Raw genomic sequence first — 55,576 nt, 5'->3', positions numbered from 1 at the left:
CCATGAGGGTGCCGCTGATGTATTCCGGGCCGTTGTCGATGCGAATGGTTCGAGGCGCACCGCGCCATTCGATGATCTGGTTCAGCGCCCGGACGACCCGCTCGGCAGGTAGCGAGAAGTCGATCGCGCTGCCCAGGTCCTCGCGGTTAAAATCATCCAAGACGTTCAGCAGGCGGAACGGGCGGCAGATGTCCCGGGCGAGTTCCGGTACGTCGTTCTCGGGATCGTCGAAGACCTTCGCGAGGCGCGGCACATGGCCGATACCTTCGGACGTAGTGTGCCCGAACTCATCGAGGTGCGACCTGAGCGCGTTCACGGCTTCCGTGCGCTGCTTCACGAGTCGCTCGCGCGTCCGGAACGCCACCGCCCGGGCTTGCTGATCCGCGGATTTCGGTTCGACAAAGCGCATCGCGGGTCGCAGCGCCTCGGTAATCGCCTCGGCATCGGCCGCATCGTTCTTCTGCCGTTTCAGGAACGGCTTGACGTAATGCGGCGCAATCAGCCGAACCTCATGCCCGTGTCGCGCCATCTCACGCGCCCAGTGGTGCGCGCTGGCGCAGGCCTCCATCGCAACCAGGAACGGCGGCTGGTCCGCAATGAACCGGGCGAACTGCGGTCGCGACAGCTTCTCGCGGAACAGGACGGACCCGTCCGCTGCCGCCCCGTGGACCTGGAACACGTTTTTGCCAGATCGACGCCGATGATGGCAACCTTTCCCATGGATGCCCTCTCCTACAGCTTCTACGCCGATACCACGAGTTCGGCATATCGCGATGCCGCCAGGGGAGAGCGGCATCCATCCCATCTCCACCGCTCCGCGTAGCCGCTTCGCTACCAGCAGTCGGCGTACATGGCTAGCTCGGCTCCTAGCTGTCGCCGCCATTAGCCTCTCGCTGATACGAACGTTCCCGCTCGGGCCAGCGGGATTTTAGCCACTCAAGCACCGCTCGCAAGTCCGCCTCAGAGTAGGGATCTCCAAAGCCCGGCATGTTGCTCGCGTAGCTGCCGCCAATCACCGCCGCCGTTCCGCGTGTCATAATGTCGAGCAGGAGCTGATCGGAATGGTGCCAGGTGTGACCGGTCTCGTCATGTGGCGGCGCCGGCAGTCGGCCATCCGGCCCGGGCGAGCGCCAGTGTGGTTGACCTTCCAGATTGGTGCCGTGGCAGGAAGCGCAAGCGGCGGCGTAGACCGCGGCTCCGCGCGCAAGTTGCGCCGACGTCGCTGCACTTGATTTTTCATTTGCGCGCCACGCAAAGCCTGCCGCCGCGAGAACAGCGGCGGCAGCAAGAACCGTGGTGACTCGAACCGCACTCATGCGGACTGGACACCCAGTTCCGTCATCATGCCCGTCGCCATGTGCGCCATATGGTGGCAATGCAGCATCCAGGGCGCGACCTCGCCGGCGTCGAAGGCGATCGTGACCGACCCCATGGCCGGAACGTGCACCGTGTCCCGCATCGCACCGGCGAAGCGCTGGCCATTCACGCCGACGACCTGGAAGACATGCCCATGCAGGTGCATCGGATGCGCCATCATCGACATGTTGTGGAACATCATCTCGACCCGCTCGCCGGTCTTGACGGCAATCGGTGTATGGCTGCCCCAAGTCTGGCCGTTGATCGTCCAGACATAGGGCATCATCGCGCCGGACAGAATGACCATATGCGAACGATCAGGCGCGCGGTCGGACAAGGGATTGGCCGCGCGCAGGGCCAGTTCCTGCGTCGGGTCACCGGAAAAGGCCGGATGCTCGGCGTCCGACAGCAGGGCAAGGCGCGGGACAGCGGCACCCGAGGGCGCGAGGACGATCCCTGACCGCTCGCGCGCGCCTTCGCGCAAGGCAAGGATCGGGCGCGCCATGCCATCGGCCGGCAGTGTCAGTTCGATATCGAGCCTTTGCGCCATCGCGATGCCGAAGTGACGCCCGGTCAATGGCTGCACTGAGTGACCATCAACGGCGACGAGGCGGCCCTCGATCTCGCCCGTGTCGATCCAATAGACGGTCATCGAAGAGGCGTTCACGACGCGCAAAAGCACGCGACCGCCGTTTTCGACCGGAACCACTTCGGGGTCGTCCAGCGTGCGATCGTTGGCTACATAGGCGTCGAACTCAAAGTCGTTCAGGTCCATGGACATCCCGCCCATACCCGGCATTGCCCCCATCGCCCCATGGTTCATGCCCCCCATGTTGCCCATGCCGGGCATCTCGCTCATCCCCGACATTGCCTGGCTGCCCTGTTGCACCGTGCCGTGATCCATCGCCATGCCCCGGCTGATGGTGTCGAGCACCTCCTCGCCCGGACGGAAGGAGAGGTCGTGCAGGAACATCACCACCTCCTGCCGGTCGGCCGCCACGTCCTCGGCGCTGCGCACGATCAGCGGTGCGGCCAGCAGGTCAACCTCCTGTGCCGGGACATGCGCGTGCATCCAATAGGTGCCGGGATGCGGGTCATAGTCGAAGGACCGGCTGGCACCGGCCGCCAGCAACGGATTGGTGTTGGGCACCCCGTCCTGGGCATTGGGCGGGATCTGCCCGTGCCAATGGACGATGGTCTCGACATCCAGATCGTTGGCCAGATCGACGCGGAACCGCTGGCCCGGATCGAGCACCAGCCCGGACCGCCCCTGTGCGTCAAGCAGGCCAAGCACGCTGGCGGCGCGGCCGCCGATATCGAGCGTGCGGCGCGTGGCGCGCAAGGACAGGACACCGCCCGCTGCGCGTGCTGTCGCGGGGAGCGGCGCGGAAATCAAGGCGAGGCCGGTTGCGGCCGCGGTGCCAGCCATAAAATTGCGACGGGTTATAAGAGGCATCTTTGGGTTTCCAGAGGAGGGTTGAGATTGGTTGCTTGTTTGAGTGTTTCAGAGTTTCAGCCGTCGCAGCCTGAGCGCGTTGGCGATTACAGAGACCGAAGACATGGACATCGCCGCCGCCGCGATCATCGGCGACAGGACGACCCCGAAGACGGGGTAGAGAATTCCCGCCGCGATCGGAACGCCGGCGGCGTTGTAGACGAAGGCGAAGAACAGGTTCTGCTTGATGTTGCCGAGCGTGCCTATTGCCAGCTTGCGGGCGCGCACGATGCCCGTGAGATCGCCGCCGAGCAGCGTCAACCCCGCACTTTCCACAGCCACATCGGCACCCGTTCCCATGGCAATGCCGACATCGGCGGCGGCGAGCGCGGGGGCGTCGTTCACGCCGTCACCCGCCATGGCAATCTTCGCGCCCTTCGCCCGCAGGTCGTCGATCAGCGCCTTCTTGCCCTCGGGCAGCATCCCGGCGCGCACCTCGTCGATGCCAAGTTTTGCGGCCACGGCCTGTGCCGTGCGCTGGTTGTCGCCGGTCGCCATGATGACCTTGAGCCCCTGTGCGTGCAGATCGCGGATCGCGGCGGCGGTGGTTTCCTTGATCGGGTCGGCGACGGCAACGATGCCGGCAAGTGTGCCGTCCACTGCGACGAACATGGCTGTCTTGCCGTCGGCGCGCAGCGCATCTGCGTTTGCCTCAGCGGCTTCGACCGCAATTCCAGCCATCTGCATCAGGGCCGCGTTGCCAAGCGCGACGGTCTGTCCGCTGACCTTGCCGGTGACCCCCTTGCCGGTGACCGCCTCGAACCCGGTGACATTCTCCGGTTTCACGCCGCGCGATCTTGCCCCCTCGACAATGGCCTCTGCCAGCGGATGCTCGGAGCCGCGTTCCAGCGAGGCGGCGAAGCGAAGCACATCGGCTTCCGTTAGGTCCCCAAGCCCGACGACATCGGTCAGCTTCGGCTTGCCCTCGGTCAGCGTCCCGGTCTTGTCCACAATCAGCGTATCGACGCGCGCCATATGCTCCAGCGCCTCGGCGTCCTTGACCAGCACGCCCGCCTGCGCCCCGCGCCCTGCCGCGGTGGTGATCGAGATCGGCGTGGCGAGCCCCAGCGCACAGGGACAGGCGATGATCAGCACCGAAACCGCCGCCGCTATGGCGAAGACAAATGCAGGGTTTGGGCCGAGGAACAACCAAGCGAGAAAGGCCAACACGGCCACGCCGACAACCGTCGGCACGAAGATCGCCGAAACCCTGTCGGCCAGCCCCTGGATCGGCGCGCGCGAGCGACGAGCGCCGGCCACCATCTCGACGATCTGCGACAGGACCGTATCGGCGCCGACGGCCGTGGCGCGGATCGCCAGCGTGCCGTTCTTGTTGATCGTGCCGCCCGTCACCTTGTCGCCCGACACCTTCTCGACCGGCACTGGCTCGCCCGTGATCATGCTCTCGTCCACCGCGCTGTGGCCCGCGACCACCTCGGCATCGACCGGCACGGAGTCGCCTGGACGAACCCGCAAGAGATCCCCCGCCACGACGTTTTCCAAGGGTGCGTCATATTCCGATCCATCCGCCAGGATGCGGCGCGCAGTCTTCGGTGCGAGGTCCATGAGTGCACGGATCGCGTCACCCGTCCGTTCGCGGGCACGCAGTTCGAGCACCTGCCCGACGAAGATCAGGGCGACGATGACGACCGAGGCTTCGTAGTAGGTGCCAACCGTACCACCCATCCGGTATTGCTCTGGGAACACCCCCGGCAGGAAGGTCGCGACCAGCGAATAGAGATAGGCCGCCCCGACACCGAGCGAGATCAGCGTCCACATGTTGGGCGAGCGGTTGCGCAAGGAATCCAGACCGCGTTGGAAGAACGGCAGCGCAGCCCAGAGGACGATGGGAGTCGCCAGAACGAACTCCAGCCAAACCGACGCCTGGTGCCCGATCCAGTCGCGCACCGGCAACCCGACCAGACCGCCCATGGTCAGGATTACCAGCGGCACGGCCGCCGCCGCGCTGATCCACATGCGAAGAGTGAAGTCGGTCAGTTCGGGGCTCGGCTCGTCCGAGGGAACCATCGGCTCCAGTGCCATGCCGCAGATGGGACAGGCGCCTGGCGCGTCGCGGACGATCTCCGGGTGCATGGGGCACGTCCACTGCGTGCCCTTGGGTGCCCGCTTGCCAAGCTTGGCAGCGTTGCCCGAGGCATAGAACCAGGGATCGGCCTCGAACTTTGCCACGCAATTGTCCGAGCAGAAATAGAAGGTTTCACCGCCCTGTTCCCGGCTGCGCGCCTCGGGCCGGATCGTCACGAACATGCCGCAGACGGGATCCTTTGCCTTGGGTCCATCCGCCTTGTCGCCGTTCTTCTGGCGATCATGATCATGGCTCGAATGGTCGTGGTGATCGTGACTGTGCTCTGCCATGGCGCGCTCCTGTCGGTGGTTGCCGATCAGATAGTGCTTCCAGTAACTGGAAGGTCAATGCCTCATCCTCACTTGACCTTCCGGTTACTGGAAGGGCTATGTGGGGGTGAAGAAGTGGGGAGCGCCCCCGCGAAGCAGGAGAAAATCATGACATCGCGATCCCGTAGTTCGCTCCCCGTGAAGGCGGCAACCATTTCCGCCGCAGCGCTTATGACGCCACAAATTGCCTTCGCTGATCCGTCTGACGGCCAGTTCTACGGCCATTACGGCATGATGAACTGGGGCGGGTGGGTCTTCGGGCCAATCATGATGGTGATCTTCTTCGCCCTCCTTGTGGGCGCCGTCGTGCTGATTGCCCGGCTGCTTGGTGCTGGTCAATTTCATGTGACCGGCGCGCACCATCCCGGCGGCGACCGTTCGCTGGCGATCCTGCGTGAGCGCTTTGCCAAGGGCGAAATGACCGCGGAGGAATTTGCGGCCGCCAGGAAGACGCTCGAAGACTGACGGAGAAGACACAGACATGAACATCGGAGAAGTTGCCGAGGCGAGCGGCCTGCCGGCAAAGACGATCAGGTATTACGAGGACATCGCGCTGGTTCGCCCTGCGCGCGGCGCGAACGGCTACCGTGCGTTCAGCGAGACCGATGCGCACAAGCTCAAGTTCCTGAGCCGCGCGCGCTCGCTCGGCTTCACGATCGAGGAATGCCGCACGCTCTTGTCACTCTGGTCCGACCACGCCCGCAGCAGCGCCGACGTGAAGCGCGTCGCCGAGCAGCATCTGGAACGGATCGCCGCCAAGATTGCCGAACTTCAGGCGATGCAGGCTACGCTCAAGCATCTCGTCGGCCGATGCCACGGCGATGCCCGTCCCGACTGCCCGATCCTCGACGATCTGGCAGGCGAAGAAGGGAGCGACACCTGAAGGCCCGGACAGTTGCCCTCGGGGCGGCATCCATTGCCGTGATTGCGGGTGGCGTGTGGCTGCTGACGCCAAGGGCGCAAGAACCTCAGGCCGGAACCGCACAGGTTACGGTGGTCGTGCCACCCTTGACCGCCGAGGAAACGGCGGGACAGGATCTCTTCAACGCCAATTGCGCCGCCTGCCACGGACCTAACGGAATCGGCACTGACAAGGGGCCGCCATTCCTCAGCCGCATCTATGAACCGAAGCATCACGGCGACATGGCCTTCGTCATTGCCGCGCACCAGGGCGTTCGGGCGCATCACTGGCAATTCGGAAACATGCCGCCGGTTCAGGGCGTCACCGATCAGGATGTCCTGAAAATCGTGACCTACATCCGCGCTCTGCAGCGCGCCAACGGCATCCAATAAGAATACTCGGTGGTGTCAGCCGAGCTCGAACTGGCCTCTGCCTGAACGGTGATACTGCCTCTTGTGCCGCGCAAAGATCGCGCCACTCGGCGAGAGCGGCGGCGCGGTTCTTCCTGAAATTTATTCTCGAGTAGAAGCTACGCTCCAAGTTGAAATGGTTGTCGACGGAGGCGTGGACGGCGGCGAACATCTGCAGACTGCGCACCCGTCGAAACCGCTGCATTGCCCGTTCTCGTCGTCGCAATCGCAGGTGCGAATTCTCCGCCCGATTGTTGAACCAGCGACCAGGCCCGCCGCACCGGCCTCCTTCAATTCGGCGCTATAGGAGCGCAGTTTGTCGCTGACGAAAATGTGCGGTCGACCGTAGCGCTTCATTGATTTCTTGAGGAGTTTCAAAGCCGCCTTCTTGTCACGCGTCTTGGTCACGAAGCTCTCGGGAACCTTGCCCTCATGATCGACGCCCGCCAGAGATAGTGGGGCTCGCCGTTGATCTTCACAAACATCTCGTCGAGATGCCATTGCCATGGCGGCCCAGAACGCAAGCACTCGGCACGTTTCGGACGGATATCGGCGGCGAACATCGGTCCGAAACGCTGCCACCAGAACCGGGCCGGTTCATGGCTTATGTCGATGCCAAGCTCATACAGCAGGTCCTCGACGTTACGGAGCGAGAGCGGGAAGCGCACGTACATCATCACCGCCAGGCAGATGATCTCGCGCCACGCCTGAGCATCGCGGATGGAACGGTGGAACGTCCGGCCGTGATCCTCTCGCGCCAACCGCGCGGCACGTTACTGGCCCGCGATGAACTGGCGGGCTGGCTGCAAGGTATGACCCGTTACGCAGGCGGCGACTCGGATCGGCCGTTCTGGCTCGAAGCCTTTGGCGGGCGCGCCTACACGGTCGAACGGATGGGCCGCGAGCCGGTCCATATCGACCGCCTTGCCATCGGCGCGACCGGCGGCATTCAACCGGATCGCCTCAAATCCCTTCTGACCGGCTCGGATGATGACGGGCTCTTGGCGCGCTTCCTGTCGTTCTGGCCCGATCCGGTGCCCTTGTCCTCGACATGCCAGTGGAACTTGGACTGGAACTCACGGCCGTTATCGGTCCGGATCTCGCGGATGCGGAACGGGAAGGTTCCGATCACATGGTCGACGAAGTCTATGGCATTCGCCTCGGTGTGGCGTTCATAGATCTTGAGGGCGCGAATGCGGGTGGCATCGTCGATTGCCGTGAATTGGAACCGCCTGATCTTCTCGCCGCCTTTCCCGATGAAAGTCAGGAACGTGACGTCCATCTGGATGTGATGCCCTGGAACCTGCTTGTTGTAGCGTTTGGTGTGGACCTTGCGGACCCGGGTGCCACTGGGAAGCCGGTTCAGCCCATTGCGTTTGAGGATTCAGTAGACCCCGGCATCGGACATATTTATGCCGTGATAGCGCTCCAGGTACCAGACGATGCGGATCGACCCCAAGTGGTACTTGCGCCGAAGGTGCAGGACCTTCTCGGCGACCGCCGGCGGGGTTTTGTTGGGATGAATGTGTGGCACTGACCGCTTGTCGGGCAGTCCGGCTGCTCCCTGAGCCTGATAGACCTGACGCCACCGATAGAAACTGGCGCGGCCGATCCCAAAGTACCGGCATGTCTTGCCGACATTCCCGGTCGCTTCCGCATACGCAAGAATGCGCAGCTTGCGGCGGATCTCACGCTGGTCGCTGGTCATGAAATACATCCGCCCTCTCCGAAACGGAGATTGCCGAAGATGTCTCGCTTAACCGTACAGTCCTACAAAGCGCGGGTGTTGAGCGGAATAATCTTCATCGATTGCAATGGTTTGCGGTGGTGCGCTGCGCCGAGGGAGTATGGCCCGTATTCATTCCCGACATCTGGTGGTTCGGAACCCGATCGACTCATCCTCGATCCGATCCACCGGATGCCGGGACTGAACAGCTAGCGCACTGTGGCTACAAATCTGCTACATGCAATCCGCACGGACCGATTGCCGCAACCCCAAAACGCTAGTTTGTTGCGCACTTGTAGAAGGGTTTGACGTGCGGAACTGAACGACGCTAACTCATTGAAACTATTGGCGGAAGCGGTGGGATTCGAACCCACGGAACCTTTCGGTTCGCTGGTTTTCAAGACCAGTGCCTTAAACCACTCGGCCACACTTCCGGGTTTACGGGCCGGGACTTGGCGCCGCCGGATGGCCTCCGTCTGCGCCTGCCTGCCTCGTCCTGAACGGGCTTAGTGCGCGCGGGGCGATTCTTAAAGGCCGATTTCCGCCCGCGTTTGGCGGCAGTCTTTCCTTGCACCTGCCGTGCGGCTAGTATGCCGCGCGAGGCAAGGAATAACGGGCGGACCAAGGCCGAAACGGCAAGGCTCCGCGCCGAGGGGAATTCGGGCAGGCGGCGGACCGGCAAGGTGGCCGCGACATGGGGGCAAGGATGCCGAAGTTTGTACGGATTGCGGGCGCCCTGACGGGGTTGGCGGTGTTGCTATCGGGCTGCGTTGGCGGCACGTCGCCCTTTGGCGGCGGGTCCGATGACGCCACCGTCACGGTCCAGCCGCCCGCCAGCAGGAAGGTCAGGGAAGAGGAGCGCGAGGCGCCGGAGGCCTTCAGCCTGACCGACATGGCGCTTTGGGATGGACGCCCCTCGCTTGGCGGCACCTGGGTGGCGCATACCACCGCCACGACGCCCGAGAAGGTGATCATCCGCAACACGGAGAACGGCAAGTCGGTTCAGGGCGCGCTTTACCGCCGCGAACGGGAATTTCCCGGCCCGTCGATCCAGATGTCCTCGGACGCCGCGGTGGCGCTGGGCGCGCTGGCGGGCCAGCCGGTCAAGATCAGCATCGTCGCGCTGCGCAAGGTCGAGGTCGCCGAAGAGCCCAAGCCCGAGGCGGCGCCAGCGTCTGACATCGAGACCAAGGCGATCGACCCGGTTGCCGCGACGGCTGCCGCCGCGATCGCCAAGGCCGAGGCCGGTTCGAAACCTGTGGCGCGGCCTTCCAAAGCCAAGACCAAGGCCGCGGAGCCCGTGCCCGCCGCCTCCGAGGAAAAGGCGAAGAAGCCCGCAAAGCCCGCCAAGATGGACGCTGCGGTCGTTGCCCCGAAGGCGGCGGAGCAGAAGCCCGAGGCCCCGAAGGCCGACGCGGCGCCTGCGCCCGCTGCGGCGCCTGCCGACGAGGCGCCCAAAGCCGAGGCCCCTGCTCAGGATAGCGCTCCTCTTTCCGGCGTGCTCGCGAAGCCCTATGTGCAGATCGGCACCTTCAGCAGCGAGGATAACGCCAAGCGCGCTGCGCTGGACTTGTCCAAGACCGGGCTGTCGGCCGTGGTCCGCAAGGCTGGCGAGGAGGCCACCCCAACCTGGCGGGTCATCGTCGGCCCGGCGCTGAGTGCAGCGGAACGCGACGCGCTTCTGGAGCGCGTGAAGGCCGCCGGATATCCCGATGCCTTCGCGGTTGGCGGCTGAACTTGAAAGGACCCGAGATGATACCCCTTCGCAGCCTGCTCCTGATCGTCATCGCGCTGGCCAGCATCCTTGTCGGCGGCCCGGGTGATGCCTTCGAGACACGCGCGCGCAACGCCTGGGTCTATGACATCACGACCGATACGGTGCTACTGGACAGGAACGGCGATGAACCCGTGCCGCCGGCCTCGATGTCGAAGCTGATGACCATCAACATGCTTTTCGAGGCGCTGCGCGACGGGCGCGTTTCGCTCGAGGACCGTTTCGCGGTTTCGACGCGCGCCAAGAACATGGGCGGGTCGACCATGTTCCTCAACGAGACCGACCGGCCGTCGGTCGAGGACCTGATCAAGGGAATCGTGGTTCTGTCGGGCAACGACGCCTGCGTGGTCGTTGCCGAGGGGCTCGCGGGAACCGAGGAGGACTTTGCCCGCAAGATGAACGAACGCGCGAAGGCGCTGGGCATGGAGCATTCGACCTTCGCCAACTCCTCGGGGTGGCCGCACCCGAACCAGCGGATGAGCATGCATGACCTGGGCCGGCTGGCCGTGCGGCTGATCACCGAATTCCCGGAATACTACGGCTACTTCGCGATTCAGGAGTTTCCTTTCGACAACCGCGCGCCGGACAACCGCCACAACCGCAACCCGCTTCTGAAGCTTGGGATCGGCGCGGACGGGCTCAAGACCGGCCATACCGAGGAGGCGGGCTATGGCCTCGTCGGATCGGCGGTCCAGAACGGGCGCCGCATCGTCTTCGCGGTCTCGGGCCTTGCCGACGAGCGCCAGCGCGCCGAGGAGGCGGAGCGTATCGTGTCCTGGGCCTTTCGCGAGTTCATCCAGAAGACCGTCGCCAAGCAGGGTGCGCGGATCGCGGACGCGCCGGTCTGGCTTGGGGCGAAGTCGCAGGTCGGGCTGGTCGTGGGCGAGGACCTGACGCTGCTGCTTCCCTCGCTCGCCCAGGACACGCTGAAGGCCGAAGTCGCCTATACCGGGCCGGTCGAGGCGCCGGTCGCGGCGGGCCAGAAGCTTGCCGACATGACGATCGAGATTCCGGGGCGCGCACCGGTGTCGGTGCCGCTTGTCGCGGAGGAAGCGGTTCCGAAAGGCGGGTTCTCGACGCGGCTCAGAACCGCGTTCGAGATCCTCGCGGCCCGCGCCATGGCTGAATTCGCCGACTGACCGGACCGATGTTCATCAGCTTCGAGGGTATTGACGGTTCGGGAAAATCCACGCAGGCGCGGCTCTTGGCCGATGCGCTGCGGGCGGAGGGGCGCGATGTTGTCCTGACGCGTGAGCCCGGCGGAAGCCCGGGAGCCGAGGAAATCCGCCGCCTGGTGCTTGAGGGCGATCCCGACCGCTGGTCGGCGGAGACGGAGATCCTTCTGTTCACCGCCGCGCGGCGCGATCACATGGAGCGCACGATCCTGCCGGCGCTTGCCGCGGGCAAGATCGTGATCACCGACCGTTTCGCGGATTCGACGCGGATGTATCAGGGTCTGTCGCGCGGTGACCTGCGCGGGATCGTGGACCAGCTGCACGCGCTCATGATCGCGCGCGAGCCCGACCTGACTTTCATCATCGACATGGACCCGGCCAAGGGGCTCGCCCGCGCCAAGGCCCGTAACGGGCATGAGGAGCGGTTCGAGGACTTTGGCGAGGGTTTGCAGGCCCGCATGCGCGACGGCTTCCTGGCGCTGGCGCGGGAATTTCCCGGCCGCTGCCAGCTGATCGACGGCGACCGCGCGCAGGAGGCCGTAGCGGCCGACGTCGCGGCGATCGCGCGCAAGTCGCTGGCCTGGACGGCACGGGCATGAGCGACGAGGGGCTTCCCGAACCGGACCGCGTCGAGGGCGCGCCGCATCCGCGCGAAACCGCGCGACTGATAGGGCAGGGCGCGGCGGAACGTGCATTCCTCGATGTCTTCAACAGCGGGCGCCTGCATCACGGCTGGCTTCTGACCGGGCCGCGGGGCGTCGGCAAGGCCACTTTGGCCTGGCGTATCGCGCGCTTCCTGCTGGCGACGCCGGAGGATACCGGGGGCGGCCTTTTCGGCGATGCGCCGGTCGCGCCGGAGACGCTCGACATCGCGCCGGACCACCCCGTGGCGCGGCGCCTTCTGGCGGGATCGGAGGGGCGGCTTTTCGCCCTGCGCCGCGCTTGGGATGAAGAAAAGAAGCGGCTGAAGACCGTCATTACCGTGGACGAGGTGCGGCGGCTCAAGGGCTTTCTGTCGCTTTCCTCCGCCGATGGCGGGCGGCGCGTGGTCATCGTGGACGCCGCCGACGAGATGAACACCAGCGCGGCCAACGCGCTTCTGAAGCTGCTGGAGGAGCCGCCTGCGGGGGTGACGATCCTGCTGGTGGCGCATCAGCCCTCCGGCCTCTTGCCGACGATCCGCTCGCGCTGCCGGGAGTTGCGGCTTGTCCCCCTCGCGCCCGCCGACCTGGCCGAGGCGCTGACTGCCGCAGGCTCCGAGACCGAGGCCGCCGATGCGCTGGCGGCCCTGTCGGGCGGTTCGGTGGGCGAGGCGGTGCGTCTTGTGAACCTCGACGGGATCGAGGCCTATGCGCAGATCGTCGCGCTGTTTCAGGGGGTGCCGCAGCTTGATCGGCTGGCGGCCGCGCGGCTCGCCGACAGCGCCGGTGGACGCGCGGCCGAGGCGCGGTTCGACCTTTTGCTGACCCTCATGGACCTGTTCCTGTCACGGCTCGCGCGCGCGGGCGTCGCTGGCGCCCCGATCCCTGAGGCAGCAGCAGGTGAAGCAGCGCTTCTGGCGCGCCTGTCGCCGGCCCCGCTTGCGGGCCGCGCCTGGGCGGAGCTGCACCAAAGCCTTGGCGCGCGGGCACGTCACGGGCGGGCGGTGAACCTTGACCCCGGCGCGCTTCTCCTCGATATGATCCTCAAGATCGACGAGACGGCAGGCAGGCTTGCCGCGCGATGAGGCAGCCATGACCCTTTCCACGCCCCCCAGGATCACCGACAGCCACTGTCACCTCGACTTCCCCGATTTCGAGGGGCAGCAGGCCGAGATCGTCGAGCGGGCGCGCGCGGCGGGTGTGCACCGGATGGTGACGATCTGCACCCGTCTCAGGAACGAGCCGAGGGTGCGCGCGATCGCCGAGGCGCATGAGGGCGTGTTCTACGCCGCCGGAACCCACCCGATGAGCGCCGCCGAAGAGCCGCTGGCGACGGTCGAGGACCTGGTGGCGCTGGCGCGGCATCCGAAGTTCGTGGGCATCGGGGAAACCGGGCTCGACTACCACTACACCGCCGAAAGCGCCGAGGTGCAGAAGACCTCGCTGCGCATTCACATCGCGGCGGCGCGCGAAACCGGCCTGCCGCTGATCATCCATGCCCGCGATGCGGACGAGGACATGGCCCGCATCCTGGACGAGGAGCACCGCGCCGGCGCCTATTCCTGCGTCATGCATTGCTTTTCCTCGGGGGCGGGACTCGCGCGCGCCGCGCTGGATCTTGGCTTCTACCTGTCGATGTCCGGGATCGCGGCCTTCCCGAAAAGCCAGGAGCTGCGCGACATCTTCGCGGCCGCGCCCGTGGATCGCATCCTTTTGGAGACCGACGCGCCCTACCTCGCGCCGCCCCCACACCGGGGCAAGCGCAACGAGCCGGCCTACACCGCCCATACCGCCAAGGTCGGGGCCGAGGTCTTCGGGCTCAGCCTCGCCGACTTCGCGGCGCAGACGGAACGGAATTTCGAACGGCTCTTCGCCAAGGCCGCCCGGGGCGGCTCGCTTGCCGGGGCCGCCTGAGATGGCGCTGCTTCGCTTCACGATCCTGGGCTGCGGCTCCTCCGGCGGCGTGCCGCGTCTGGGCGGGCTCTGGGGCGACTGCGACCCGACGAACCCCCGGAACCGCCGCAGCCGCTGTTCCATGCTGGTCGAGCGGATCGAAGAAGGCGGGATCACGCGGGTGCTGATCGACACCTCGCCCGACATGCGCGAACAGCTTCTGGCGACCGGGATCGGCGAACTGGACGCCGTGGTTTACACCCACGCCCACGCCGACCATGTCCACGGCATCGACGACATCCGCCAGATCGTGTTCAACACCCGCCGCCGCATGGCGGTCTGGGCCGACGCCCCCACGCAGGACGCGCTGATCTCGCGCTTCGGCTATGCCTTCGTCCAGCCCGAGGGGTCGTCCTACCCGCCGATCTGCGACATGCACACCATTCGTGGGTCCTTTGCCATCGAAGGTGCGGGCGGGCCCATCGCGCTGACGCCCTTCCGGGTCGAACACGGGGCGATGGATGCGTTGGGCTTTCGCATCGCCGGGCTGGCCTACCTGCCCGATGTTTCCGACATGGACGAGGATGCCTGGGGTGCGCTTCAGGGGCTTGACTGCTGGGTGCTGGACGCGCTTCGGCGCAAGCCCCACCCGACGCATATTCACCTCGACAAGGCGCTGGACTGGATCGCCCGCGCCGCGCCACGCCGTGCGATCTTGACCAACATGCACATCGACCTGGACTATGCCACCCTTGCGGCCGAAACCCCCGGCCATGTCGATGTGGCCTATGACGGAATGACCGTCGAGTACGAGGTCTGATCCTTGCAGGCCCTGTTCGAGGTCATCCTGCCGGTCTTCCTCCTGATCGGGTTCGGTTACCTCGCCAACTGGCGCCGCTGGATCCGGGATGGCGCGGTCGATGGTGTGATGACCTTCGCCCAGACTTTCGCGGTGCCCTGCCTGCTTTTTCAGTCCATCGCGCGCCTCGACCTGGGGGCGGAGTTCGACCTGGGCCTGCTGGCCTCGTTCTACACCGGCGCCATCGTCAGCTTCGTATTGGGCTATGCCGGCGCCCGCAGGCTCTTTGGCCGCGATCCGGTCGATGCCGTCGCGATCGGGTTCGTTTGCCTTTTCTCCAACACGCTGCTTCTTGGCCTTCCGATCATGGAGCGCGCCTATGGCACGGAGGCGCTGGCGGGCAATTTCGCGATCATCTCGGTCCATGCGCCGACGCTCTACGCGCTGGGGGTGACGGCGATGGAGTTCGCGCGCAGCCACGGCAGCGGCCTTCCGGCGCGCCGCGTGGCGCGCCAGATCGGCGGCTCGCTCTTACGCAATCCGCTGGTGATCGGGATCTCGCTGGGGCTGATCGTCAACCTTGCCCGCATCCCGATGCCCGAACCGGTGATGGCGGCCGCCGGGATGATGGCGCGCGCCGCGCTGCCGGCCGCGCTTTTCGGCCTCGGCGGGGTCCTTGTTCGCTATCGGCCCGAGGGTGACGTTCCGACGATCCTGATGGTGAGTTTCCTGTCGCTGATCGTGCATCCGGCCATCGCCTGGGGGCTCGGGCATTTCGTCTTTGACCTGAGCGTGGATCAGTTGCGCTCCGCCGTCGTCACCGCCTCCGCCGCGCCGGGGATCAATGCTTTCCTCTTCTCCTCCATGTATGGCGCGGCGCGCCGGGTGGCGGCATCCTCGGTCCTGATCGGCACCGGGCTTGCGCTTCTCACCGTTTGGTTCTGGCTTTCCATTCTGCCTTGAAGCGACCTTTCCTGTCGGTTTCCGCATGGCCTTCGGCGGGCGCTTGTCCCAGACTGAGGCCAACCAACGGGGAGGCCGGCATGAGCGTGACGAAACTCAAGACCAACATCGGGCATTGGCAGGAACGCGTGGACCTGGCCGCCACCTTCCGCTGGACCGAGCGTCTGAACATGCACGAGGGCGTCGCCAACCACTTCAGCCTTGCCGTGAATGACGATGGAACGCAGTTCCTGATGAATGCCAACCAAATGCATTTTTCACGCATCACGGCCTCGAACCTGCTTCTGCTCGACGCCAACGATCCGACCACCCTGTCGGGCCCCAACGCGCCGGACCCGACGGCCTGGGGGCTGCACGGCTCCGTTCATCGGCTCTGCCCGCATGCACGCTGCGTCATGCATGTGCACTCGATCCATGCGACGGTCCTGGCGAGCCTTGCCGACAGCACGCTGCCCCCGATCGACCAGAACACCGCGACCTTCTACGGCCGTTACGTCGTCGATGCGAACTTCGGCGGGCTGGCGTTCGAGTCGGAGGGGATGCGCTGCGCCTCCATGCTGTCGGACCCGAAGATCAAGGTGATGATCATGGGCAACCACGGCGTTCTGGTGATCGGCAGCGATCCGGCGGACGCCTTCAACCGGCTCTATTATTTCGAACGCGCGGCAGAGACCTATATCCGCGCGCTTCAGACCGGGCGGCCGCTGCGTGTCCTCAGCCATGAGGTCGCCGAGAAGACCGCGCAGGAACTTGAGGATTATCCCGGCCAGGCCGAGGCGCATCTGCGAGAGATCAAGGCCATTCTGGACGCCGAGGGCAGCAGCTACGCAAGCTGACAGGACTGATGACCGCCCCGGGCGCCATCCGGCGCCCGTCATCGCGCTTGAAAATGCATTGACGCTCGGTTTACTTGCACCTCGATAAGCATCGCCATGAGAGCGGTCGGGGGGAGTTTCATGTGGTTCAGGCGTCTGCTCGCTTGTCTGTTGGTCTGGGTCGCAGCACTTGGCCTGCCGTCAACCGGCGGCGCGCAATCGGACGGGGCGTCGAGCCTAGTCGATGGGGCCGCGACGCTTGGTGACACGCTCACTGAGGTCCAGACCGGGATCTATGTCCTGCGCCTGACCAACGTGTCGCCGCGCGACGGCAGTTTCGACGCGGATTTCTGGATCTGGTTCCGCTGGCAGGGGGCGGGCGTGCGCCCCGATCAGACCTTCGAACTGGCCAACGGGGTGATTTCGAACCGCTCCGATACCGACGTGCTGAACGACAACGGATACAATTACGCCGCCGTGCGGGTGCAGGGCACGATCTACCACGATTTCGATGTGCGAAAGTTCCCGCTGGACGATCACCTGCTGTCGATCGAGATCGAGGATGCCGAGCTTGAGGCGTCGCACCTTATCTACATGCCAGACGCTGGCACCGAACTTGACCCGAAAGTGGATGTCGCGGGCTGGCAGGTCGTGCTGGGCCGTCCGGCGACGGACATTCACGCCTATCCGACCAATTACGGCTACCAGAGCTCCGGTGAGACCGAGGCGAAATATTCCCGCTTCTCGGTTCCCATCTCGCTTGAACGGACGAGCGTGGCGCCGCTGTTCAAGCTGTTCTGGATCTCGCTTCTGTCGGTGGTCCTTGGCCTGCTGGCCTTCAAGGTCAAGTCGGATGACCTCGATGCGCGCTTCGGCATGGGGGTCGGCTCGATCTTCGCCGCCTCCGCCAACGCCTTCGTCATTTCGGACAGCCTGCCGGAGACCACGAACATCACGCTCGCCGAACAGATCAACCTGATCGCGGTTGGCGCGATCTTCCTGACCGTGTTCATCTCCATCTGGTCGCTCAGGCTGCGTTACGCGGGGCGCGACGAGGCGTCCGTCAGCCTCGACAACTGGTCGCTCGTCGTCGTTGCCGTGGCTTACTTGGCACTGAACGCATTGGTCATGCTGCTGAACCTCGCCTGAGTACCGGGTGGCGGCGCGACGTTTCGCCCACCCATGCCGAAAGCACGGGCGCGGGCGGCCATCCGGGTTGCCAAGTTCCGCCGAGTGACGCAGTGTTGCGTCTGTGGAAACCTGGACCGGGGATGCCGGACGGGGGAAGCAGGTGAACGGAGTTACCAGGGAGGAACTGCGATGGCAGGCAAGTTCGAGCTTTACCGGGACAAGGGCGGAGAGTTCCGGTTCCGCCTGAAGGCGGGCAACGGCCAGGTGATCCTGGCCAGCGAAGGGTACAAGACCAAGGCCAGCGCCCGGAACGGTATCGACTCGGTCCGGCGGAACGGCCCCGTGGATGCGCGGTACGAGCGCAAGGAAACCAAGGCCGGAAAGCATATGTTCAACCTCAAGGCCACGAATGGCCAGGTGATCGGCACAAGCGAAAGCTACGAAAGCGAAGGCTCGCGCGAGAACGGCATCGAGTCGGTCAAGAAGAACGCGCCCGAGGCGGAGATGGTCGAAGTCTGAGCCATAAAGCGCGCCGGGCCCCGGCGCGCGTTTGCCGTTCTGGCTCCGCCCCCTTGGGCGGGGTCAGCCCCAGATCTTCCAGACGATCCGCCGGAATAGCGCGGGCGGCAGGATGTCTTGCCAGAACTGCATGCTGGCCACGGAGCGGTCAGCCTTGTCATGTGTCCCCGGACGCGGGCGGAAGAGCGTCGTGTGCCCCTTGCGATGCGGCCCCCAGGTGGCGGTGTAGTAGTAAAGCGCGATCGACATGCGCGGCTCGCCATTTGGCGAGTTCACCGGTTCCGGGTTGCCGTGCCAGGTGTCCGACGCCGTCGAGAAGCACACCATGCGGTTGAAAAGCGGAACAAAGCTGCGGATCTTGTTCTGCATCTCGTTGTCCCAGATCTCGAACGACCCGCCCCATTCCTCCTTCCAGTCCTTGTTGAGGTAGATGAGCACGTTGAGCCGCCGCTCCAGGTTCATCTTGCCGTGGTGGTTGAAGTCGGCATGAATGTCGAGGTGCCCACCGTTGCGGACGACGTGGATGCCGCCGCCCATGTAGTAGGGGTCGGGGATCAGGCCCGTGATGCCGGTCAGCTCCTCCAGGAACAGGATGAACGCGCGGGAGTTCAGCGCGTGGAAGAGCGCGCGCGTGTAGGGGGGCAGCCGTTCGGGTAGATAGCTGAACTTCAGCTTCTCCTGCGCGCGGTCAAAGCTTTCTTCGGCCTCGGGCAGGGATTTCAACTCTTCTCGCACCCGTTCGAGGATCTCGGGCGGCAGGAAGTTCTCGAAAGCGCCGTGGTTGTAGGGCTTCGCGCCCTGGTAGGCCGCCGCGAAAGGTTTCGCGGCTTCCTTAGCAGCCTCGGACGAGGCGACGAGCGTTTCGGGATCAAGCGGGTAGACGGCGCCTGCCATGACAAACTCCAACCGATGGTTACTGCACAGTTGAGCCTATCATGGCGCCCGCGCTTGGCATTGTCATGAACCAAGGCACAAAAAGGGGGCGATTGATCTCGCCCCCTCATTGAATTTCCGGATACGGCGGGGATCGTCCCCTCCGCGTGGCCGGTCAGGTCCGAAGCACCCGGTAGAGCGCCGGGATCACCAGCACCGTCAGCGCCGTGGAGGACGCGAGCCCGAAGAGGAGCGAGATCGCGAGTCCCTGGAAGATCGGGTCGGTCAGGATCACCGCCGCGCCGATCATGGCGGCGAGCGCGGTCAGGAGGATCGGCTTGAAGCGGATCGCCCCGGCCTCGATCAGCACTTCGGTCAGCGGGCGGTCGGGCGTGCGGGCGTGGCGGATGAAGTCCACCAGCAGGATGGAGTTGCGCACGATGATCCCTGCCAGCGCGATGAAGCCGATCATCGAAGTCGCAGAGAATGGCGCGCCGAAGGCCCAGTGCCCGCCGAGGATGCCGATAAAGGTCAAGGGCACCGGCGTCAGGATGACCAGCGGCACCTTGAACGACCCGAACTGCGCCACCACCAGGATGTAGATGCCCAGAAGCGCCACGCCGAAGGCCGCGCCCATGTCGCGGAAGGTGACCCAGGTCACCTCCCACTCACCGTCCCAGAGGAGGGTAGGCTGGCTTTCATCCTCGGGCTGGCCGTGCAGGGCGATCTGCGGCTTCGGCAGATCGGTCCAGACCTGCGCGTCCAGCGCCTCCGACACGGCGAGCATTCCGTAAAGGGGGGCCTCGAAGGCGCCGGCCAGCTCCGCCGTCACCATCTCGGCCGCTCGGCCGTTGTGGCGGAAGACGGGGTAGGAGGCGCGCTCCTCCGCCGTGGTGACGACATCGCCAAGCTCCACCACGCCGCGCGCGCCCGGAAGGACGTTCGCGGGGATCGGCGTGGTCAGGAAGCGTTCATCCAACACGCGGTCGGACTTGTCCCGTTCCATCACGATCGGAATCGGCTGGCGGCCATCGCCGCGATGCGAATAACCGACTGTCCGCCCGCCATTCAGGATTGCCAGCGTGTCGAGCACGTCGGCCTCCTGCACCTGGAAGAACTCTGCCGCGTCGGTCGATACCGTCAGCCGGACCCGTCGCGCGGGATCGCCGTAGGAGTTGTCGACATCGACCACGAAGGGCACCGAGCGGAAGGCGGCTTCGACCCGTGCGGCCACGGCGCGGCGGGTTTCCGCGTCCGGGCCGTAGATCTCCGCCAAAAGTGTTGCGAGCACGGGCGGCCCCGGGGGCGGTTCGACGACCTTCAGGCTGCCGCCCTGCGGCACATCGAGATCGGCCAGTTTTGCCCGAAGCTCCAGCGCGATCTCGTGGCTGGTCCGGTCGCGCTCGCCCTTGGGCGACAGATTCACCGCGACTTCACCCATTTCCGGCATGGAGCGCAGGTAGGTGTGGCGCACGAGACCGTTGAAGTTGAAGGGTGCGGCGGTCCCAGCGTGGGGTTGGGCCGAGATCACCTCCGGCAGGGTCAGCGCGATTTCCGCCGCCCCTTGCGCGATCCGGTCGGTTTCCTCGACCGAGGTGCCCTCAGGCAGGTCGATGGTGACCGACAGTTCCGACTTGTTGTCGAAGGGCAAGAGCTTGACCGTCACATGCTTGGTGTAAAACAGCGTGAGCGAGCCGAAGGTCAGCACCAGAACGACGCCAAGAAACGCCCAGCTGCGCGCCTTGGAGGCCAGGATCGGCCGCGCGACCGCCCCGTAAGCCCGGCCAAGCGCACCGCCCGGATGGCCCCCGTGGTCGTGCCCATGGGCCGACATGTCCGCGCGGCCCGCGACCTTCAGCATCAGCCAGGGCGTGACCATCACCGCGACGAAGAACGAAAAGATCATCGCGGCGGAGGCGTTGGCGGGGATGGGGCTCATGTAGGGGCCCATCAGGCCCGACACGAAAAGCATCGGCAGCAGCGCCGCGACCACGGTCAGCGTGGCGACGATGGTGGGGTTGCCGACCTCGGCCACGGCGTCGATGGCGCCGTCGCGGCGCGACCGGCCATCGGCCATGCCCCAATGGCGGGCGATGTTCTCGATCACCACGATCGCGTCATCGACGAGGATACCGATGGAGAAGATCAGCGCGAAGAGCGACACCCGGTTCAGCGTGTAGCCCATGATCCAGGAGGCAAAGAGCGTCAGCAGGATCGTGACCGGGATGACGATAGCGACGACGAAGGCCTCCCGCCGACCGATGGCGACCCAGACCAGCGCGATGATCGACACCGTGGCAAGACCCAGGTGGTAGAGAAGTTCGTTGGCCTTTTCGTTGGCGCTTTCACCGTAGTCACGGGTGATCTCGATGGCCACGTCCTCGGGGATCAGGCTTCCCTCAAGCGTGTGGACGCGGTGCAGGATGCGTTCGGCCACCACCACCGCGTTGGCGCCCGCGCGCTTGGCCACGGCCAGCGTCACGGCCGGGACGCGCAGCGTGCCCTCGCCCCCGCGCGTGACGGAGGATACCATCAGTTCCTCGGCGCCGGCGGTGAAGCTGACGTCTGCCACATCGCGGACATAGACCGGCCGCCCGTCGCGCGTGGTCAGCAGCAGGTTGCCGATATCCTCGGGCGAGCGCAGGGTCTCGCCCACCGCGAGTTCGATCTGCTTGCCGCCGTCGCGGATCTGGCCTGCGGGAAAGGCCGCATTGGCGCCCTGGACCTTGCCGGCCAGCTGTTGCAGCGTCATGCCATAAAGCGCCAGCCGCTCAGGATCGGGCGCGACGCGGATGCGCTCGGTCGTTTCGCCGACGATATAGGTCAGGCCGACATCGTCGATCTTGGCGACCTCGGCGCGCAGTTCCCGGGCGATCCGCGTCAGGTCGTTCGCGGTCATCCGGGCCGCGGCCTCGGGTTTGGGCGTCAGCGTCAGCGACAGGATTGCCACGTCGTCAATGCCGCGCGCGACGATCAGGGGTTCGGGGACGCCGACGGGGATGCGATCCATGTTGGCGCGCAGCTTTTCGTGGACCCGCAGGATCGCCGCGTCAGACGAGGTGCCGACCAGGAACCGCGCGGTGACCATGACCTGGTCGTCGCGGGTCTGGGAATAGACGTGTTCGACCTCGTTGATGCCCTTGACGATGGTCTCAAGCGGTTCGGTGATCAGCTTCACGGCATCTTCGGCCCGCAGCCCGTCGGCCCGCAGCAGGATATCGACCATCGGAACCGAGATCTGGGGCTCTTCCTCGCGCGGCAGGGACACCAGTGCGACGAGCCCGAAGACGAAGGCCGCCACCAGGAACAGCGGCGTGAGCGGTGAGGTGATGAAGGCGCGGGTCAGCGCCCCGGCAAGGCCGGCTTTCGCGGGTTGGGCGTTCACGGCGCAACCACCTTGTCGCCGGCCTCCAGACCGGTAAGAATCTCGATGAGGTCGCCCTCGGCGGATTGGATGTGCTCGCCCACAACGACGGCGCGTTCCGCGCCACCCTCCAGCGCCACGAAGTCGATGCCGCTACGGGTTTCGACCGCCCCCGCGGGCACCAGAAGCGCCGCGCGGCTGCCGACCGGAAGCGTGACCAGAAGGCGCAGGCCGACATAGGCGGTGTCCAGCCCTTCCATATCGACATCGGCGATGACGCGCCCGCCTTCGATCTGGGGATATAGCTTGGCGATGCGGCCCCGCGCTTCGCCCGCGTCGGTGGTGACGCGAAGTTCCGCGCCCTCTGTCAGGGTGCCCGCGTGACGTTCGGGCACCGCAAGGCGCAGGAAGAAGCCGCCGCCGCCCACGGTGGCGATCGGCTCGCCCGGCAGGATCACGGCGCCTTTCGTCACCGGGACGGTCAGGATGCGGCCGGCGGCGGGGGCCAGGACCTGACCCTCGGCCGCCTGCTGTTCGACGACCGCGCGCTGGGCCTCGGTGGCCGAGATCTGGCCCCGCGTCACATCGACCGAGGTGCGCAACTGGTCAAGCCGCTGGGCGGTGGTGACACCGCGCTCCAGCAGCGCCTCGCCCCGTTTCAGTTCCGCCTCCGCGGTGTCGAGCTGGGCCTGAAGGGCCGCGATCTGCGCGTCGAGCGCCGCGATCTGGAACGAGATCTTGTCGTCATGCACGCGCGCGATCTCCTGGCCTGCCTCGACCAGATCGCCCTCCGATACCGTCAGTTCGATCACCGTGCCGCCAATGCGGGCGCGGGCGGGCACGGTTTCCTTCGCTTCGACGCGGCCGTAGACGGGTTTCCACTCCGTCACGGTCTGCGGCTCAACGGTCACGGTTTCCGCGTAGGCGGGCAGGGCAAGAAGGGTCGAGGCAAGCAGGAGCGCACGCACGGGGATCGGTCCTTTCCGGGATCAGAAGGCACAGCCGGGTTTGACGCCAATCTTACGCAGGATCGCGGCCGCAGGACAGAAGCCCGTGAAGGCCGCCTGAAGCATGTTGGCGCCGACAAAAGCGGTCAGCCACATGAAATAGGGCGACACCCAAAGGGTCAACGCCAGAGACAGAAGGATCATGGTGCCAGCAAAGGCAAACATCACGCGGTCGATGGTCATGGGAAGCTCCATTGAGAACGATTCTATATATTCGTAAATGCGAATATATATCGGGAAATTCAAGCCCCGATATGATCCCCGCCCGACGATTTTTGCATCGGGCGGGGCAGGGGTCTTACTCAGGATCGACGCTGATTTCCTTGAGCTTCTGGATGCCGAGCACATGCAGCGCCAGCTTTTCGTAGAAGCTCTCAGCCTTGCCGGTGCGGACCTTGTGGAGGAAGTACTTCTCGAACCCGATCTTGGCGGCATGAACCCACTTGCCCGACGACGACCAGTTGACGTTGCGGGGCGGGATCTGCGGCTGCGCGACGAAGGCCACGCCGCCATCGCCGAAATCGGCCAGGCAGACCGCGTTCCAGGTGCCCTCGGCGTTGGGCTCCTGACCCTCGATCAGGCGGGCGATGTTGTGGGTCGTCGCGGTGACCATGCTTTCGATCATGAAGCCGGTCTTGGGAACGCCGACCGGAACCGGCGTCGGCCCCATCGGCGGGATCGCGACGCAGACCCCGACCGAGAAGACCTCGGGGAAGGTCGGGTTGCGCTGGTGCTTGTCGACAAGGATGAAGCCGCGCGGGTTGGTCAGCCCCTCGATCCCCCGGACCGCCTCGACCCCGCGGAAGGCGGGCAGCATCATTGTGAAGCTTTGCGGGATCTCATGGGTCTTCTTGACCGACCCGTCCTCGGCCAGTTCCGTGACATGAAGCTTGTCGGCTTCGGCCCGGTCAAGCTTGGCGTTGCAGATCCACTTGATGTGATGCTGCCGGAGTTCGCTTTCCAGCAGCCCCTTGGTGTCACCGACGCCGTCCAGGCCAAGGTGGCCGATATAGGGTTCCGAGGTGACAAAGGTCATCGGCACCCTGTCACGCACCTTGGCGTCGCGCAGCGCCTTGTCGAGGATGAAGGTGAATTCGTAGGCCGGGCCGAAGCAGGACGCCCCCTGGACGGCGCCGATCACCACCGGGCCGGGGTTGGCGAGAAGGCGGTCGAAGGCCTCCTTGGCCTGAAGCGCGTGGCTGACATGGCAGACCGATTGGGTATTGCCCTCGGGCCCGAAGCCCTCGATCTCGTCGAAGGCAAGCTCGGGGCCCGTCGCGATTACGAGATAGTCGTAGCGGACCGTTCCGCCGTCCATCAGTTCGATTTGCTTGGCAACCGGATCAAGGCGTCTTGCCCCTTGCGAATGGAGTGTGATCCCGCGCTTGGCGAAGACCGGAACCAGATCCACGCTTGTCGCCTCCTCGGTTCGCCAGCCGACGGCGACCCAAGGGTTCGAGGGCACGAACTGGTATTTCGAACCCTGGTTGACCACGCTGATGTTGTGGTTCTGGCCAAGCCTGTCCGCCAGTTCGTAGGCCATGATGGTGCCGCCAAGACCGGCGCCGAGTACGACGATTTCTGCCATTTCCTGATCACTCCCCTACGCCGGACGCCCGGCAACCCTGTCGGCGCATCCCCAAAGCTGGTGCATTGGCGAAGGGTAATGCGGCGCGGTGGCCCGCGATTTGATCAAGATCAATGTATATGAAGATTTGAATATTTTAAGGAGTGCGAGGCAAGCGGCGTGCGCCGCCGTCATCGGTCGCGCAAAATGGATCGTCCCGCCGTGGCAGGCGGGACGAACGGAGCGGTCGATCGCGACCGGCGTCAGGGTTTGCAGTAAAGCTCGTAGAGCGTCTTGACGAGGCAGGCCGCGCGCTCGTCCGCGATGGTGTAGTAGATCGTCTTGCCGTCACGGCGGCATCCCACGAGGCCCTCTGCGCGAAGCCGTGCGAGTTGCTGGCTGACCGCCGCCTGGCGTAGCCCCAGCAGGTCCTCAAGCTCGCTGACCGAGCATTCGCCTTCGGAAAGGTAGCAAAGGATCATGAGCCGACCTTCATGCCCAAGCGCCTTGAGCAGGCCGGCCGCCTCGGTCGCGCGTGCCAACATGTCCTCCGCCGATGTGGGCGCGGCAGGCTCGGTTGCTATTTCGCGTGCTGTGCTGGGCATGGCCCCTTGTCTCCGATCTCCTGTGCCTTCCGGTTTCCGTTACGGAAGGCAGTGGAGATATAGGTTAAGTTACGCTGGGTTTCGAGATATCATTGCATGTTTTGCAACGGATTGCAGCAAGTGACGTTGCGATGCGGCGATTGGGCACCCCGGCAATCGCGTGCGCGCCTAGCTGTGATGGATGAAATCGCCGTAACGCCCACGCCAGAAGAGCAAAGGGTCGCCTTCGCGCAGCGTCGCCCTGAGCACGCGCCCGACGAGGATCGCGTGATCACCGCCGTCATGGCGGGCCTGCGCAAGGCAGTCGATTCGCGCCAGACATCCCGGCAATAGGGGCTGCCCCTCCGGCGTTAGCTCGGTTCCGAGCTCGGCGAAGTCCTGGCCCGACCGCGCGAAGCGGCGGCAGAGCGGCAGCTGGTCGGCGGCAAGCACATGGATGGCGTAGTGGTCCGCCCGAAGGAAACTTTCGAAGCGCTCGGACCGCTTGGCCGCGCACCACAGCACAAGTGGCGGATCAACCGATACCGAGGTGAAGCTGTTGGCGGTGATCCCGACCGGGCCACGCGGACCCGTCGCGGTGACGACCACCACGCCGGTCGCAAATTGGCCCAGAACATCGCGAAACGCGCGTTCCGTTTCAGGGGTGATGGAAATGTCCTGCATTCAAGGTCGCGCTGTCTGCCGTCTCGGTTCCCCGAGCCAAATCACAAATCGCGCGGCATGACCACCCGTCGTGGTCGTGGTCTGCGCGCTCAGGCCTCGTTGGCGCCGGTGTCGATCAGCCAGCCGCCGGGCCCGGCGATACGGTCGGGAAGGCTCATGATCATCACTTCGCGCAAGGCCACGCAGATTACGAAGCTGATCGCGAGATCGTCGAAGGTGATTTGCGCCAGGAGGTCCATCTGTGTCTCCGTATTCCGTTGCAGTGAAGGTGGGCGCCGATCGGGGCGGCAGTTTGACCGCCTCAAGGTATTTGCGGCCCGGTTCTGGGCGGAACGCGGACCTTTGTGGCGCGGCGGGGGCGCCCGCCCACAACTTCGCCGCATTTGACGCGCAGTCCCCCCGCAGCGTCGCCGGGCCACCGGATTCGAGGGTAAATTCCGGGACTTTGCCCCGCTTTGCCTTGTCGCGACGCGCCCGCGCGCTTATCTGGCAAGAACCCAACCTTGCCGGAGCGAAGCATGAGCGCGACCCTGTCCTATTTCCGTTGGGCGTTCATCGTGACAGCCCTGGGACTGGTCGCCGCGTTCTGGCTGGGGTGGAGCTACAACCACAATCTGGGCGGCGCGCTCTCGTTTTTCGTCATCGGCCTCGTGCTTGCGGTGCTGGAGATCTCGCTGTCCTTCGACAACGCGATCGTCAATGCCAACAAGCTCAAGGACATGACGCCGGAGTGGCAGCGGCGTTTCCTCACCTGGGGGATCCTGATCGCCGTCTTCGGGATGCGGATCATCTTCCCGCTGTTGATCGTGGTGATCGCGGCCAAGATCGGCCCGTTCGAGGCGCTACACCTGGCCGTGGCGCGGCCCGACGAATATGCGCGCCTGATCGGGGGGGCCCATCTGACCATCGCGGCCTTTGGCGGCACCTTCCTGATGATGGTCGCGCTGCGCTACTTCATCGACGAGGGCAAGGAGGTCGACTGGATCCGGACCCTCGAATGCCAGCTGCGCCGCTGCGCCTCGGTCCGCGGGCTGGAGATCGGGTTTGTCCTGTCCGTCGTGCTGCTTTTCGCCGCCGTCCTGCCAGAGCATGAGGTCGCCTCGTTCCTCTTCGCCTCCGTCGGCGGGCTTCTGACCTTCCTCGCGGTCGAGGTGGTCGGGCAGTTCCTCGATCGCGGCGCCAAGCTTGGCATGGCCGCGCGCGGCGGGTTGGGGGCGTTTCTGTATCTCGAGGTGCTCGACGCCTCCTTCAGCTTCGACGGCGTGATCGGGGCCTTCGCGTTGACCCACAACCTGTTCCTGATCGCCATCGGGCTTGGAATCGGGGCGATGTATGTCCGCTCCATGACCATCATGCTGGTCGAGAAACAGACCCTGGCGGAGTTCCGGTATCTGGAGCACGGCGCCTTCTATTCGATCCTTGTTCTCTCGGTGATCATGTTCGCCCAGACGCTCTGGAGCATTCATGAACTGGTCACCGGCCTGCTGGGGGCGGGGTTCATCGGGCTCGCGCTGATCTCCTCGATCCGCCACAACCGCCGGGAAAATGCCGCGTAGCGCGGCCGAGGCCGCCCGCGAAAAGAACCCGGAAAAATGACAAGCCCGGCGCGTTGTGGCGCGCCGGGCTTCGTGTTTGAAATTGCTTCCGACGTCAGGCCGGGAAGATCTCGCCGCCCGCGCGGCTGGACACTTCCAGAAGGCCCATGACGTAGCCCGCGACCGAACGGAAGGAGACGAGCGTGAACTCCTCGGCCCCGGACTTCCAGAAGGCGGCGGCGACCTGGGCCGCGCGGGTGCGGCGGATCTCGCCTTCCGCCAGCGTTCCGAAATCGACCGGGCAGAGCTTCATCAGGACTTCCGGCGCCTTGGCGCCCTGGATCGTGAAGACCGAACGGGCGTCCGAGACATCGGCGACCAGGTGGTGCTCGCCCGCCAGCGCCTTTTCAAGCGCCGCGACGGTGTCCTGGGCGGCCTCATAGGGGACCATGACCAGAAGTTCATCCGGCGACATCCAGGCCGTGGCCTTGTCCCCCGCGATCTCTATCCGGCGCGCGGCGGGCACGGCGGTGCCAGCCGCGGCCTTGACCGCCTTCTTCATCGCCGCCGAGGACAGATCGCCGCGCACGGTGATCATGCCGCGCAGACCGGCTTCCGCAACCTCGGCGAAGCCCTTGTGAGAAGCGCCGCCCAGTGCGCTGACAGCCTTAGACATTCTGCTTCTCCCCATCCTTGTCGAAGAAGACCGGATCGACGATCCGCGCCTTGACCACCTTGCCGTCGTCCACGGGGAAGTCGATGACCTCGCCCATCCGGTCGGGACCGTGCTTCACCAGACCCATCGCGATGCCCTTGTTCAGCGTCGGCGAATAGTAGGTGGAGGTCACGCGGCCCTGCATGTTGCGCTGGCCGTTGGCGTTGACCCCTTCGGCAACCGCATAGGCGCCATCCGGGATCACGCTGCCGTCCAGCGTCTCCAGGCCCACGAGCTTCCAGCGGTCGGGGCTCGCCATGTGGCTGCGTTCCTGGGCACGCTTGCCCAGGTAGTCGGCCTTTTTCTTCGAGATCGCCCACTGGAGGTTCAGGTCCTGCGGGATCACCGTGCCGTCGGTTTCATCGCCGATCATGATGAAGCCCTTCTCGGCCCGCATGATGTGCATCGCCTCGGTGCCGTAGGGTGCCACGCCGAATTCTTCGCCGGCGGCCAGCAGGGCATCCCAGAAGGCGCGGCCTTCGGAGGCCGGGACCGCGACTTCGAAGGACAACTCGCCCGAGAACGAGATCCGGTGCACCCGGGCGCGGAACCCGCCCAGCGTGCCCTCGCGCCATTCCATGAACGGGATCGCCTCTTTCGAGAGGTCCATCCCGCCCAGCTTCTCAAGAAGCTTGCGGGCGTTCGGGCCGGCGATGGCGACCTGGGCATATTGCTCGGTCACGTTGGCGGTGTAGACCTTCCAGTCCCACCACTCGCACTGGAGCCAGTCTTCCATCCAGCCGTGGATGCGGTCGGCACCCCCGGTGGTGGTGTGGCACAACCAGGTATCCTCGGACAGGCGCACGACCACGCCGTCATCCGACAGGAAGCCGTTTTCCGAACACATCAGGCCGTAGCGGCATTTGCCCACCGGCAGGGTCGACATCATGTTGGTGTAGAGCATGTCGAGGAATTTCCCCGCATCCGGCCCTTTCACGATGATCTTGCCCAGCGTGGAGGCGTCGAGCAGCCCGACCGCGTTGCGCACGGAGCGGATTTCACGGTTGACCGCGTCATGTACGCCCTCGCCCGTCCGCAGGAAGCAGTAGGGGCGGCGCCAGAGGCCGACGGGCTCCCAATGGGCGCCGTGGGTCTCGTGCCAGCCGTGCATCGGGGTGCGGCGCAGCGGTTGGAAGATGTCGCCACGCGCTTCGCCCGCGATCGCGCCGATGGAGATCGGGGTGTAGGGCGGGCGGAAAGTCGTCGTCCCGGTTTCCGGGATTGGGCGGTGCAGCGCGTCCGAGAGGATCGCCAGGCCGTTGATGTTCGACATCTTGCCCTGGTCGGTGGCCATGCCGAGCGTGGTGTAACGCTTGGTATGCTCCACGCTCTCATAGCCCTCGCGCGCGGCGAGCTGTACGTCCGAGACCTTCACGTCGTTCTGCGGGTCAAGCCACATCTTCATGCGGAGCGCGGGGCCCGCGCCCTGCGGCATGATCCAGACCGGCATCATCGGCGCTTCGGCCTCGATCGCAGCGGCGGGCGCCTTGCCCTCGCCACCCGCGGCCTTGTGGGCGTCGGTCAGGACCTCATCCGCGGTCAGGTGGCCGTTGGCCGAACCGACGGCGGTGACCATCGCCGCGCCGTCGTCGCCGGTGGCGGGACGGTTCGGATCGGGACGGAACATCGCGCGGTCAGCGTCCCAGATGAGCTTGCCGCCACAGTGCGACCACAGGTGCACGACCGGCGACCAGCCGCCCGACATCGCCACAGCGTCGCAAGCGATCGCCTCGATCTCGGCGCCTTCGCCTTCCTGGATGCAGACGGAGACGCCGGTGACGCGCTTGCCACCCTTGACCTTGGCGATGCCGTGGCCCGCCAGGACGCGCACGCCACGGGCGCGCACGGCCTCGGGCAGGGCGCCTTTCGCTTCAGCGCGGGCGTCGATGACGGTGGGCACCACGAGGCCTGCGTCAAGAAGCGCCAACGCGGTCCGGTAGGCGTCGTCGTTGTTCGTCACGATCACCGTGCGGTCGCCGGGGCTGACGGCCCAGTTGACGACATAGTCGCGCACCGCCGAGGCCAGCATCACGCCCGGAATGTCGTTGCCGGCAAAGGACAGCGACCGTTCGATCGCGCCGGTCGCGGTGATGACATGGCCCGCGCGGATGCGCCACAGACGGTGGCGCGGACGTCCGTCGCCCGGTGTATGGTCGGCCACGCGCTCATAGCCCATGATATAGCCATGATCGAAGAGGCCCGAGGCCATGGTCCGGGTGCGCAGCGTGACGTTGTCCATCGCAGAGAGCGCGGCCACCGTCTCGGCGACCCAGTCCTCGGCCGGCTTGCCGTCGATCTCGATCGCGTCGACCACGGCGCGGCCGCCCCAGTCGGCGGTCTGCTCCATCAGCCAGACGCGCTTGCCGGCCTTCGCTGCGGCCAGCGCCGCCGTCAGGCCGGCGATGCCGCCGCCCGCGACGACCACGTCGGCAAAGGCATAAGCGTATTCATAGTGGTCCTCGTCCCGCGCTGTCGGCGCCTTGCCGAGGCCTGCGGACTGGCGGATGATTGGTTCGAACACATGCTTCCAGGCGAAGCGCGGGTACATGAAGGTCTTGTAGTAGAAACCGCCGGGCAGGAAGCGGCCCAGCTTGTTGTTGATCGCGCCCACGTCGAATTCGAGGCTCGGCCAGTGGTTCTGGCTGGCGGTCACCGCGCCGTCGAAAAGCTCGGTCGTGGTGGTGCGCTGGTTCGGTTCGAACTTGCCGCCCTCACCCAGGCCGACAAGCGCGTTCGGCTCCTCGGCGCCCGACGCGATGATGCCGCGCGGACGGTGATACTTGAACGACCGTCCGACCAGCATCTGGTCAGCGCCAAGAAGGGCCGAGGCGAGCGTGTCGCCCGCATAGCCCTGCATCCGGCGGCCGTTGAAGGTGAAGCTCAGGGGCTTGGAGCGGTCGATCAGGCGACCGCCCTTGGACAGACGGGTGCTCACTTGTAACCCTCCCAGTTCGGGCGTTTCGCCTTGATTTTCGCCTGGAGATCGACGGGCGGTTGCGTGGACTGCGCCGGATAGGTTCCGAAGACCTCAAGCGTCGCGGTGCAGCGCGCGGCCAGGAACCACTTGCCGCAGCCGTAGGCGTGCCGCCAGCGTTCGAAATGCACGCCCTTGGGGTTCTTGCGCATGAAGAGGTAGCCTTCGAACTCCTCATCCGACGCGCCCGGGCCGTAGCGCTTCAGATGCGCTTCGCCACCGGCCTGGAGTTCCGTTTCCTCGGCCTTTACGCCGCAGTAGGGGCATTCAAGGGTCAGCATGTCATGATCCTTTCGGAAGCCGGCCGGGGGCGCTGCCCCCGGACCCCCGGAGTATTTTCACCAGAATGAACGAGGCGGGACGACATCAGTGCGCCACCCCTGCCGCCACGCTTTCGTCGATGAACTTGCCCTCGCGGAAGCGGTACATCGAGAATTCCTCGGTCAGCGGCGACTGGCCGCGCGCCATGAGTTCGGCCATCGCCCAGCCGGAGCCGGGGATCGCCTTGAACCCGCCGGTGCCCCAGCCGCAGTTGACGAAGATGCCCTCGACCGGGGTCTTCGACAGGATGGGGGAGCGGTCGCCGGTCATGTCCACGATGCCGCCCCACTGCCGCAGCTGCTTGAGACGCGAGATCATCGGGAAGGTCTCGATCAGCGCGCGGACGGTTTCCTCGATATGGTGGAAGGAGCCGCGCTGGGTGTAGTTGTTGAACCCGTCGGTGCCGCCGCCGATCACCATCTCGCCCTTGTCGGACTGGGACATGTAGCCGTGGACGGTGTTGGCCATGACGACCACGTCCATGCAGGGCTTGATCGGCTCGGAGACCATGGCCTGAAGCGCGAGGCTCTCGATCGGAAGCCGGAAGCCCGCCTGTTCTGCCAGAACGCTGGCGTGCCCCGCGACGACCATGCCGAGCTTGTCGCAGTCGATCGCACCCTTGGTGGTGTCGACGCCGACGACCTTGCCGCCCTCGGTCCGTACGCCCGTGACCTCGCACTGCTGGATCACGTCCATGCCCATGCCCGAGCAGGCCCGCGCATAGCCCCAGGCCACCGCGTCGTGGCGGGCGGTGCCGCCGCGTGCCTGGTAGAGCGCGCCGAGGACCGGATAGCGCGGCCCGTCGATGTTGATGATCGGCACCAGTTCCTTGACCTTGGCCGGGCTGATCCACTCGGTCGCCACGCCTTGCAGGTTGTTGGCGTAGACGGTGCGCTTGTAGCCGCGGACCTCATGTTCCGTCTGGCCCAGCATCAGAAGGCCGCGGGGGGAGAACATGACGTTGTAGTTCAGGTCCTGGCTCATCGTCTCGTAGAGCGAGCGGGCCTTTTCGTAGATCGCCGCCGAGGGGTCTTGCAGGTAGTTCGACCGGATGATCGTGGTATTGCGCCCGGTGTTGCCGCCGCCGAGCCATCCCTTTTCGATGATGGCGACATTGGTGATGCCGTAGTTCTTGCCAAGGTAATAGGCCGTGGCGAGCCCGTGGCCACCGGCGCCGACGATGATCACGTCGTATTTCTTCTTCGGCGCTGGTGAACCCCAGGCGCGCTCCCAGCCGAGGTGATAGCTCATCGCTTCCTTGGCGATGGCGAAGGCGGAATAGCGTCTCATTGCCATGCGAATCCCTTCCCGTATGGTCCGGCGTTTGTTGATCGCTTCATGAAGCGATGTGTGGTTTGCAACCGTCCGGCAAACGCCGCAATCGCGACAAATGCGACATTCGCATGCCGGGGCGCGGTCCTGTGCCTCGCATCTTGCGGGTCCTGCGGCATCGTGGCCGGTCTTTGGGCTTTTTCCGGTGCTTCCGACATTCTATATCAGGCCGGACAAGGAGGCGCGATGCTGTTCTGGATCATCGCCGCGGCGCTCGCGGCATTCGTCGTGGCGACGCTGTGGCGCGCATCCCTGGGGGGCGCCACGGCGCTTGGCAGCGCAGAGCGCGACATCACCGTCTATCGCGACCAGCTGGCCGAGGTCGAGCGCGACCTGGGGCGCGGCGTGATCGGGGCGGAGGATGCCGCGCGCCTGCGCATCGAGATCTCGCGCCGAATCCTCGCGGCTGACCGCGCCCGTGCGGCGGGCGCGGGGGAGGGCCGTGGCCCACGCTGGGCGGTGCCCGCGCTTTCGGCGCTTGCCGTCATCGGGGTGTTCGCGGTCTATGCCCGCCTTGGGGCCCCCGACATGCCGGACATGCCGATGTCGGCCCGCAGCGCTGCCGCCGCAGACCTGAAGGCGGCGCGCCCGACGCAGGCCGAGGCGGAGGCCGCCGTTCCCGAACAGCTGATCGAGCCCGATCCGGAATTCGCCGTGCTGATGGACAAGCTGCGCCTCTCGGCGGAGGAACATCCCGACCTGGCGGAAGGCTTCCGGCTTCTTTCGATCTACGAGGCGCGCCTGGGCAAGTTCGGCGCGGCGGCGCGGGCCAAGGCGCGGCTCATCGCGCTGACGCCCGAGGCCGAGGTTCGGCCTGACGATTACGCCGAACTGGCGGACCTCCTGATCCGGGCGGCGGGCGGGATCGTGACGGCCGAGGGCGAGGCGGCGCTGGGTGCGACGCTTGCCCGCGACCCCGCGAACGGAACCGCGCGCTTCTACACCGGGCTTCTGGAGTTCCAGACAGGCCGCCCGGACCACGCCTTCAATATCTGGCGGACGCTTCTGGAGAAGGGGCCGCAGGACGCCCCATGGATACCTTATCTGCGCGAAAACATCGCGACCGTCGCGGCCCTTGCCGGGGTCGATTACGCGCCGCCCGCCGCGCCGCCGGGGCCAAGCGCCGCCGATATGGCCGCCGCTGCCGAGATGTCGGGCGAGGACCGCTCCGCCATGATCCGCACCATGGTCGAGGGCCTTGAGACGCGTCTAGCCGAAGATGGCGGAACGCCGGCGGAATGGGCGCGCCTGATCGGCGCGCTCGGGGTCCTGGGTGAGGGCGACCGCGCCAAGGCCGCCTATCAGTCCGCGCTGGCCGCCAATGCCGGCAACGCCGCCGCACTGGCCGAAATCGACGATGCCGCAGCGCGCGCGGGGCTTAGCCAATGATCTGCGAAACGATCGAGGACTTCCTGGCGGCGCTGCCGCCGATGCGGGCGGTGGCGGGGCTGGACCTGGGGGAGAAGACCATCGGCGTTGCCGTCTCGGACCGGATGCTGTCGGTCGCAAGCCCATTGCAGACGATCCGCCGGACCAAGTTCACCAAGGATGCCGAGGCGCTTCTGGCGCTTGCCGCCGCGCGCGAGCTGGGGGGGCTGATCCTGGGCCTGCCGCGCAACATGGACGGCAGCGAGGGGCCGCGCTGCCAATCCACCCGCGCCTTCGCCCGCAACCTGTCACGGCTGACCGATATGCCGATCGGCTTCTGGGATGAGCGCCTGTCCACCGTCGCGGCCGAACGCGCGCTGCTTGAGGCGGATACGTCGCGCAAACGTCGCTCCGAGGTGATCGACCATGTGGCGGCAGGGTATATCCTTCAAGGTGCGCTCGACCGGATCGGGCATCTGAGGCGGCAGTGATGACGGACGAAGTCTGGAAGCGAAAAGAAGTCGACAGCCCTTGCATCAAGATCTGCACCGTCCACCCGGAGGCGCGGATCTGTATCGGCTGCCATCGCACCATCGACGAGATCGCGGGCTGGGGCCGGATGAGCCCGGACGAGCGCCGCGCGGTCATGGCCGAACTGCCGGGCCGCGCCGGGCTTCTGCGTCAGCGCCGGGGCGGCCGGTCGGCGCGCCTGGGCAACTGACCCCGGCTCAGCGGGCACGCAGCGGCCGTCAGTCCCAAGCCAGCCACGCTTTCTGAGAGATGAGCTGCGGGCGGAAATAGGCGGTTGCCCGACCCTCAATGGGCGCGCGGGCGTCCCTTTCCCAGGGGCTGATCCCGTGCAGCAGCATGCGGTGCATCAGCACCGCCTCGCCGACGCGAAGTGGCACGACGCGGCGCGGGCAGGTTGCGAAGATCTCCCTCCGTGCAGCCTGATAGGACCCCGTCAGGTCGACCTCCCCCCACCGGGCGGGCGGCGTGTCGGCCAGTGCCGCCCTGAAGGCGCGGGCGACGATGCGCTGGCTTCCCTCCCAAAGAGCGAGCGGCGATGCGCCTGGATCGGAGTCGTTCAGGCCGATCCCCAGGATGTAGGCATGCGGTTCCTTCAGCATCCGGCGCCGCTCCGGGCCGACCGCCAGAAGCCCATCGACATGGGCGGCGTCCCGGCGCAGGCGAAAGCCATAGGCGGCCTCGCCTTCGTCGGGGGAGGGCAGAGGGTAGCCCGGCCGGGTCACGGAAATCTGCGCGCGGTGCAGCGGGAGCAGGCCAAAGGCGGCTGCGGCAGCCTGCGCCGCCGCCCCGGCAAGCGGCACGCCGTCCACCGAACCGTCCGCCGCGTTGGGCAGGGCTTCCAGCCCGACAAGCCAGGTTCCGCCAGAGCGCCAGTCCGCCGCCGGGTCATCGACCGCCGCCCGCAGATGGGGCAGGGCGGCGCGCACCCAGGCAAGCGTAGCGGCCTCCGCCGGGAAGCGGACCCATCCCGCCCGGGCCAGATCGACTACCACCCCGCCGCCTTGCGCAGCATGTTGAGGGCGACGACGGCGAGGAAGGCCGCGAAGACCTTCTTCAGCGGGCCGGGGTCCATCGCATGGGCCAACCGCACGCCCCAGGGTGTCGTGATCAGGGTCATCGTGATGACGAGGACGAAGGCGGGAAGGTTGACCGCGCCGAGCGTCAGCGGGGGCGCCCCTGTGACCGCGGTGATCAGGAATCCCGCGACCGACGGCACCGCGATCACCACGCCGAAGCCCGCGGCGGTCGCCACGGCGCGGTGGATCGGCGTGTTGAAAAGGCTCATCAGCGGCACGCCGAAGGACCCCCCGCCGATCCCCATCAGCACCGACAGGAACCCGACCAGGGGCGAGAGCACGGCGCGAGCGGCTCCGATGGGCATCGCCGCGCCCAGGCGCCAGCTTGACCGCCCGAGCCCAAGGTAGAAGGCCACCACCAGTGCGAGCGCGCCGAAGATCGCCTGAAGCGCTGGTGTCCGCAGTTGCGCCACCGCCAGAACCCCGGCAACGGCCCCGATCGCGATCCCCGGCGCCCAGCCCTTCAGGATCGTCCAGTCGACCGCGCCCTTGCGGTTATGGGCGTGGACCGACCTGAGGGAGGTCACGATGATCGTGGCAAGCGAGGTCGCGACGCAGATCTGCATCAGGTCCGGCCCGCCGTATCCCAGCGCCGAGAACGCGTAAAAGAAGGCCGGGACAAGAACGATGCCCCCGCCCACCCCCAGAAGCCCGGCAATCACGCCAGCACAGCCGCCGATCGCCAGAAGCAACACGGCCATTGTCAAAAGTTCGCCCGTTTCCGGCATGATCCCCTCCGCAACCGTGCCATTGGTAGCGGGTTTGGCGGAAGGGCGGAAGGCCTCAGGCGGCGAGGCGGCGCACCTCGGCCAGCGCGGCATCGACGATATCCAGCCCGGCGTCTGCCCCGTGACCGCGCTCGGACAGCACCCGACGCCAGCCGCGCGCGCCGGGGCGGCCGTGAAAGAGGCCCAGCATGTGGCGCGCGATCTGGTGCAGCCGTCCGCCGCGCGCGAGATGCCCGGCGATATAGGGCTTCATCAGCTCCACGACCTCGAACGGGTCGGGGCCGGGCGCTCCGCCGAAGATGACCTCATCCGCGCGGCCCAGGATCTCCCAAGGCTCATGATAGGCGGCGCGACCGACCATCGCGCCGTCAAGGCCGCGCTCCAGGAAGCCGCGCGCCTGGTCCAGCGACTGCAGACCGCCGTTGACCGAGATATGAAGATGCGGATAGGCGCGCTTCATCGCCTCGACCAGCGGATAGTTCAGGGGCGGGACCTCACGGTTTTCCTTGGGGCTCAGTCCCTGAAGCCAGGCCTTGCGCGCATGGATCGCGAAGCGGGTGACGCCTGCGGCCGACACGGTTTCGAGGAAGGCAGGCAGCACCTCCTCGGGGAGCTGGTCGTCAACGCCGATCCTGCATTTCACCGTGACCTCGACCTTGGTCGCGGCGATCATTGCCGCCACGCAGTCCGCCACCAGCCCCGGCCGTTCCATCAGAACGGCCCCGAAACATCCCGACTGGACCCTGTCGGAGGGACAGCCGACGTTCAGGTTGACCTCGTCATAGCCGTAGCCTTCGGCGATCCGCGTGGCCTCCGCCAGTTCGGACGGCTCCGAGCCGCCAAGCTGCAGCGCCACGGGATGCTCAGCCCCGTCGAAGCCCAAGAGGCGGTCCCGATCGCCATGGATCACCGCGGGCGATGTTACCATCTCTGTGTAAAGCAGGGCCTCGCGCGACATCAGGCGATGAAAGAAGCGGCAGTGCCGATCCGTCCAATCCATCATCGGGGCCACGCTTAGACGCGATGCCTTTTCTGCGCTATTTATCAAGGTTTCAACGCCTTCTTCACCTAAGCCGCCTGTAGCGCGATTTCCCCGGATTTCCGGCAGTTTGGCCGGGATTCTGGTGGTTCTCGATTCTGAGGTGCCACCGTGTAGCACACCCGAGCCGGCAGGACACCGCCCCTTACAGCCATTCCGCCACCCCCGGGCAACCGCCCGCCTTGGGTCTGGAAGAAAACCAGGGAAATCGGCAATCAAACTCCTGGCACCTTTTTCGGGGCGGACCGAATGCCTCTTCAGAAAACCGAAGAAGGAACCTTCCATCATGACTACATCGCAGACAGCACAAAGACGATGCTCGCCAAGATCACCGCCCTACGGGCCGCCAGCCAAGGCAAGCAGTTCACCGCCCAACCATTGCTGAGTGCGGCAGTGCCGGTGCATAAACATGCGCCAGCCGCAACGCTGAAACAGGCTGCGCCAAGAGCCGCCAAAGCCACAAACGGAAAGGGCGAGAAGACGGCGACGACGGTCGAGTTCAACGAGCCCAACATCACCGAACGGATCACATTCGGCGGGTGCAAAACCTACCGTGTTCAGATCTGCCGCAGAGTGGACGGAAAAAAGCATAGCCTTTGCAATACCTTCCAACATCTGAAACGCGCCAAGAAATGGCGTGACAAGAAACTGGCGGAAAACGAACTGCATGGATTTCAGGCCCAATTCACCGCCGAGAAAACGATCGCGGATGTCATTGCCGATCGCCTCAAGCGCGGAAAAGATCTTGGCCGTTCCGCAAAGCAGAATCTCGAACTCGTCAAGAACCACGTTTTCGGAAAGAAAAAGGTCTCCACGCTGACCCAGCCGCAGCTCCACGAATTTGCTGAAGAGCTTATCGACGAGAAAAAGAGCTCCGCGAACCGTTGCCGGCTACATGACGCATCTGGCGTCCACCCTGAAATTGACGCATCGCCGCGGGACCCTGATCCCAATCGGGTGCGTTACGCTGGCAATGGGAACGCCGTGGGAAGACGAAATCCTCGCTCACTCGCTCCGAGGAAAGGAAGAGACGTCCCGAGCTTGCAGAACTCGACAGAATCCCTACGGCGATTTCAGGCAACCCTCGCCAGAAAACGCCTGTCGCGATCCTCATGGTTTTTGCACTGTGCTCCGCGCGCAGATTGAGTGAGACCTGCCGTTTGCGTTGGGATGATCTGCGGGAAGTCGGCGGCGAAATCTTAGTGCGCGACATGAGGCATCCCCGAAAGGCGAAGGGTAACGATGTCTGGTGCACCCTTCCCGAGGAAGCACTGGCGATCATCCGGTCAATGCCCAGAACTTCAGAATACATCTTTCCCTATAACGCACGTTCGGTGGGCACCGCCCGCTTTCAAGAGCAGTGGGAAGAGATGGACGGAAACTGACTGACAGGTGACCGCTACGGATACCGAAACATGGGGCGGCGGCCGGTGGAAACCGGCATGTCTTTCGTCGGCCAAGAAGGTTAAGTGAACACCTAAACCGCGCCGTTCTCAGGCGTGGTCTCTGCGCGGAATAAAGGACAGTGTTGCCGTCCTTCTGGGGTGAGTTCGAATTGGCCTGACACGACCTTGCGAGCTAATGGGTAGTGTCACTGGCCAAGCCGAAGCGATTTCGAATTCGCCTGACTGCACTCAAGGAAACGAAATAAGCAGGTCCCTACGCCGGCGACGACGCCCCCGCCAGGTCGGACGGCCCGACAGCCCCGAAGGACGGAGCGCCCAGTTGTCCAAGTGCGCGCAGAAGCTCCAGCTTGAGAATTTCCATGGCGCGGTCCGCGCCCTTGGCTCCCCCGGCTCCGACGCCATAGGCAAGTGCCCGCCCCACAAACGCGAAGTCGGCGCCGAGCGCTTTGGCACGCATCAGGTCGGCCCCGCGGCGTATGCCGCTGTCGATGATAACCTTCATCCGGCCGCCAACAGCCGCGGCAATCGGGGGCAGGGCGGTGATCGTCGGAGGCCCGAAGGCGACCTGTCGGCCACCGTGGTTTGACACGACGATGCCGTCGCAGCCGATCTCGGCACATCTGACCGCGTCGTCAGGATGCAAGATGCCCTTGACCACCAGGGGGCCTTGCCAGCGGTCCCGCAGGCGCATGAGGTGATCCCAGGTGAAGCCGGGTGTGATCAGGGTCTTTTGAACGTCGGCGTAGGAGGTCGCGGCCTTGAGCAGGTCGGCGTAGTTGGCGATATTGGGCTTCCCGTGCTGAAGGCTGGCCAACGTCCAGGTCGGATTGGCGAGCAGTTGCACCAGAACCTCGGGGGTGATGCGGAAGGGCACGCTAAGCTGGTTGCGGATGTCGCGGTCACGCTTGCCCGCGGCGGGGACGTCTGCGGTGACCATCATCATCGGATATCCCGCAGCCTCGGCCCGCGCGATCAGGCCTTCGGTGACCGCAGCGTCGCCTGAGACGTAAAGCTGGAACCAGCCGTTGCCGTCGGCGGCCTCGGCCAGGCGCTCCAACGTGGTGGAGGCCGCGGAACTGGCCACATAGGGGATGTTCTCGCGCTTGCAAAGACGCGCCAGCGTCAGGTCGGCTTCCGGCCAGAAGGCGTTGAGCATCCCGATGGGGGCCATTCCGAACGGTTGGTCGAAGGTCTGGCCAAAGATGGTGGCGCGCGTGTCGATCTTTGACACATCGACCATGTAGCGGGGCGTGAGCTCCACTTCCTCAAACGCTTCCGAATTGCGCCTGAGGTTGCGTTCGGATTCCGCGCCGCCATCGACAAGGTCGAAGGCGAAACGGGGGATTCGGCGCTTTGCCAAGTGCCGCAGGTCGTCGATCGAGGCGGCGCGGTCCAGTCCCATCAGATCGACCATCCGCCATCGACGGCAAAAGCCTGGCCGGTCGTGAAAGCCGACAGGTCTCCGGCGAGATAGCAGACCATCTCGGCAATCTCCTCGGGCTTGCCAAGGCGGCCCATCGGTTGGCGGGCCGTGAAGGCGGCATGCGCGGCGTCATAATCGCCCGTCGCGGCAAGCCGCTCTTTCAATGAGGGGCTTTCAACCGTTCCCGGGCAGATCGCATTGCAGCGAATGCCCTCCTTCACGAAATCGGCCGCGATGGACTTGGTCATGCCGATGATCGCCGCCTTGGAGGCACCATAGGCAAAGCGGCGCGGCGCGCCTTTCTCGCTGGAGACGATCGAGGCGATATTGATGATGGACCCGGCCCTTTGCGCCAGCATGCCGGGCAAAACCGCCTTGGTCAGCCGGAACATGGCCTTGGCGTTGAGCTCGAAAGAGCGGTCCCAGGCCTCCTCACCGCAATCGAGGATAGATCCATCATGCACCCAACCCGCGCAATTGACGAGGATGTCGAACTTCGAATGCGCGGCGATCAGCGCCAGGACCGCCTCGGGGTCAAGCACATCCAGCCGATGGGCGGTGATGCGGCCCGACCCGTCAGCAACCATTTCGACCGCCGCCCCGTCGATATCCGTCGCAATGACGGTCGCCCCAAGCCGGGCCAGCGCCTCGGCTGAGGCGCGTCCGATGCCGTTGCCGGCGGCGGTCACAAGGGCGGTTTTTCCGTGAAGTGTGTGGTCCATGTCGTCCTCTCAGCGGGCAAGCCAGCCGCCGTCCACGGTTACGACGCTGCCATGGCAGTAAGCGGCGGCGTCGGAAGCAAGGAACACGGCGGCGGCGGCGATTTCACGCGGCTCGGCGAAACGACCAGCCGGGATGCGTTCAAGCAGTGCGCGGGACCGGTCCGGGTCGTCCCGGAGCGCCTGGGTGTTGTCGGTCGCGGTGTAGCCGGGCGCGATGGCGTTCACGTTGATCCCCAGCCCGGCCCATTCGTTGCAAAGCGCACGGGTCAGGCCAACCACCGCATGCTTGCTTGAGGCGTAGGCCGGCACGCGCAGCCCCCCCTGTGACCCCAGCACCGACGAAACGATCACGATCTTGCCCGATCCCTGGGCCACCATGTGACGCCCGGCGGCCTGAGACAGCAGCCAGACCGAGTCGAGATTGACGGACAGCACCCGCCGCCAGTCCGCCAGCGGCATATCCACCGAAGCCTCGCGGTGGATGATGCCGGCATTGTTCACGAGGATGTCCAACCCGCCCAGTGCATCGGAGGCGAAGCGCATCACCTGCTCGGCGGCGGCCTCGTCCATGTCGACGAAATCCACCTGGACGGCGGCTGCCTTGCGGCCCATCGCCCTGATCGCTTTCAGCGTCCCCTCGGGCTGGTGAGAGCGATAGGTCAGCGCCACGTCGGCCCCGGCTTCGGCAAGGGCAAGGGCGATGCCCTCGCCGATGCCCGTGGCACCGCCGGTGACCAGGGCCTTGCGGCCGGTCAGGTCGAACGGGTTTGCCATCGTCAGTACCTGTTCGCGATGGGCAGATCCTCGGCCGGGAAGAGCGAGATCACCTCGCAGCCGGTCTCGGTCACGACCACCTCTTCCTCGATCCGGGCGGCAGAATAGCCATCGGCGGCGGGGCAATAGGTTTCCAGCGCAAAGACCATGCCGGTCTGGATCTCCATCGGGTGTTCCATGCTGACCGCGCGGCTGATGATGGGACGTTCGTGCAGGGCAAGGCCGAGGCCATGGCCGAATTGGAGGCCGAAGGCCGAGTCTTCGTCCGGGAAGCCAAACTCTTCGGCCTTGGGCCAAACCGCGGCGACCTTGTCGGTGCTCACGCCCGGCTTGATCATCGCGATCGAGGCGTCGATCCATTCGCGGGCCTTCACATAGGCATCGTTCTGCGCCGGCGTTGCCCTGCCCACGTTGAACGTCCGGTAATAGCAGGTCCGGTAGCCCTGATAGCTTTGAAGGATGTCAAAGAACGCCTGATCGCCGGGGCGGATCAACCTGTCGGTGAAGTTGTGCGGATGCGGGTTGCAGCGTTCGCCCGAGATGGCGTTGATCGCCTCGACATCGTCACTGCCCATCTCGTAGAGCATCTTGTTCGACAGCGCCACGATATCGCTTTCGCGGACACCGGGTTTCAGCTCCTCGTAAATCATGTGGTAGACGCCGTCGACCATGGCGGCGGCCTGCGTCAGAAGCTGGATTTCGTCCCAGTTCTTGATCTCGCGCGCGGCCAGCATGATCTGCTGGCCATCGACGATGTTCAGGCCTTCTTCCTTCAACGCGTGGAACATGGCGGTTTCGGCATAGTCGACGCCCACGGGCATGTCGCCCATGCCCGCGTCACGGATCAGGCCGGCGATCTGTTTGGCGTATTTCTTCATCAGGCCGAATTCGGGCGGGATCGTGCCGCGCATGCCGACCACACCGGCAAGGCAATGGTCCGGCTCCAGCCAGTCCGAATACCGCTTGTGATGCATCGCGGCAGAGCCGAAGTCCCAGACATAGGGGCTGTCATCCCCGGTCAGCAGGCAGAAACGGCACATCTTGTCCCGTTCCCATTCGCCGATCTTGGTCGCCGACACGTAGCGGATGTTGTTGACATCGAAGAGCAGCAGAGTGCCCGCGTGCGAGTTCTGAAGGGCCTGCCGCGTGCGCGCCAACCGGTAGCGGCGCAGGCGGTCGTGGTCGATGCGGCGTTCGAAATCGACCGAGGTGTGGCCCCATGCGGGCAGGCGGTCACGCCATTCCCAGTTGGGTTCCAGATCCTTGGGCGTCAGCAGGTTGGGCATCAGGGCGCGGGACATGCGTATCTCCTTCGGGTGCGCAAGTTGCACCCGTTCAAAGGTTGAATTTCTGCGGGAAAGGGGCGTGCTACTGGATGCACCAGCCCCCGTCGATGTGGATCATCTGACCGGTCATGTAGTCGCTGTCATCGCTGGCAAGGAAGGACGCGGTGCCGACGATGTCCTTGGGGTAGGACACGCGCTTGATCTGAAGCGCGTCGCGGACGATGTCGTCATAGGCTTGGCCTTCGCGTTGCTTGAAGCCGATATCGACCAGATCCTTGTCGAGCTGCTCCCAGAGCGGGGTGACAACGACGCCCGGCGCGTAGCCGTTGACGGTGATGTTGTGCTCGGCCAGGCCGACCGCGCCGCAATGGGTTAGCGCCAGACAGCCGTATTTCGAGGTGCAGTAGACGGTCACGTCCACCAGCGGCTTGCGCGAAGCGATGGAGCCCACGTTGATCAGCTTGTAGGGATGATCCTCCATCGGGCCCTGGGCGATCATCTGGCGGGCGGTCTCCTGCATGCCCAGCCACATCGCCTTGGTGTTGACGTTCATGATCATGTCCCAGTTGTCTTCGTCGATATCCATGAAGAACCGGGGTTTGTTCAGGCCCGCATTGAAAAGACCTACGTTGACCGACCCGAAGGCCGCGACCGTGGCCGCCACCGCGACGGCATTGTCCTCACGCTTCGTCACATCCATGCGGACGGCGATCGCCTTGCCGTTGCCCGCGGCGTTGATGCGGTCGGCGACCTTTTGCGCCTCGTCCAGATCAAGGTCCCCAAGACAGACATTGGCGCCTTGCGCCGCGAAGGCCTCGGCATTGGCCGCACCCATGCCGCGACCGGCGCCGGTGATCAGAATATTCTTACCTGTCAGACGATTGGGGTCCATGTCTTCCTCCTCGGTATTACGGTGTCCTGTTGGGTGGTATCAGCGCGTCGGCCCGGTCCTGGGCCTTGCGCAAAGCTTCGCGCGGGGATGTGATCCCGCGCAGCATGTCGTGGAATTCCTCGCCGCAGATCTGGATGATGCCGCAGATCTCGGGCACGGGCGGGCGGGGCCAGAACTGCAACTCGTCGCGCCAGGACATTCCGTCGACAGCCTCGAAGATCGACGACATCCGGCGCACCTCCGGATCGGCGCCGACGGAATAGCGCGGATTGGTCCGGCTTCCGTTCTGCACGTAAAGCTTCTGTGCCTCGGGCGAGGTGAAGACGGTCAGCGCCTCGACCGCGGCGGGTATCCGGTCGGGCGACAGATTTGCCGGTATGCCCATGACGTAGCCGCCAACCGGCGCAACCGGGCTGGCGCCGGGCCCCGCAGGGTGCGGCAGGTAGCCCGTCTGCCCATGGGCGGGAGAGCTTTCGTCCAACTCGAAATACGGCGCCAGCAGGGTGTAGCCATAGGCCATCGCGATAGTGCCCGCGGCATAGGGCCGGATCCGCTCGTACCAGGACATCGACAGAATGTCGGGCGGCGAATACTTCAGAAGTTCCATGAGGAACTCTGCCGCTTGCAGACCGGCTTCGGTGTCGATCGTCGCCCGGTAGGCCCCCGTGGCCAGATGATCGGTGTCGAAACCGCCGGCGATCCTGGGCAGATCGAGGATCGGCTGACCGAAATCGGCGAGGGTCATCAACACCGTATGGCCAAGCGCGGTCCCCCGCGCGGCGTTCCAGGCGATGCCATGCTGGCCGCGGCGCGGATTGTGAAGGACCCTTGCGGCGTGCAACAGGTCGTCGGTCGTGGCGGGTGGCTCCAGCCCGGCTTCGGCGAACATGTCGCGGCGATAGAACAGCAACTCGGGCGTGGTCTGGGCGGGCACGCCATAGGCGCGGCCATCCCAATGCGCCGCCTTCCAGCCCGCCGTATGGAAATCGGCCGGGTCGAGCCGCGCCAGGTCCATGACCTGATCCAGCGGCATCAGCACACCCTTGTCGGCAAACTCGCCAATCCAGGGAAGGTCCACTGCGACGATGTCGTAGCGGCTGACCTCGCGTTTAGCATTGCGCAGCGCCTCTTCGCGCAGCCGGTCGATCGAAAAGGCGCGCTGGCTGATCTCGGTGCCGACGACCTGTTCGAACTGCCGCTTGAGATTTTCCATCACCATGAAGGTGGGATCGCCATGCACCAGGACACGGATACCGCCTGGCACCTTCAGCGGGTCCTTGCGCACGCGCAGCGGCGGGATGGATTGCGCCGCCGCATAGCTGCCGCCGAAATAGTAGTCACGGGTGCCCTGCGGGCTGGTCTGCCCTCCGAATCGGCTTTCCGAAAGACGGCGCAACCGGCTGGAAAGCTGAACCCATTGAGACAGAAGCTTTTCGCTGGGATGCATCGAAAAGGTCTTGCCGGTCCTGGTCCGCGGGCGCAGTTCGATCAGGCCATCCTCGACCATCTCTTTCATACGCCGATTTGCGGTCGCATAGGGGGCGCGGCTCGCGCTGATCAAAGAGGTCGGCGTGACGGTCTTGCCCTCGAAATGCCCCTCCAGCAGGTGCAGCGCCATGCGCAGAGGCGCGTTGGGCGCGATGATATCCAGCGCACTTTCCAACTCGTCGCTGAATTCGTTCACAAAAGACAGAATCTCGAGCATCTCGGTCTGCGCCTGTGGCGAAACCGGGCTGCTTTGACTATGTCTTCCCATGGCGTTCATTTTGGCGTTGGTGCTTTTTGCTGTGTGGCGCGTTCGCGGGCTTGTCGGGCTGCCCGGTCTGTGTGGGTTGGCCTCGGTCACGAAACCATCCTCCGAAAATGTCCAAGGTGATGGTCAAGTCGTATCGCAAAAATATCCGTTTTGATAAAAATAATATCCAAAATGGAAATATTTACCGCGTCATTGCCGGAGAAAGTTCGCCAATCTGCCAGCCAATCGCTCGGAATGCCGAGTGATGGCCGGCGTCCGGGAGGGGCGCCTGGGATAGAAACAACTATCGACATCATCCGGGAGGATACCCAAATGAAGCTTCGCAATAGCCTGGCAGCATCCGCGGCTGTGTTGGCTCTGGCTGGAACCGCGTCGGCCGACACCATGAAGATCGGCATCACGCAGAACAACGTCGGTGTGGACAGCTACCAAACGACCTACGAAAAGGCCTTCATCGCCGCAGCCGGCGCCAATGCCAATGTCGAAGCCGTCGTGTTGGATGCGGGCGGCGACGTGGCCCGCCAGATCGCCCAGGTCGAAGACCTGATCCAGCAGGGCGTCAATGCCATCATCATCTGGCCGACCAACGGCGAGGCAGTGATCCCCGCCGTGCGCAAGGCGCACCAGGCCGGCATTCCGGTCATCGTGACCAACTCGAACATCGCCGAAGCCGGCTTTGATTTCGTCAAGTCCTTCTCGGGTCCCGACAACATCACCCAGGGCTCGCGTTCGGCCGAAATCATGTGCGACAAGTTCAAGGCCATGGGCATCGCCGATACCGCCCAGATCCTTCAGATCTCCGGCCAGCCCGGCTACACCACCGCGATCGAACGCGCGAAGGGCTTCGAGGACCGGCTGCCCGAGGTTTGCCCGAACGTGACGCTGGTGGAGACCCAGCCGGGCGACTGGAACCGCGAGAAGTCGCAGAAGGTCATGGAAGCTTTCCTTGTGAAGTATGACAAGATCGACGGCGTCTATGCCGGCGACGACAACATGGGTGTCGGCGCGCTGAACGCCGCCAAGGCGGCCGGTCGCGAAGGCATCATCTTTGTCGGCGCCACCAACTTTGCCGTCGGCTACGAGGCGATGGAGCGCGGCGAATACTGGGGCTCGATCTATCAGTCGCCGGTGGATGACGCCGAGGCTGCCCTGCAAACCGCGATCGACGTTCTTGAGGGCAAGGATGTTCCGTTCCTGAACTACTTCGATACGCCGAAGATCACCCAGGACAACATGGGCGACTTCACCAAGCCGGTGTTCTGAGGCATCCCGCTTGTGCTGGGCGCGGCCCGTCCGCGCCCTGCAGACCCCCACCAACGAAAAAATTTGCAGGGAGACACGGCATGGGACGTGTTTCTGACCGCGTCTGCATCGTGACAGGCGCAGCTCAGGGCATTGGACGCGCGATTGGCGAGGCGCTTCTGATCGAAGGCGCCAAGGTCTGTTTTGCCGACATCAACGGTGAAAAGGTGGCGGAAGTCGCCGAAGCGAACCGCAGCCGCTTTGATCGGCAGGTCACGTCGGCTGCGGTCGACGTGACGAACCGGGAACAGGTCAGGGCAATGATCGCCCACACCGTCGAAACCTTCGGCCGCCTCGACGTGAAGTTCAACAACGCCGGCGTGAACAAGCCGATGAACTTCATGGACGTGACCGAGGACAACTGGAATTTCATCATGGGCGTCAATGGCCTGGGCTGTATGATCGGCATGCAGGAAGCGGCGCGCCAGATGATCGCGCAGGGCACTGGCGGCAAGATCATCAACACGGCGTCCATCGCCAGCCGTCAGGGGTTTGACAATGTCGCCCCCTATTGCGCATCGAAATTCGCGGTCGTGTCGCTGACGCAATCCGGGGCCCGCGACCTGGCGAAACATGATATCACCGTAACAGGTTTCGCGCCCGGCGTCGTGGCAACCGAAATGTGGGAGCAGGTCGATCAGGATCTGCTGGCGATTGGCGCGTCCGAACGCCCGGGGCAGGCAATGGAAGAGTTCTCGGCCGCAATCCTGAAAGGTCGCGTTGCGACACCTCAGGATATCACCGGAACGACAACATTTCTGGCCTCGCGCGAAAGCGATTACATGACGGGTCAAATCGTCATGATCGACGGGGGCATGACCTTGGTGTGACCGGCCGTTTGTCGGAGACGATACGGAACGCCAACGGCCCGAGGGAGGGGATCATGGCAACACTGACCAAGCAACGGATCGGAAGCGTTCTGGCCAAGCAGGGAATCCTGATCGCCTTTGCCGTCTTCATGATCGCCTTTACCATCGCAAACCCCAAGTTCCTGTCCGTGGACAACCTGTTCAGCGTCGTTCGGTCGTCGGCCATTCTGGGGGTCATGGCCTTGGGCGTGACCTTCGTGGTGATCAGCGGGAACCTCGATCTCTCCGTGGGCTCCATGATGTCCTTTTCGACGATCGTGGTGCTGGATCTGCACGACAAGATCGGACCGCTCCTGGCCATCCCCGCGATGTTCGCCATGACGCTGGGTCTGGGGGCGTTCATCGGTTTTCTGGTGGGCTACCTCCGGCTCAATTCCCTGATCGTGACCTTGGGGATGTTGTCCGCGATTCATGGTCTGACGCTGACCTATTCCGGCGGCCAGAACATGGATATCGCGGACAAGGAAGGCACCTGGTTCAGCGCCTTCGGGCAGGGAACCGCCCTTGGTGTCCCGGTCCCGATCCTGATCTTCATAGCCGTTGCGGTGTTCCTCGGGGCCGTCCTTTCCAAGACAGCCTTCGGCCGCAAGGTCTATGCCGTCGGCGGCAACGGCACCGCCGCCACTTTCTCGGGCATTCGCCGCGCACGCACGGTGTTTACATGCTACCTGATCTCGGCGGCATGCGTGGCGACCGCCGGCCTCATCCAGGCCAGCCGCTCGATGGGTTCGCAGAACACCGTCGGTCAGGGCCTGGAACTGGAGGTGCTGGCGGCCGTGATCCTGGGCGGCGCATCGTTGTTGGGTGGGTCCGGCACGATCTTCAAGGCCGTCATCGGCGTGCTGATCCTCGGCTTCATCCAGAACGGCCTGCTTCTGCTTGGCCTGCAATTCTACGTTCAGTTCGTGGTGACCTGGGTCATCATCATCCTTGCCGTCTGGCTCGACATCGCGGCCAAGCGCGGCAAGCTCTGGTCGCCGATCGCGTAAGAGGGAGAGCGAACCATGCAACAAGGTACACTGTCCAAGGCGCTGAAAAGCGGTGCGATCTGGGGCTTCATCGCGTTTGAACTGGTTTTTTTCAGCGTGGCGGGCGAGTTTCTGTCGCTCTCGGACAAGGCCTTCATGGACTTCGACAACATGCTGTTGCTTCTCAAGCAGTCGGCCCCGATCGGGATCATCGCGATGGGCATGACCATTGTCATGGTCAACGGCAACATCGACCTGTCCGTCGGCGCGACCTTTGCCATCGCCGCGATCATCCTGCTTGAAAGCATGACATGGCCGATCTTCGCGGCCCTCGGGGACTGGGTCATCCCGGTGGCCTGGCTTCTGGCGCTGACGGCCGGCACCCTGCTGGGCGCGCTCAACGGGCTGATCGTCTGGAAGACCGGCGTGGACGCCTTCATCGTCACGCTGGGCTCGATGTTGGGCTTTCGCGGGATCGTCTTCATGTTCAACGGCGAGAATCCCACAAGCCACCTCAACTGGACCTTGGTCGATTTCGCCGAGGCGGAATTCCTCGGCCTTGCCACGGCGTCGTGGGTCCTGCTGGCGGTCACGCTGGTGATCTGGTTCGTCATGTCCAGGACCGTCCATGGCCGCAATGCCTATGCCATCGGGGACAACCGCGAAGCGGCGGTCAATGCCGGTATCCGTGTCGGGCCGCACATGATGATCAACTTCGCGATCATCGGCTTTCTGGCGGCGCTGTCGGCGGTGGTCTTCTATTCTGAAAGCGGGTCGGTGAACCCCAACGACGGCCAGCTTTACGAACTGTGGGTCATCACCGCCGTCGTTCTGGGTGGCACCAAGATCACCGGCGGCGCCGGCAGCGTCATCGGCACTTTCGGCGGCGTGATCGCGATCCAGCTCTTGCGCAAGGGGTTGGGCCACATCGGCGCGGACACCTCGACCGTGAACCTTGTCATCGGTCTGATCCTGATCGCGGTGCTGTTCCTTGACCGGCAACTCAACGTCAAAGGCAAAGAGGAGCTGAAGGTATGACCACCGCGCCCGTTCTTCACCTCGACAACATCGTCAAGACCTTTCCCGGCGTACGCGCCTTGGACGGCGTCTCGTTCTCGGTCCTGCCGGGGGAGGTTCACGCCCTTATGGGCGAGAACGGCGCCGGGAAATCCACCTTGATGAAAGTGCTTGGCGGGATCTACCAGCCGGACGGTGGCGACATCTACATGGGCGACACGAAAGTCACCATGTCCGGCCCGCTTGAGGCCAAGGCGATGGGCATCGTGTTTATTCACCAGGAGCTGAGCCTGGCCGAAGAACTGTCGGTCGCCGAGAATATCTATCTGGGCGAACTGCCGCGCAAGAGCTTTGGCCGGGTCGATTGGGCCACGCTGACCGCGCAGACCAACGCGATCCTCAAGAAGCTGAACGTGGGTTTCGATGCAAAGACGCGCGTGGGCGATCTTTCGATCGCCAACCAGCAGATGGTCGAGATTGCACGGGCGCTGACGGTGGATGCCAAGGCGGTGATTTTCGACGAACCCACCGCTTCCCTCACCGATGCCGAAAAGGTGGTCCTGTTCGACGTGATCGCCGACCTGAAGGCCGATGGCGTCGGGATCATCTACATCTCGCACCGGATGGAGGAAATCTTCAAGATCACCGACCGCATCTCGATCCTGCGCGATGGCCAGTATCAGGGCACGGTCGTCACGGCCGAGACAAACGAGGAGGCCGTCACGCAGATGATGATCGGGCGCAAGCTGGACCTTAGCCGGAACGCCGCGCATCACGATCTGGGCGCGGTCGCGCTGGAAGTGCGCGGTCTGAGCTGCGGCGCGCTTTATCAGGATGTAAGCTTTGAGGTGCGCCGGGGCGAGGTGGTGGGTTTCTACGGCCTTGTCGGCGCGGGCCGGACCGAGATTGCCGAGACGCTGTTTGGCCTGCGTGACCCTTCGGCCGGGCAGATCCTGCTGGATGGCGAGGAAGTGCGCCTTCACTCGCCGGCCGATGCGATCGCGCTGGGAATTTCGCTTGTGCCGGAAGACCGAAAGGGCCAGGGCCTGATCCTCGGTATGAATTGCCGCGACAACATGACATTGCCGCAGGTGGATGATCTGAAAGCCGGCCCCTTCGTTGCCGAAGGGGCGGAGATCGCGATCTTCGACCAGTATCGTGACCGTCTGGACATTCGAACGCCCAGTTGGAAGCAGCGGGTTGGCAACCTGTCGGGCGGCAATCAGCAAAAGATCGTCATCGGCAAATGGCTGTCGATGCATCCAAACGTGCTGATCGTGGACGAACCCACCCGGGGCATCGACGTTGGCAGCAAATCCGAAATCCACAAGCTGCTGCGCGAACTGGCGGCCCAGGGCTATGCCGTGATCGTCATCAGTTCGGAGATGCCAGAGGTTCTGCACGTCTCCGACCGGATCGTCGCCATGTACTCGGGCCGGATTACGCGCACGTTCACCTCGGACGAAGTGACCGAGGATAACCTCATTCAGGCCATTTCCGGGATCAAGCCCGGTCATGCGGCGTGATGCCCGGCGGCGCAGCGCGTTTCGGGCCGACAGGTAGGCCAGATGCGTGCGCTCGCGCCCGCTCGTCTGACGCAGCCAATGGCAGGGCCCCTCGGACGCTGGCGTCAATGGCCGTGCATACGAATAATTCCGACGATTAGGAGATCCCATGAAACTTCTGCGCTATGGCGCCCCCAGTGCCGAAAAACCGGGCCTTCTGGATCACACGGGCCGGGTTCGCGACCTGTCAGGCGTGGTCGCCGATATCGGCGGTGACACGCTTCGCCCCGACGCGCTGAAGGCATTGCGGGACCTTGATCCTGCATCGCTGCCGCTTGTCGAGGGCGTCCCGCAACAGGACCTGCGGCTTGGACCCTGCGTCGGCGGCGTCGGCAAGTTCATCTGCATCGGCCTGAACTACGCCGATCACGCCGAAGAGGCCAGAATGCCCATTCCGCCAGAGCCCATCATCTTCAACAAGTGGACCTCTGCCATCTGCGGGCCAAACGATCCCATCCAGATCCCCCGTGACAGCGTCCGAACCGATTGGGAGGTCGAACTGGGCGTCGTGATCGGCAAGCCGGGCATCTATATCGACGAGGCCGATGCTATGGACCACGTCGCCGGCTTCTGCGTGATCAACGACGTGTCGGAACGCGAATTCCAGCTCGATCGTGCGGGCACATGGGACAAGGGCAAGGGCTGCGACACATTCGGGCCGACCGGGCCATGGCTGGTCACGCCGGACGAGGTGAGCGATGTCGACAACCTTGCCATGTGGCTGGATGTCGATGGCAAGCGCATGCAATCGGGCAGCACGTCAACCCTGATCTTCAAGGTGCCACACCTGATCGCCTATTGCAGCCGCTTCATGAGCTTGCAGCCTGGCGACATCATTTCCACGGGAACGCCCCCGGGGGTCGGGATGGGCCAGAAGCCGCCCCGCTACCTGAAAGGCGGCGAGGTCGTGACGCTGGGCATCGCGGGTCTGGGCGAACAGGCCTCCCGTGTCCTGCCATCGGCGCAGGCGTGATGTGAAGGGGGGCGCTGCTTGGCGGCCAGCACCCCCGAGAATGCCAGGCGACGCTGTCGACGGCGGGTACAAATCCGACCACGAGGCGGGGCAAGACCAGGCCAGTGGTGGGGTTCCAAGCGCCATGGCGCGTGCGCTCCCCAAGAAGCTGGCGCTTGCCCTGGCGCTTTGGCCCCAAGGGCCAATCTCGGCGTGGGCAATCAGGTGGCCGCTTTGGCCTTGCGCACGCGGCTCTGGGCAAGCCTGTAGCTCTCGTCTTTCATCTCAAGGGTGTTGACATGATGTGTCGACCGGTCGGGCAGTGACGCCAGTCAGGCGTTCGGCTCCGAATGTTTCGATTCATTCTTCGAAAGGCAGGTTTCTGGTGATGAGTGTGGCGCCGCGCTCCTAACGCTGCGAGATCATTTCGAAGAGAGGTTCGGCGCCGGTCTTGGAGAGCGGCACGAAGCCCAACTCGTCACTGTAATTGCTTGTCCCAATGCTGGCCTCCTCGGCTCAAAGCAAGGCGGCAAAGCGTCTACAAATCCAGGGGCACCTCAGGGCTTGTGAGGCCCTTCGGTTCGACACCTCCACGTTCCACTACAAGCCCCGGCGCCCCGACCAGGCAGCCGTCGAACGACGGATCAAGGAGATCGCAGAGACACGCGTGCGCTACGGTTACCGCCGTGTGCATGTGCTGCTGCGCCGGGAAGGCTGGGAGATCAACATGAGGAAGACCCGTAGGATTTACAATGAGCTGGACCTTCAGCTCCGGAACAAGCCCCCGAAGCGGCGGATGAAGGCCAAGTACGGGATGACCGTGTCGAGGCTATTGGCCCGAACGATGTCTGGGCGATGGAATGAAGCGGATCAGCGAACAGTCCGGGGGACTGTTCGCCCGCTGAATGGGTACGACCAACTGGCGACGGGCAAGAAGCTGCGAGTCCTGACCGTCGTAGACACCTTCTCGCGCTACGTCCCGGTGCTTGACGTGCGCTACAGCTATCGCGGGGAAGATGTCGTGGCGACGCTCGACAGGGCCTGCCGGACGGCAGGCTATCCGAAGACGATCCGCGTTGATCAGGGCAAAGAGTTCGTGTCCCGAGACATGGGTCTTTGGGCCTCTCAGCGCGGCGTCGTTCTGGACTTTTCGCGGCCAGGAAAGCCGACCGACAACGCTTTCATCGAAGCGTTCAACGGCCGGTTCCGGGCCGAATGCCTGAACCAGCGTCGCCATTGTCGCTCGGACCAATGGCGCGACAACGGCAACTTCATGACCCTTGCGGATGCCGCCGAAAAGCGGGAGGCTTGGCGTAGATACTACAACGAGGAACGGCCACATGATGCGATCGGCAACAAGGTTCCGATCATGCTGACGAAATCGGGGGGGCGTCACCAGCCCGTCACCCTGAGCGAAGCCGGAAAACTCAGCCTCCGGGCGGCCCAGCGTTGGGGATAAGAGCACATTTGGGCGCGCTCCGCATCACCGCGAGGGAACTTCCGGGGGGCAAGCCAGGGGCGACGCATCGAACTCCCTTTCCACCTTGCGCGCGTTTGCGGCGGCCCATTGCGGTCAGGAGCGGTCCTTCGCCATGATCTGTATCACTCCGGGCAGTCGAGGTCGAAACGCGCCTCCCCGGTGTCCCCCGGAAGTCCCGTGACCTTCGACCCGGGGCGCGCCCGGCAGCCCGTGGTGCGCTCGATCGCCTCTTCCATCAGGCGGGGCACAGGGTCGCGGGCCCGCTTGCCAAGGTAGCCCAGACGCACGACCTCCGCCCGGTCGCCCTTGCGGAAGACGACGAAGTCGATGCCCTCCAGCGTGACCTCATGGCGTTCCGAATTGAAAAACTGCGGCGCCGGTGAGGCGCCGCAGCTACAGAGCAAGAATAGGATCAGTATGCTACGCATCAATGCCTGGGTGAAATACTCATGCGTCTTGATAGCGTGCGAATGGTTAAGATTATGTTAAGGGAAGCCCGTCGGGGGCCTTGCCCGCGCGCAGATCCTCGGCGTTGGGCCCTGTCCGGGCGAGAGAAGGGAGAAGACCATGCCGCGCATCCACATGATCCTGGCGCTCTGCGCGCTTGCCGCGCTATCGGGCTGCGGCGCCGTCATCGTCGGCGCGGGCGGCGCCGTGATCGCCGACCAGGTGGTCGAGGACCAGCAGGGCGGCGACGGGCTGTTCTGACCCTGCGCTCAGATGAAGATCGCGCAAAGCTCGGTGAGCACGGTCAGGCCGATCAGCGCGGTCGAGATCGCCTTCAGCGCGGGGATGTTCCGCCCCGCCAGCACCCGGCCCATGTTCGTGGTCTTCATCGCGTCGTCTATGTCGTCGCGGACCGCCGCGATGTCATCGAGCGCGACGCCCCCGGCAAGGATGCCATAGGCACCGGCGGTGACGGCCAGCATCGTCAGCGGGGCCGAGTGGCCGCCCGGCCCGAAATGAATGAAGGCCGCGTTGGCGGCCAGCACATACATCGTCGTGCGCATGATCGCGAAGTAATGATCCGAGCGCGACATTGACGCGTAGTTTCTCTGGTCCGGTGTCATCGCTCCCCTCCCATTCGAGTTCCCGGTGGGGGGCAGGATAGCATGGAATGGGAGGATGACCTGTCGGGATCAGAGGCCGTCTGGCAGACGGTCGCCCCGATGAACGCCGCAGCACTAGCGCGATCAATTGGCTGGCCCGACCATGGACCAGAGCCGTCACTTGTCGTCAGGGTCCAGACTCATTGATCTTCAAAGCCAGAACATGACGGTGGCCGCGAATGCGATGGCGGATGGGAAGGTCTTGGTGCATCTGTCGTAGCGGGTTGCGACCCTGCGCCAGTCTTTCAGGCGACCGAACATGATCTCGATGCGGTTGCGGCGGCGATGGCGCGGCTTGTCGTATCGGACAGCTTTGCCGCGCGACTTCCGACCGGGGATGCAGG

At 64.9% G+C, this 55,576-nt stretch carries 53 protein-coding genes, 1 tRNA gene and 5 pseudogenes (1 of these 59 cut by a window edge); 27 read left to right on the top strand and 32 right to left on the bottom strand.

Features of this window, described 5'->3' with window-relative positions:
* The 4 genes and pseudogenes from OE647_RS17720 to OE647_RS17705 all read right to left on the bottom strand — a co-directional run.
* Positions 1–796, bottom strand: a pseudogene (locus tag OE647_RS17720) (integrase core domain-containing protein); it reaches 242 nt to the left of the window's first position.
* A 70-nt stretch (positions 797–866) separates the two neighbouring features.
* The gene (locus OE647_RS17715; RefSeq protein ID WP_263723095.1) at positions 867–1,316 is read right to left on the bottom strand and encodes a c-type cytochrome; all 450 of its coding nucleotides are present in this window, start codon (positions 1,314–1,316) and stop codon (positions 867–869) included.
* Entirely contained in the window at positions 1,313–2,812 is a 1,500-nt protein-coding gene (locus OE647_RS17710) for a multicopper oxidase family protein (RefSeq protein ID WP_263723094.1), read from the bottom strand. Before OE647_RS17710 ends, OE647_RS17715 begins: the two co-directional genes overlap by 4 nt.
* Before the next feature lie 48 nt (positions 2,813–2,860).
* Positions 2,861–5,227: a heavy metal translocating P-type ATPase gene (locus OE647_RS17705; protein ID WP_263723093.1), complete on the bottom strand. Its 2,367-nt coding sequence runs from the start codon at positions 5,225–5,227 to the stop codon at positions 2,861–2,863.
* A 147-nt stretch (positions 5,228–5,374) separates the two neighbouring features.
* On the opposite strand from OE647_RS17705, the gene OE647_RS17700 reads away from it, so the two are divergent.
* From OE647_RS17700 to OE647_RS17690, 3 genes are all read left to right on the top strand, one after another.
* Complete coding sequence (locus OE647_RS17700) at positions 5,375–5,731, top strand: SHOCT domain-containing protein (RefSeq protein WP_263723092.1); 357 nt, start codon at positions 5,375–5,377, stop codon at positions 5,729–5,731.
* Positions 5,732–5,747: 16 nt separating this feature from the next.
* The gene (gene cueR, locus OE647_RS17695) at positions 5,748–6,149 is read left to right on the top strand and encodes a Cu(I)-responsive transcriptional regulator (protein WP_263723091.1); all 402 of its coding nucleotides are present in this window, start codon (positions 5,748–5,750) and stop codon (positions 6,147–6,149) included.
* A 125-nt stretch (positions 6,150–6,274) separates the two neighbouring features.
* Positions 6,275–6,559: a c-type cytochrome gene (locus OE647_RS17690; protein WP_318527965.1), complete on the top strand. Its 285-nt coding sequence runs from the start codon at positions 6,275–6,277 to the stop codon at positions 6,557–6,559.
* A gap of 55 nt (positions 6,560–6,614) precedes the next feature.
* Here OE647_RS17690 and OE647_RS17685 read toward each other — a convergent pair.
* Positions 6,615–7,254: pseudogene (locus OE647_RS17685) on the bottom strand (IS6 family transposase); the annotation flags it as partial.
* On the opposite strand from OE647_RS17685, the pseudogene OE647_RS17680 reads away from it, so the two are divergent.
* A pseudogene (locus OE647_RS17680) lies at positions 7,177–7,554 on the top strand (DUF3987 domain-containing protein); the annotation flags it as partial. The pseudogenes OE647_RS17685 and OE647_RS17680 overlap by 78 nt on opposite strands.
* Positions 7,555–7,613: 59 nt before the next feature.
* Here OE647_RS17680 and OE647_RS17675 read toward each other — a convergent pair.
* Both OE647_RS17675 and OE647_RS17670 read right to left on the bottom strand, forming a co-directional pair.
* A pseudogene (locus tag OE647_RS17675) lies at positions 7,614–8,285 on the bottom strand (helix-turn-helix domain-containing protein); the annotation flags it as partial.
* Positions 8,286–8,649: 364 nt separating this feature from the next.
* Positions 8,650–8,737: transfer RNA gene (locus OE647_RS17670), tRNA-Ser, on the bottom strand.
* A gap of 272 nt (positions 8,738–9,009) precedes the next feature.
* Here OE647_RS17670 and OE647_RS17665 point away from each other — a divergent pair.
* From OE647_RS17665 to OE647_RS17620, 10 genes are all read left to right on the top strand, one after another.
* Positions 9,010–10,038 carry an SPOR domain-containing protein gene (locus OE647_RS17665; protein WP_263723089.1) on the top strand — a complete coding sequence of 343 codons (1,029 nt, stop codon included), beginning with the start codon at positions 9,010–9,012 and terminating at the stop codon, positions 10,036–10,038.
* Between the two features lie 17 nt (positions 10,039–10,055).
* Positions 10,056–11,216, top strand: coding sequence for a D-alanyl-D-alanine carboxypeptidase family protein (locus OE647_RS17660; protein WP_263723088.1), 1,161 nt, complete (start codon positions 10,056–10,058; stop codon positions 11,214–11,216).
* A gap of 8 nt (positions 11,217–11,224) precedes the next feature.
* Complete coding sequence (tmk, locus tag OE647_RS17655; protein ID WP_263723087.1) at positions 11,225–11,851, top strand: dTMP kinase; 627 nt, start codon at positions 11,225–11,227, stop codon at positions 11,849–11,851.
* Positions 11,848–12,978 (top strand): DNA polymerase III subunit delta', encoded by a 1,131-nt coding sequence (locus OE647_RS17650; RefSeq protein ID WP_263723086.1) that lies wholly within the window; start codon positions 11,848–11,850, stop codon positions 12,976–12,978. Before tmk ends, OE647_RS17650 begins: the two co-directional genes overlap by 4 nt.
* 7 nt (positions 12,979–12,985) lie before the next feature.
* Positions 12,986–13,807: a TatD family hydrolase gene (locus OE647_RS17645; RefSeq protein WP_263723085.1), complete on the top strand. Its 822-nt coding sequence runs from the start codon at positions 12,986–12,988 to the stop codon at positions 13,805–13,807.
* A gap of 1 nt (position 13,808) precedes the next feature.
* A complete protein-coding gene (locus tag OE647_RS17640) occupies positions 13,809–14,606 on the top strand; it encodes an MBL fold metallo-hydrolase (RefSeq protein WP_263723084.1) in 798 nt (265 codons plus the stop codon).
* Between the two features lie 3 nt (positions 14,607–14,609).
* Complete coding sequence (locus OE647_RS17635) at positions 14,610–15,548, top strand: AEC family transporter (protein ID WP_263723083.1); 939 nt, start codon at positions 14,610–14,612, stop codon at positions 15,546–15,548.
* A gap of 80 nt (positions 15,549–15,628) precedes the next feature.
* The gene (locus tag OE647_RS17630) at positions 15,629–16,384 is read left to right on the top strand and encodes a class II aldolase and adducin N-terminal domain-containing protein (RefSeq protein ID WP_263723082.1); all 756 of its coding nucleotides are present in this window, start codon (positions 15,629–15,631) and stop codon (positions 16,382–16,384) included.
* 120 nt (positions 16,385–16,504) lie between these two features.
* A complete protein-coding gene (locus tag OE647_RS17625) occupies positions 16,505–17,512 on the top strand; it encodes a ligand-gated ion channel (protein ID WP_263723081.1) in 1,008 nt (335 codons plus the stop codon).
* A gap of 171 nt (positions 17,513–17,683) precedes the next feature.
* Positions 17,684–18,013: a YegP family protein gene (locus OE647_RS17620; RefSeq protein ID WP_263723080.1), complete on the top strand. Its 330-nt coding sequence runs from the start codon at positions 17,684–17,686 to the stop codon at positions 18,011–18,013.
* Positions 18,014–18,076: 63 nt separating this feature from the next.
* Here the strand turns inward: OE647_RS17620 and OE647_RS17615 are convergent, their stop codons facing one another.
* The 8 genes from OE647_RS17615 to OE647_RS17580 all read right to left on the bottom strand — a co-directional run bounded on the left by OE647_RS17615 (position 18,077) and on the right by OE647_RS17580 (position 26,331).
* Positions 18,077–18,907 carry a 2OG-Fe(II) oxygenase gene (locus OE647_RS17615; protein WP_263723079.1) on the bottom strand — a complete coding sequence of 277 codons (831 nt, stop codon included), beginning with the start codon at positions 18,905–18,907 and terminating at the stop codon, positions 18,077–18,079.
* A 154-nt stretch (positions 18,908–19,061) separates the two neighbouring features.
* Positions 19,062–22,271, bottom strand: a complete 3,210-nt coding sequence (locus OE647_RS17610) for an efflux RND transporter permease subunit (protein ID WP_263723078.1) — start codon at positions 22,269–22,271, stop codon at positions 19,062–19,064.
* Positions 22,268–23,218, bottom strand: coding sequence for an efflux RND transporter periplasmic adaptor subunit (locus tag OE647_RS17605; RefSeq protein WP_412174973.1), 951 nt, complete (start codon positions 23,216–23,218; stop codon positions 22,268–22,270). The genes OE647_RS17610 and OE647_RS17605 overlap by 4 nt, the downstream gene beginning before the upstream one ends.
* Positions 23,219–23,239: 21 nt before the next feature.
* The gene (locus OE647_RS17600) at positions 23,240–23,440 is read right to left on the bottom strand and encodes a YgaP family membrane protein (protein WP_263723077.1); all 201 of its coding nucleotides are present in this window, start codon (positions 23,438–23,440) and stop codon (positions 23,240–23,242) included.
* A 115-nt stretch (positions 23,441–23,555) separates the two neighbouring features.
* Positions 23,556–24,845: an NAD(P)/FAD-dependent oxidoreductase gene (locus OE647_RS17595; RefSeq protein WP_263723076.1), complete on the bottom strand. Its 1,290-nt coding sequence runs from the start codon at positions 24,843–24,845 to the stop codon at positions 23,556–23,558.
* Positions 24,846–25,087: 242 nt separating this feature from the next.
* Complete coding sequence (locus OE647_RS17590) at positions 25,088–25,429, bottom strand: ArsR/SmtB family transcription factor (RefSeq protein ID WP_263723075.1); 342 nt, start codon at positions 25,427–25,429, stop codon at positions 25,088–25,090.
* A gap of 168 nt (positions 25,430–25,597) precedes the next feature.
* Positions 25,598–26,092, bottom strand: a complete 495-nt coding sequence (locus OE647_RS17585) for a flavin reductase family protein (protein WP_263723074.1) — start codon at positions 26,090–26,092, stop codon at positions 25,598–25,600.
* 89 nt (positions 26,093–26,181) lie between these two features.
* The gene (locus OE647_RS17580) at positions 26,182–26,331 is read right to left on the bottom strand and encodes a hypothetical protein (RefSeq protein WP_263723073.1); all 150 of its coding nucleotides are present in this window, start codon (positions 26,329–26,331) and stop codon (positions 26,182–26,184) included.
* A 279-nt stretch (positions 26,332–26,610) separates the two neighbouring features.
* Here OE647_RS17580 and OE647_RS17575 point away from each other — a divergent pair, with 279 nt between their 5' ends.
* Positions 26,611–27,648 (top strand): DUF475 domain-containing protein, encoded by a 1,038-nt coding sequence (locus OE647_RS17575; RefSeq protein ID WP_263723072.1) that lies wholly within the window; start codon positions 26,611–26,613, stop codon positions 27,646–27,648.
* A gap of 94 nt (positions 27,649–27,742) precedes the next feature.
* Here the strand turns inward: OE647_RS17575 and OE647_RS17570 are convergent, their stop codons facing one another.
* From OE647_RS17570 to OE647_RS17555, 4 genes are all read right to left on the bottom strand, one after another.
* Positions 27,743–28,303 (bottom strand): sarcosine oxidase subunit gamma, encoded by a 561-nt coding sequence (locus OE647_RS17570; RefSeq protein ID WP_263723071.1) that lies wholly within the window; start codon positions 28,301–28,303, stop codon positions 27,743–27,745.
* On the bottom strand, positions 28,296–31,277 hold the full coding sequence (locus OE647_RS17565; RefSeq protein ID WP_263723070.1) for a sarcosine oxidase subunit alpha family protein: 2,982 nt from the start codon (positions 31,275–31,277) through the stop codon (positions 28,296–28,298). The genes OE647_RS17570 and OE647_RS17565 overlap by 8 nt, the downstream gene beginning before the upstream one ends.
* Positions 31,274–31,597, bottom strand: a complete 324-nt coding sequence (locus OE647_RS17560; protein ID WP_263723069.1) for a sarcosine oxidase subunit delta — start codon at positions 31,595–31,597, stop codon at positions 31,274–31,276. The genes OE647_RS17565 and OE647_RS17560 overlap by 4 nt, the downstream gene beginning before the upstream one ends.
* An 85-nt stretch (positions 31,598–31,682) precedes the next feature.
* Positions 31,683–32,927, bottom strand: a complete 1,245-nt coding sequence (locus tag OE647_RS17555; protein WP_263723100.1) for a sarcosine oxidase subunit beta family protein — start codon at positions 32,925–32,927, stop codon at positions 31,683–31,685.
* Between the two features lie 228 nt (positions 32,928–33,155).
* Here OE647_RS17555 and ccmI point away from each other — a divergent pair, with 228 nt between their 5' ends.
* From ccmI to OE647_RS17540, 3 genes are read left to right on the top strand one after another with little or no spacing between them, the layout of a single operon-like run.
* Positions 33,156–34,358: a c-type cytochrome biogenesis protein CcmI gene (gene ccmI, locus OE647_RS17550; protein ID WP_263723068.1), complete on the top strand. Its 1,203-nt coding sequence runs from the start codon at positions 33,156–33,158 to the stop codon at positions 34,356–34,358.
* Entirely contained in the window at positions 34,355–34,828 is a 474-nt protein-coding gene (ruvX, locus tag OE647_RS17545) for a Holliday junction resolvase RuvX (protein ID WP_263723067.1), read from the top strand. The genes ccmI and ruvX overlap by 4 nt, the downstream gene beginning before the upstream one ends.
* The gene (locus OE647_RS17540; protein ID WP_263723066.1) at positions 34,828–35,058 is read left to right on the top strand and encodes a DUF1289 domain-containing protein; all 231 of its coding nucleotides are present in this window, start codon (positions 34,828–34,830) and stop codon (positions 35,056–35,058) included. Before ruvX ends, OE647_RS17540 begins: the two co-directional genes overlap by 1 nt.
* A gap of 28 nt (positions 35,059–35,086) precedes the next feature.
* On the opposite strand, the gene OE647_RS17535 is transcribed toward OE647_RS17540, so the two are convergent.
* Genes OE647_RS17535 through dusA form a run of 3 tightly spaced genes read right to left on the bottom strand, consistent with a single transcriptional unit; the run spans position 35,087 to position 37,717 of the window.
* Complete coding sequence (locus OE647_RS17535; protein WP_263723065.1) at positions 35,087–35,860, bottom strand: hypothetical protein; 774 nt, start codon at positions 35,858–35,860, stop codon at positions 35,087–35,089.
* Complete coding sequence (locus OE647_RS17530; RefSeq protein WP_263723064.1) at positions 35,854–36,672, bottom strand: sulfite exporter TauE/SafE family protein; 819 nt, start codon at positions 36,670–36,672, stop codon at positions 35,854–35,856. The genes OE647_RS17535 and OE647_RS17530 overlap by 7 nt, the downstream gene beginning before the upstream one ends.
* A 55-nt stretch (positions 36,673–36,727) precedes the next feature.
* A complete protein-coding gene (gene dusA / locus OE647_RS17525; RefSeq protein WP_412174975.1) occupies positions 36,728–37,717 on the bottom strand; it encodes a tRNA dihydrouridine(20/20a) synthase DusA in 990 nt (329 codons plus the stop codon).
* Between the two features lie 243 nt (positions 37,718–37,960).
* On the opposite strand from dusA, the gene OE647_RS17520 reads away from it, so the two are divergent.
* Positions 37,961–38,857 (top strand): hypothetical protein, encoded by an 897-nt coding sequence (locus tag OE647_RS17520; protein WP_263723062.1) that lies wholly within the window; start codon positions 37,961–37,963, stop codon positions 38,855–38,857.
* A 513-nt stretch (positions 38,858–39,370) separates the two neighbouring features.
* On the opposite strand, the gene OE647_RS17515 is transcribed toward OE647_RS17520, so the two are convergent.
* From OE647_RS17515 to OE647_RS17490, 6 genes are all read right to left on the bottom strand, one after another.
* Complete coding sequence (locus OE647_RS17515; protein WP_263723061.1) at positions 39,371–40,519, bottom strand: alpha-hydroxy acid oxidase; 1,149 nt, start codon at positions 40,517–40,519, stop codon at positions 39,371–39,373.
* A complete protein-coding gene (locus tag OE647_RS17510) occupies positions 40,519–41,262 on the bottom strand; it encodes an SDR family oxidoreductase (RefSeq protein WP_263723060.1) in 744 nt (247 codons plus the stop codon). Before OE647_RS17510 ends, OE647_RS17515 begins: the two co-directional genes overlap by 1 nt.
* Before the next feature lie 9 nt (positions 41,263–41,271).
* Entirely contained in the window at positions 41,272–42,036 is a 765-nt protein-coding gene (locus OE647_RS17505) for an SDR family oxidoreductase (RefSeq protein WP_263723059.1), read from the bottom strand.
* Positions 42,037–42,038: 2 nt separating this feature from the next.
* On the bottom strand, positions 42,039–43,337 hold the full coding sequence (locus tag OE647_RS17500) for a M24 family metallopeptidase (protein ID WP_263723058.1): 1,299 nt from the start codon (positions 43,335–43,337) through the stop codon (positions 42,039–42,041).
* Positions 43,338–43,404: 67 nt separating this feature from the next.
* Positions 43,405–44,214 carry an SDR family NAD(P)-dependent oxidoreductase gene (locus tag OE647_RS17495; RefSeq protein WP_263723057.1) on the bottom strand — a complete coding sequence of 270 codons (810 nt, stop codon included), beginning with the start codon at positions 44,212–44,214 and terminating at the stop codon, positions 43,405–43,407.
* Between the two features lie 16 nt (positions 44,215–44,230).
* Complete coding sequence (locus OE647_RS17490; RefSeq protein ID WP_412174974.1) at positions 44,231–45,979, bottom strand: ABC transporter substrate-binding protein; 1,749 nt, start codon at positions 45,977–45,979, stop codon at positions 44,231–44,233.
* Between the two features lie 303 nt (positions 45,980–46,282).
* On the opposite strand from OE647_RS17490, the gene OE647_RS17485 reads away from it, so the two are divergent.
* The 6 genes from OE647_RS17485 (at position 46,283) to OE647_RS17460 (ending at position 52,664) form a co-directional block, all read left to right on the top strand.
* Positions 46,283–47,233, top strand: a complete 951-nt coding sequence (locus tag OE647_RS17485; RefSeq protein ID WP_263723055.1) for a sugar ABC transporter substrate-binding protein — start codon at positions 46,283–46,285, stop codon at positions 47,231–47,233.
* Positions 47,234–47,313: 80 nt separating this feature from the next.
* On the top strand, positions 47,314–48,102 hold the full coding sequence (locus OE647_RS17480) for an SDR family oxidoreductase (RefSeq protein WP_263723054.1): 789 nt from the start codon (positions 47,314–47,316) through the stop codon (positions 48,100–48,102).
* Between the two features lie 53 nt (positions 48,103–48,155).
* Complete coding sequence (locus tag OE647_RS17475; RefSeq protein ID WP_263723053.1) at positions 48,156–49,130, top strand: ABC transporter permease; 975 nt, start codon at positions 48,156–48,158, stop codon at positions 49,128–49,130.
* A gap of 15 nt (positions 49,131–49,145) precedes the next feature.
* On the top strand, positions 49,146–50,147 hold the full coding sequence (locus OE647_RS17470; protein ID WP_263723052.1) for an ABC transporter permease: 1,002 nt from the start codon (positions 49,146–49,148) through the stop codon (positions 50,145–50,147).
* Positions 50,144–51,652 carry a sugar ABC transporter ATP-binding protein gene (locus OE647_RS17465; protein WP_263723051.1) on the top strand — a complete coding sequence of 503 codons (1,509 nt, stop codon included), beginning with the start codon at positions 50,144–50,146 and terminating at the stop codon, positions 51,650–51,652. The genes OE647_RS17470 and OE647_RS17465 overlap by 4 nt, the downstream gene beginning before the upstream one ends.
* Positions 51,653–51,800: 148 nt before the next feature.
* Entirely contained in the window at positions 51,801–52,664 is an 864-nt protein-coding gene (locus OE647_RS17460) for a fumarylacetoacetate hydrolase family protein (RefSeq protein WP_263723050.1), read from the top strand.
* A gap of 200 nt (positions 52,665–52,864) precedes the next feature.
* Here the strand turns inward: OE647_RS17460 and OE647_RS17455 are convergent.
* Positions 52,865–53,123, bottom strand: a pseudogene (locus OE647_RS17455) (ATP-binding protein); the annotation flags it as partial.
* Between the two features lie 19 nt (positions 53,124–53,142).
* Between OE647_RS17455 and OE647_RS17450 the strand changes: the two are divergent.
* Positions 53,143–54,102 (top strand): IS3 family transposase, encoded by a 960-nt coding sequence (locus tag OE647_RS17450; protein WP_263723049.1) that lies wholly within the window; start codon positions 53,143–53,145, stop codon positions 54,100–54,102.
* A 143-nt stretch (positions 54,103–54,245) separates the two neighbouring features.
* Here the strand turns inward: OE647_RS17450 and OE647_RS17445 are convergent, their stop codons facing one another.
* Positions 54,246–54,527 (bottom strand): hypothetical protein, encoded by a 282-nt coding sequence (locus OE647_RS17445; RefSeq protein WP_263723048.1) that lies wholly within the window; start codon positions 54,525–54,527, stop codon positions 54,246–54,248.
* Between the two features lie 163 nt (positions 54,528–54,690).
* Between OE647_RS17445 and OE647_RS17440 the strand changes: the two genes are divergently transcribed.
* Positions 54,691–54,831, top strand: coding sequence for a hypothetical protein (locus OE647_RS17440; RefSeq protein WP_263723047.1), 141 nt, complete (start codon positions 54,691–54,693; stop codon positions 54,829–54,831).
* 8 nt (positions 54,832–54,839) lie between these two features.
* On the opposite strand, the gene OE647_RS17435 is transcribed toward OE647_RS17440, so the two are convergent.
* Both OE647_RS17435 and OE647_RS17430 read right to left on the bottom strand, forming a co-directional pair.
* Complete coding sequence (locus OE647_RS17435) at positions 54,840–55,193, bottom strand: hypothetical protein (RefSeq protein ID WP_263723046.1); 354 nt, start codon at positions 55,191–55,193, stop codon at positions 54,840–54,842.
* A gap of 189 nt (positions 55,194–55,382) precedes the next feature.
* A partial coding sequence (locus OE647_RS17430; protein ID WP_263723045.1) for a transposase occupies positions 55,383–55,576 on the bottom strand: 194 nt, incomplete at its 5' end.

It is taken from the genome of Albidovulum sediminicola (genome assembly GCF_025751575.1).
GTDB classification, from domain to species: Bacteria; Pseudomonadota; Alphaproteobacteria; order Rhodobacterales; family Rhodobacteraceae; genus Albidovulum; species Albidovulum sediminicola.
Note: the sequence above shows the minus strand (reverse complement) of the source record. Positions and strands in the feature narration are given on the sequence as shown.

Excerpts from the sequence above, each read along its gene's own strand:
- OE647_RS17580 (WP_263723073.1), bottom strand. The coding sequence starts at position 26,331 with ATGGACCTCCTGGCGCAAATCACCTTCGACGATCTCGCGATCAGCTTC.
- OE647_RS17435 (WP_263723046.1), bottom strand. The coding sequence starts at position 55,193 with ATGACACCGGACCAGAGAAACTACGCGTCAATGTCGCGCTCGGATCAT.
- OE647_RS17625 (WP_263723081.1), top strand. The coding sequence starts at position 16,505 with ATGTGGTTCAGGCGTCTGCTCGCTTGTCTGTTGGTCTGGGTCGCAGCA.
- OE647_RS17480 (WP_263723054.1), top strand. The coding sequence starts at position 47,314 with ATGGGACGTGTTTCTGACCGCGTCTGCATCGTGACAGGCGCAGCTCAG.
- OE647_RS17490 (WP_412174974.1), bottom strand. The coding sequence starts at position 45,979 with ATGAACGCCATGGGAAGACATAGTCAAAGCAGCCCGGTTTCGCCACAG.
- OE647_RS17615 (WP_263723079.1), bottom strand. The coding sequence starts at position 18,907 with ATGGCAGGCGCCGTCTACCCGCTTGATCCCGAAACGCTCGTCGCCTCG.
- ccmI (WP_263723068.1), top strand. The coding sequence starts at position 33,156 with ATGCTGTTCTGGATCATCGCCGCGGCGCTCGCGGCATTCGTCGTGGCG.
- OE647_RS17520 (WP_263723062.1), top strand. The coding sequence starts at position 37,961 with ATGCCTCTTCAGAAAACCGAAGAAGGAACCTTCCATCATGACTACATC.
- OE647_RS17575 (WP_263723072.1), top strand. The coding sequence starts at position 26,611 with ATGAGCGCGACCCTGTCCTATTTCCGTTGGGCGTTCATCGTGACAGCC.
- OE647_RS17440 (WP_263723047.1), top strand. The coding sequence starts at position 54,691 with ATGCCGCGCATCCACATGATCCTGGCGCTCTGCGCGCTTGCCGCGCTA.
- OE647_RS17540 (WP_263723066.1), top strand. The coding sequence starts at position 34,828 with ATGACGGACGAAGTCTGGAAGCGAAAAGAAGTCGACAGCCCTTGCATC.
- OE647_RS17705 (WP_263723093.1), bottom strand. The coding sequence starts at position 5,227 with ATGGCAGAGCACAGTCACGATCACCACGACCATTCGAGCCATGATCAT.
- OE647_RS17715 (WP_263723095.1), bottom strand. The coding sequence starts at position 1,316 with ATGAGTGCGGTTCGAGTCACCACGGTTCTTGCTGCCGCCGCTGTTCTC.
- OE647_RS17465 (WP_263723051.1), top strand. The coding sequence starts at position 50,144 with ATGACCACCGCGCCCGTTCTTCACCTCGACAACATCGTCAAGACCTTT.
- OE647_RS17450 (WP_263723049.1), top strand. The coding sequence starts at position 53,143 with ATGCTGGCCTCCTCGGCTCAAAGCAAGGCGGCAAAGCGTCTACAAATC.
- cueR (WP_263723091.1), top strand. The coding sequence starts at position 5,748 with ATGAACATCGGAGAAGTTGCCGAGGCGAGCGGCCTGCCGGCAAAGACG.
- OE647_RS17495 (WP_263723057.1), bottom strand. The coding sequence starts at position 44,214 with ATGGACCCCAATCGTCTGACAGGTAAGAATATTCTGATCACCGGCGCC.
- OE647_RS17500 (WP_263723058.1), bottom strand. The coding sequence starts at position 43,337 with ATGTCCCGCGCCCTGATGCCCAACCTGCTGACGCCCAAGGATCTGGAA.
- ruvX (WP_263723067.1), top strand. The coding sequence starts at position 34,355 with ATGATCTGCGAAACGATCGAGGACTTCCTGGCGGCGCTGCCGCCGATG.
- OE647_RS17600 (WP_263723077.1), bottom strand. The coding sequence starts at position 23,440 with ATGACCATCGACCGCGTGATGTTTGCCTTTGCTGGCACCATGATCCTT.
- OE647_RS17585 (WP_263723074.1), bottom strand. The coding sequence starts at position 26,092 with ATGCAGGACATTTCCATCACCCCTGAAACGGAACGCGCGTTTCGCGAT.
- OE647_RS17590 (WP_263723075.1), bottom strand. The coding sequence starts at position 25,429 with ATGCCCAGCACAGCACGCGAAATAGCAACCGAGCCTGCCGCGCCCACA.
- OE647_RS17485 (WP_263723055.1), top strand. The coding sequence starts at position 46,283 with ATGAAGCTTCGCAATAGCCTGGCAGCATCCGCGGCTGTGTTGGCTCTG.
- OE647_RS17460 (WP_263723050.1), top strand. The coding sequence starts at position 51,801 with ATGAAACTTCTGCGCTATGGCGCCCCCAGTGCCGAAAAACCGGGCCTT.
- OE647_RS17560 (WP_263723069.1), bottom strand. The coding sequence starts at position 31,597 with ATGCTGACCCTTGAATGCCCCTACTGCGGCGTAAAGGCCGAGGAAACG.
- OE647_RS17660 (WP_263723088.1), top strand. The coding sequence starts at position 10,056 with ATGATACCCCTTCGCAGCCTGCTCCTGATCGTCATCGCGCTGGCCAGC.
- OE647_RS17630 (WP_263723082.1), top strand. The coding sequence starts at position 15,629 with ATGAGCGTGACGAAACTCAAGACCAACATCGGGCATTGGCAGGAACGC.
- OE647_RS17470 (WP_263723052.1), top strand. The coding sequence starts at position 49,146 with ATGCAACAAGGTACACTGTCCAAGGCGCTGAAAAGCGGTGCGATCTGG.
- OE647_RS17555 (WP_263723100.1), bottom strand. The coding sequence starts at position 32,927 with ATGAGACGCTATTCCGCCTTCGCCATCGCCAAGGAAGCGATGAGCTAT.
- OE647_RS17475 (WP_263723053.1), top strand. The coding sequence starts at position 48,156 with ATGGCAACACTGACCAAGCAACGGATCGGAAGCGTTCTGGCCAAGCAG.
- OE647_RS17510 (WP_263723060.1), bottom strand. The coding sequence starts at position 41,262 with ATGGACCACACACTTCACGGAAAAACCGCCCTTGTGACCGCCGCCGGC.
- OE647_RS17595 (WP_263723076.1), bottom strand. The coding sequence starts at position 24,845 with ATGGCAGAAATCGTCGTACTCGGCGCCGGTCTTGGCGGCACCATCATG.
- OE647_RS17530 (WP_263723064.1), bottom strand. The coding sequence starts at position 36,672 with ATGCCGGAAACGGGCGAACTTTTGACAATGGCCGTGTTGCTTCTGGCG.
- OE647_RS17645 (WP_263723085.1), top strand. The coding sequence starts at position 12,986 with ATGACCCTTTCCACGCCCCCCAGGATCACCGACAGCCACTGTCACCTC.
- tmk (WP_263723087.1), top strand. The coding sequence starts at position 11,225 with ATGTTCATCAGCTTCGAGGGTATTGACGGTTCGGGAAAATCCACGCAG.
- OE647_RS17665 (WP_263723089.1), top strand. The coding sequence starts at position 9,010 with ATGCCGAAGTTTGTACGGATTGCGGGCGCCCTGACGGGGTTGGCGGTG.
- OE647_RS17515 (WP_263723061.1), bottom strand. The coding sequence starts at position 40,519 with ATGGGACTGGACCGCGCCGCCTCGATCGACGACCTGCGGCACTTGGCA.
- OE647_RS17570 (WP_263723071.1), bottom strand. The coding sequence starts at position 28,303 with ATGTCTAAGGCTGTCAGCGCACTGGGCGGCGCTTCTCACAAGGGCTTC.
- OE647_RS17640 (WP_263723084.1), top strand. The coding sequence starts at position 13,809 with ATGGCGCTGCTTCGCTTCACGATCCTGGGCTGCGGCTCCTCCGGCGGC.
- OE647_RS17700 (WP_263723092.1), top strand. The coding sequence starts at position 5,375 with ATGACATCGCGATCCCGTAGTTCGCTCCCCGTGAAGGCGGCAACCATT.
- OE647_RS17620 (WP_263723080.1), top strand. The coding sequence starts at position 17,684 with ATGGCAGGCAAGTTCGAGCTTTACCGGGACAAGGGCGGAGAGTTCCGG.
- OE647_RS17650 (WP_263723086.1), top strand. The coding sequence starts at position 11,848 with ATGAGCGACGAGGGGCTTCCCGAACCGGACCGCGTCGAGGGCGCGCCG.
- OE647_RS17505 (WP_263723059.1), bottom strand. The coding sequence starts at position 42,036 with ATGGCAAACCCGTTCGACCTGACCGGCCGCAAGGCCCTGGTCACCGGC.
- OE647_RS17710 (WP_263723094.1), bottom strand. The coding sequence starts at position 2,812 with ATGCCTCTTATAACCCGTCGCAATTTTATGGCTGGCACCGCGGCCGCA.